Annotated in this window: 45 protein-coding genes, 1 tRNA gene and 5 pseudogenes (1 of these 51 running past the window's edge); 27 read left to right on the top strand and 24 right to left on the bottom strand. The window is 72.3% G+C overall.

Annotated features, from left to right (window positions below):
- Nucleotides 1-491, top strand: the 3' portion of a protein-coding gene (locus ACFV6X_RS17915; protein ID WP_385384282.1) for an RraA family protein. 157 nt of this gene lie to the left of the window's left edge; the window shows 491 of its 648 coding nt (coding positions 158-648); its start codon lies beyond the left edge, outside the window; it ends in the stop codon at nucleotides 489-491.
- Between the two features lie 34 nt (nucleotides 492-525).
- Here the strand turns inward: ACFV6X_RS17915 and ACFV6X_RS17910 are convergent, their stop codons facing one another.
- Both ACFV6X_RS17910 and ACFV6X_RS17905 read right to left on the bottom strand, forming a co-directional pair.
- Complete coding sequence (locus ACFV6X_RS17910; RefSeq protein ID WP_385384280.1) at nucleotides 526-999, bottom strand: VOC family protein; 474 nt, start codon at nucleotides 997-999, stop codon at nucleotides 526-528.
- A gap of 91 nt (nucleotides 1,000-1,090) precedes the next feature.
- Nucleotides 1,091-2,008 (bottom strand): NADP-dependent oxidoreductase, encoded by a 918-nt coding sequence (locus tag ACFV6X_RS17905; protein ID WP_385384277.1) that lies wholly within the window; start codon nucleotides 2,006-2,008, stop codon nucleotides 1,091-1,093.
- 221 nt (nucleotides 2,009-2,229) lie between these two features.
- Between ACFV6X_RS17905 and ACFV6X_RS17900 the strand changes: the two genes are divergently transcribed.
- Nucleotides 2,230-3,135, top strand: a complete 906-nt coding sequence (locus ACFV6X_RS17900) for an NAD(P)H-binding protein (RefSeq protein WP_385384274.1) — start codon at nucleotides 2,230-2,232, stop codon at nucleotides 3,133-3,135.
- 89 nt (nucleotides 3,136-3,224) lie between these two features.
- On the opposite strand, the gene msrA is transcribed toward ACFV6X_RS17900, so the two are convergent.
- Nucleotides 3,225-3,737: a peptide-methionine (S)-S-oxide reductase MsrA gene (gene msrA / locus ACFV6X_RS17895; protein WP_385384272.1), complete on the bottom strand. Its 513-nt coding sequence runs from the start codon at nucleotides 3,735-3,737 to the stop codon at nucleotides 3,225-3,227.
- A gap of 239 nt (nucleotides 3,738-3,976) precedes the next feature.
- On the opposite strand from msrA, the gene trxB reads away from it, so the two are divergent.
- Nucleotides 3,977-4,972: a thioredoxin-disulfide reductase gene (gene trxB, locus ACFV6X_RS17890; RefSeq protein ID WP_385384269.1), complete on the top strand. Its 996-nt coding sequence runs from the start codon at nucleotides 3,977-3,979 to the stop codon at nucleotides 4,970-4,972.
- A gap of 267 nt (nucleotides 4,973-5,239) precedes the next feature.
- Nucleotides 5,240-6,556 carry a cation:proton antiporter gene (locus ACFV6X_RS17885; protein WP_385384266.1) on the top strand — a complete coding sequence of 439 codons (1,317 nt, stop codon included), beginning with the start codon at nucleotides 5,240-5,242 and terminating at the stop codon, nucleotides 6,554-6,556.
- 31 nt (nucleotides 6,557-6,587) lie between these two features.
- Here the strand turns inward: ACFV6X_RS17885 and ACFV6X_RS17880 are convergent, their stop codons facing one another.
- Both ACFV6X_RS17880 and ACFV6X_RS17875 read right to left on the bottom strand, forming a co-directional pair.
- The gene (locus ACFV6X_RS17880) at nucleotides 6,588-7,250 is read right to left on the bottom strand and encodes a response regulator (RefSeq protein ID WP_385384263.1); all 663 of its coding nucleotides are present in this window, start codon (nucleotides 7,248-7,250) and stop codon (nucleotides 6,588-6,590) included.
- A 2-nt stretch (nucleotides 7,251-7,252) separates the two neighbouring features.
- Entirely contained in the window at nucleotides 7,253-8,194 is a 942-nt protein-coding gene (locus ACFV6X_RS17875) for a HAMP domain-containing sensor histidine kinase (RefSeq protein WP_385384260.1), read from the bottom strand.
- A 236-nt stretch (nucleotides 8,195-8,430) separates the two neighbouring features.
- Here ACFV6X_RS17875 and ACFV6X_RS17870 point away from each other — a divergent pair, with 236 nt between their 5' ends.
- Nucleotides 8,431-8,718, top strand: coding sequence for a DUF3040 domain-containing protein (locus ACFV6X_RS17870; RefSeq protein ID WP_385384257.1), 288 nt, complete (start codon nucleotides 8,431-8,433; stop codon nucleotides 8,716-8,718).
- A gap of 162 nt (nucleotides 8,719-8,880) precedes the next feature.
- Here the strand turns inward: ACFV6X_RS17870 and ACFV6X_RS17865 are convergent, their stop codons facing one another.
- The gene (locus tag ACFV6X_RS17865) at nucleotides 8,881-10,083 is read right to left on the bottom strand and encodes an epoxide hydrolase family protein (protein ID WP_385384255.1); all 1,203 of its coding nucleotides are present in this window, start codon (nucleotides 10,081-10,083) and stop codon (nucleotides 8,881-8,883) included.
- A 322-nt stretch (nucleotides 10,084-10,405) separates the two neighbouring features.
- On the opposite strand from ACFV6X_RS17865, the gene ACFV6X_RS17860 reads away from it, so the two are divergent.
- Entirely contained in the window at nucleotides 10,406-13,225 is a 2,820-nt protein-coding gene (locus ACFV6X_RS17860; RefSeq protein WP_385384252.1) for an AAA family ATPase, read from the top strand.
- 18 nt (nucleotides 13,226-13,243) lie between these two features.
- Here ACFV6X_RS17860 and ACFV6X_RS17855 read toward each other — a convergent pair whose 3' ends face one another.
- On the bottom strand, nucleotides 13,244-14,101 hold the full coding sequence (locus ACFV6X_RS17855; RefSeq protein ID WP_385384249.1) for an alpha/beta fold hydrolase: 858 nt from the start codon (nucleotides 14,099-14,101) through the stop codon (nucleotides 13,244-13,246).
- 473 nt (nucleotides 14,102-14,574) lie between these two features.
- Between ACFV6X_RS17855 and ACFV6X_RS17850 the strand changes: the two genes are divergently transcribed.
- From ACFV6X_RS17850 to ACFV6X_RS17835, 4 genes and pseudogenes are all read left to right on the top strand, one after another.
- The gene (locus tag ACFV6X_RS17850) at nucleotides 14,575-15,312 is read left to right on the top strand and encodes a flavodoxin family protein (protein ID WP_385384246.1); all 738 of its coding nucleotides are present in this window, start codon (nucleotides 14,575-14,577) and stop codon (nucleotides 15,310-15,312) included.
- Nucleotides 15,313-15,427: 115 nt separating this feature from the next.
- Entirely contained in the window at nucleotides 15,428-15,997 is a 570-nt protein-coding gene (locus tag ACFV6X_RS17845) for a DM13 domain-containing protein (RefSeq protein WP_385384243.1), read from the top strand.
- Between the two features lie 173 nt (nucleotides 15,998-16,170).
- Nucleotides 16,171-17,520 carry an L-seryl-tRNA(Sec) selenium transferase gene (selA, locus tag ACFV6X_RS17840; protein ID WP_385384491.1) on the top strand — a complete coding sequence of 450 codons (1,350 nt, stop codon included), beginning with the start codon at nucleotides 16,171-16,173 and terminating at the stop codon, nucleotides 17,518-17,520.
- Nucleotides 17,521-17,525: 5 nt separating this feature from the next.
- Nucleotides 17,526-18,053: pseudogene (locus ACFV6X_RS17835) on the top strand (GTP-binding protein); the annotation flags it as partial.
- Between the two features lie 186 nt (nucleotides 18,054-18,239).
- Here the strand turns inward: ACFV6X_RS17835 and ACFV6X_RS17830 are convergent.
- The gene (locus ACFV6X_RS17830) at nucleotides 18,240-18,836 is read right to left on the bottom strand and encodes a hypothetical protein (RefSeq protein ID WP_385384241.1); all 597 of its coding nucleotides are present in this window, start codon (nucleotides 18,834-18,836) and stop codon (nucleotides 18,240-18,242) included.
- Here ACFV6X_RS17830 and ACFV6X_RS17825 point away from each other — a divergent pair.
- Nucleotides 18,732-19,322, top strand: a pseudogene (locus tag ACFV6X_RS17825) (SelB C-terminal domain-containing protein); the annotation flags it as partial. The gene ACFV6X_RS17830 and the pseudogene ACFV6X_RS17825 overlap by 105 nt on opposite strands.
- Before the next feature lie 35 nt (nucleotides 19,323-19,357).
- Here ACFV6X_RS17825 and ACFV6X_RS17820 read toward each other — a convergent pair.
- A tRNA-Sec gene (locus ACFV6X_RS17820) sits at nucleotides 19,358-19,450 on the bottom strand.
- A gap of 52 nt (nucleotides 19,451-19,502) precedes the next feature.
- Here ACFV6X_RS17820 and selD point away from each other — a divergent pair.
- Nucleotides 19,503-20,525, top strand: a complete 1,023-nt coding sequence (gene selD, locus ACFV6X_RS17815; RefSeq protein ID WP_385384238.1) for a selenide, water dikinase SelD — start codon at nucleotides 19,503-19,505, stop codon at nucleotides 20,523-20,525.
- A 58-nt stretch (nucleotides 20,526-20,583) separates the two neighbouring features.
- Here selD and fdh read toward each other — a convergent pair whose 3' ends face one another.
- From fdh to ACFV6X_RS17785, 6 genes are all read right to left on the bottom strand, one after another.
- Nucleotides 20,584-23,844, bottom strand: coding sequence for a formate dehydrogenase (fdh, locus tag ACFV6X_RS17810; protein ID WP_385384235.1), 3,261 nt, complete (start codon nucleotides 23,842-23,844; stop codon nucleotides 20,584-20,586).
- Between the two features lie 152 nt (nucleotides 23,845-23,996).
- A complete protein-coding gene (nrfD, locus tag ACFV6X_RS17805) occupies nucleotides 23,997-25,037 on the bottom strand; it encodes an NrfD/PsrC family molybdoenzyme membrane anchor subunit (protein WP_385384488.1) in 1,041 nt (346 codons plus the stop codon).
- A 20-nt stretch (nucleotides 25,038-25,057) separates the two neighbouring features.
- Nucleotides 25,058-25,978 carry a 4Fe-4S dicluster domain-containing protein gene (locus tag ACFV6X_RS17800; protein WP_385384485.1) on the bottom strand — a complete coding sequence of 307 codons (921 nt, stop codon included), beginning with the start codon at nucleotides 25,976-25,978 and terminating at the stop codon, nucleotides 25,058-25,060.
- Nucleotides 25,979-26,327: 349 nt separating this feature from the next.
- Entirely contained in the window at nucleotides 26,328-27,299 is a 972-nt protein-coding gene (locus ACFV6X_RS17795) for an SDR family NAD(P)-dependent oxidoreductase (protein WP_385384232.1), read from the bottom strand.
- A 303-nt stretch (nucleotides 27,300-27,602) separates the two neighbouring features.
- Nucleotides 27,603-27,758, bottom strand: coding sequence for a hypothetical protein (locus tag ACFV6X_RS17790; RefSeq protein ID WP_385384229.1), 156 nt, complete (start codon nucleotides 27,756-27,758; stop codon nucleotides 27,603-27,605).
- A gap of 170 nt (nucleotides 27,759-27,928) precedes the next feature.
- Nucleotides 27,929-28,390, bottom strand: a complete 462-nt coding sequence (locus tag ACFV6X_RS17785; protein WP_385384226.1) for an MSMEG_6728 family protein — start codon at nucleotides 28,388-28,390, stop codon at nucleotides 27,929-27,931.
- A gap of 199 nt (nucleotides 28,391-28,589) precedes the next feature.
- Here ACFV6X_RS17785 and ACFV6X_RS17780 point away from each other — a divergent pair.
- From ACFV6X_RS17780 to ACFV6X_RS17730, 11 genes and pseudogenes are all read left to right on the top strand, one after another.
- Nucleotides 28,590-28,819, top strand: a pseudogene (locus ACFV6X_RS17780) (NAD(P)H dehydrogenase); the annotation flags it as partial.
- A gap of 145 nt (nucleotides 28,820-28,964) precedes the next feature.
- Nucleotides 28,965-30,449 (top strand): SpoIIE family protein phosphatase, encoded by a 1,485-nt coding sequence (locus ACFV6X_RS17775; protein ID WP_385384223.1) that lies wholly within the window; start codon nucleotides 28,965-28,967, stop codon nucleotides 30,447-30,449.
- Between the two features lie 319 nt (nucleotides 30,450-30,768).
- On the top strand, nucleotides 30,769-31,293 hold the full coding sequence (locus tag ACFV6X_RS17770; RefSeq protein ID WP_385384220.1) for a hypothetical protein: 525 nt from the start codon (nucleotides 30,769-30,771) through the stop codon (nucleotides 31,291-31,293).
- A gap of 396 nt (nucleotides 31,294-31,689) precedes the next feature.
- Nucleotides 31,690-33,822, top strand: coding sequence for a hypothetical protein (locus ACFV6X_RS17765; RefSeq protein ID WP_385384217.1), 2,133 nt, complete (start codon nucleotides 31,690-31,692; stop codon nucleotides 33,820-33,822).
- Between the two features lie 83 nt (nucleotides 33,823-33,905).
- A complete protein-coding gene (gene pelF / locus ACFV6X_RS17760) occupies nucleotides 33,906-35,417 on the top strand; it encodes a GT4 family glycosyltransferase PelF (protein WP_385384214.1) in 1,512 nt (503 codons plus the stop codon).
- Nucleotides 35,414-36,859, top strand: a complete 1,446-nt coding sequence (locus tag ACFV6X_RS17755) for a hypothetical protein (RefSeq protein WP_385384211.1) — start codon at nucleotides 35,414-35,416, stop codon at nucleotides 36,857-36,859. Before pelF ends, ACFV6X_RS17755 begins: the two co-directional genes overlap by 4 nt.
- Before the next feature lie 72 nt (nucleotides 36,860-36,931).
- A complete protein-coding gene (locus ACFV6X_RS17750; RefSeq protein WP_385384208.1) occupies nucleotides 36,932-37,933 on the top strand; it encodes a GDP-mannose 4,6-dehydratase in 1,002 nt (333 codons plus the stop codon).
- Nucleotides 37,934-37,964: 31 nt separating this feature from the next.
- On the top strand, nucleotides 37,965-38,678 hold the full coding sequence (locus tag ACFV6X_RS17745; protein WP_385384205.1) for an NDP-sugar synthase: 714 nt from the start codon (nucleotides 37,965-37,967) through the stop codon (nucleotides 38,676-38,678).
- Between the two features lie 6 nt (nucleotides 38,679-38,684).
- Entirely contained in the window at nucleotides 38,685-39,611 is a 927-nt protein-coding gene (locus tag ACFV6X_RS17740; RefSeq protein ID WP_385384202.1) for an NAD-dependent epimerase/dehydratase family protein, read from the top strand.
- Nucleotides 39,608-40,270, top strand: a complete 663-nt coding sequence (locus tag ACFV6X_RS17735) for a spherulation-specific family 4 protein (RefSeq protein WP_385384199.1) — start codon at nucleotides 39,608-39,610, stop codon at nucleotides 40,268-40,270. Before ACFV6X_RS17740 ends, ACFV6X_RS17735 begins: the two co-directional genes overlap by 4 nt.
- The gene (locus ACFV6X_RS17730; RefSeq protein ID WP_385384196.1) at nucleotides 40,267-41,055 is read left to right on the top strand and encodes an endo alpha-1,4 polygalactosaminidase; all 789 of its coding nucleotides are present in this window, start codon (nucleotides 40,267-40,269) and stop codon (nucleotides 41,053-41,055) included. The genes ACFV6X_RS17735 and ACFV6X_RS17730 overlap by 4 nt, the downstream gene beginning before the upstream one ends.
- 30 nt (nucleotides 41,056-41,085) lie before the next feature.
- Here the strand turns inward: ACFV6X_RS17730 and ACFV6X_RS17725 are convergent, their stop codons facing one another.
- Nucleotides 41,086-42,333, bottom strand: coding sequence for an MFS transporter (locus ACFV6X_RS17725; RefSeq protein ID WP_385384193.1), 1,248 nt, complete (start codon nucleotides 42,331-42,333; stop codon nucleotides 41,086-41,088).
- Nucleotides 42,334-42,469: 136 nt separating this feature from the next.
- On the opposite strand from ACFV6X_RS17725, the gene ACFV6X_RS17720 reads away from it, so the two are divergent.
- Nucleotides 42,470-43,429 (top strand): LysR family transcriptional regulator, encoded by a 960-nt coding sequence (locus ACFV6X_RS17720; RefSeq protein WP_385384190.1) that lies wholly within the window; start codon nucleotides 42,470-42,472, stop codon nucleotides 43,427-43,429.
- Between the two features lie 61 nt (nucleotides 43,430-43,490).
- Here ACFV6X_RS17720 and ACFV6X_RS17715 read toward each other — a convergent pair whose 3' ends face one another.
- Nucleotides 43,491-43,982 carry a flavin reductase family protein gene (locus ACFV6X_RS17715; protein ID WP_385384187.1) on the bottom strand — a complete coding sequence of 164 codons (492 nt, stop codon included), beginning with the start codon at nucleotides 43,980-43,982 and terminating at the stop codon, nucleotides 43,491-43,493.
- A 232-nt stretch (nucleotides 43,983-44,214) separates the two neighbouring features.
- Here ACFV6X_RS17715 and ACFV6X_RS17710 point away from each other — a divergent pair, with 232 nt between their 5' ends.
- Both ACFV6X_RS17710 and ACFV6X_RS17705 read left to right on the top strand, forming a co-directional pair.
- Nucleotides 44,215-47,931: a S8 family serine peptidase gene (locus tag ACFV6X_RS17710; protein ID WP_385384184.1), complete on the top strand. Its 3,717-nt coding sequence runs from the start codon at nucleotides 44,215-44,217 to the stop codon at nucleotides 47,929-47,931.
- A 315-nt stretch (nucleotides 47,932-48,246) separates the two neighbouring features.
- A complete protein-coding gene (locus ACFV6X_RS17705; RefSeq protein ID WP_385384182.1) occupies nucleotides 48,247-49,461 on the top strand; it encodes a wax ester/triacylglycerol synthase domain-containing protein in 1,215 nt (404 codons plus the stop codon).
- Between the two features lie 390 nt (nucleotides 49,462-49,851).
- Here the strand turns inward: ACFV6X_RS17705 and ACFV6X_RS17700 are convergent, their stop codons facing one another.
- From ACFV6X_RS17700 to ACFV6X_RS17680, 5 genes and pseudogenes are all read right to left on the bottom strand, one after another.
- Nucleotides 49,852-50,784 carry a hypothetical protein gene (locus ACFV6X_RS17700; RefSeq protein WP_385384179.1) on the bottom strand — a complete coding sequence of 311 codons (933 nt, stop codon included), beginning with the start codon at nucleotides 50,782-50,784 and terminating at the stop codon, nucleotides 49,852-49,854.
- Entirely contained in the window at nucleotides 50,781-51,269 is a 489-nt protein-coding gene (locus ACFV6X_RS17695; RefSeq protein WP_385384176.1) for a hypothetical protein, read from the bottom strand. Before ACFV6X_RS17695 ends, ACFV6X_RS17700 begins: the two co-directional genes overlap by 4 nt.
- A gap of 3 nt (nucleotides 51,270-51,272) precedes the next feature.
- Nucleotides 51,273-52,496 carry a macrolide family glycosyltransferase gene (locus tag ACFV6X_RS17690; RefSeq protein ID WP_385384173.1) on the bottom strand — a complete coding sequence of 408 codons (1,224 nt, stop codon included), beginning with the start codon at nucleotides 52,494-52,496 and terminating at the stop codon, nucleotides 51,273-51,275.
- A complete protein-coding gene (locus ACFV6X_RS17685; RefSeq protein ID WP_385384482.1) occupies nucleotides 52,493-53,359 on the bottom strand; it encodes a patatin-like phospholipase family protein in 867 nt (288 codons plus the stop codon). Before ACFV6X_RS17685 ends, ACFV6X_RS17690 begins: the two co-directional genes overlap by 4 nt.
- 457 nt (nucleotides 53,360-53,816) lie before the next feature.
- A pseudogene (locus ACFV6X_RS17680) lies at nucleotides 53,817-54,479 on the bottom strand (nitroreductase); the annotation flags it as partial.
- A gap of 156 nt (nucleotides 54,480-54,635) precedes the next feature.
- Between ACFV6X_RS17680 and ACFV6X_RS17675 the strand changes: the two are divergent.
- On the top strand, nucleotides 54,636-55,286 hold the full coding sequence (locus ACFV6X_RS17675) for an FMN-dependent NADH-azoreductase (RefSeq protein ID WP_385384170.1): 651 nt from the start codon (nucleotides 54,636-54,638) through the stop codon (nucleotides 55,284-55,286).
- Nucleotides 55,287-55,422: 136 nt separating this feature from the next.
- Here ACFV6X_RS17675 and ACFV6X_RS17670 read toward each other — a convergent pair whose 3' ends face one another.
- Nucleotides 55,423-55,932, bottom strand: coding sequence for a MarR family winged helix-turn-helix transcriptional regulator (locus ACFV6X_RS17670; protein WP_385384167.1), 510 nt, complete (start codon nucleotides 55,930-55,932; stop codon nucleotides 55,423-55,425).
- A 177-nt stretch (nucleotides 55,933-56,109) separates the two neighbouring features.
- A pseudogene (locus ACFV6X_RS17665) lies at nucleotides 56,110-56,204 on the bottom strand (carboxymuconolactone decarboxylase family protein); the annotation flags it as partial.

Below are 56,204 nucleotides of genomic sequence, written 5' to 3'. Positions count from 1 at the left end.
TCTCGTACTTCCCTTCGTGCGAGGAAGCCCTGCCCGCTGAGCACTACACCTTCACCCGGCTGTTCGCCGACGCCGTCAAGGACGGTGCCGAGGGGCGGGTGCTGGTCCTGGCGGGCAACGGGCATCCCGACGTGTCGCTCGGAGGCGGATCGAAGCTCTCCATGGTGGCGGCACGCGGTCTCGCCGGCGTCCTGGCCGACGGCCGTCTGCGGGACTTCGTCGAACTCGCGACCCATGACTTCGCCGTCTACTGCCTGGGCCAGTCGGCCAAGTGGGGCGGTGATGTGGTGACGCCGTACGAGGTCAACCGGCCGGTGGTCGTGTCCGGCGTGGCGGTCCGCCCCGGCGACTACGTGTTCGCGGACGTCTCCGGCGCCGTCGTCGTCCCCGCGCCACATGTCTTCGAGGTGTTCGAGGAAGCCGGCCGCGTCGCCCGGACCGAGGAGGCCTTCGTCGGAGGTGTCGATCAGGACGATCCCGCTCGGCCCTGACGCGCGGGCCCCGCGCATCCCGGACGTCCGTGTCTCAGCGACCGGGGGCCCGCTTCGTGACCTCCTGGATCACCCAGCCGTTGCCGTCCGGGTCGCTGAAGGTGGCGTAGGAGCCGTAGGAGGCGCGGTCCGGGTGCGGGCCGTCCTCGCGTCCCTGGCCCTGGCCGTCGTGGACGACGCGGCCGTTGTCGTGGCCGTGGAAGAAGATGCCCCCGGCGTCGTGGAACACCTCACTCACCTCGACGCCGCGGCCGGCGAACTCCGCACGGACCGCTTCGACGTCGGGGGCAACGAGGTACAGGCCCTGGACCGAGCCCGGCGGGGCGGAGGTCAGCCCCTTGCCGAAGATGATCGAACACTCCGAGCCGGGCGGCGTGAGGTGCACGGCGCGCCATTCCGGACCGGCCGTGGCGTCGAGGTCGAGACGGAATCCGGCGGCCTCGTAGAAGGCCTTGGCCCTGTCGACATCGGAGACGGGCAGGACGATGAGCTCCAGCTTCACATCCATGGGGAGGTCCTTCTCTCGCCGGCGCCGGCGGTCGGAGTCAGGCGGCCCCGGGCGGCACGCCGGTAGGGACGTCGATCCGGCTGCCCGGGGCTCACGCAACCCGGATGACTGTCTTGCCCACGGTTCCCTTCTTCGCGCGGAACGCCTCCGGCGCACGGTCCAACGGGTGGACGGCACCGACCAGCGGATGCAACCGCCCTTCCCGGTACCTGCGAATGACCTCCAGGAGGTGGCCACGGTCGGGTTCGACGATGAAGTACAGGGCGCGGCCGTCCTCAGGCCGGACAGTCGGGGGTTGGGCGATGCTCACCAGCGTGCCGCCGGGCGTGACCACGGCGGCCGAGCGGCCGAGCACCTCCCCGCCCAGACCGTCGAAGACGAGGTCGACGTGGCCTACCGCCTCCTCCCACCCCGGCTGTTCGAGGTCGACGAACTCCTCCGCGCCGAGCTCCAGGACCCGGTCCCGGCTGCCTGCGCGCCCCGACCCGATCACGCGGGCCCCGGCGTCGCGGGCCAGCTGCGTCGCGGCCATTCCGACGCCGCCGCCCGCACCGTGCACGAGGACGCTCTGCCCCGCCTCCAGGCGCCCGTGGACGAAGAGGCCCTGCCAGGCGGTGAGCCCCGGCATCGGCAGCGCCGCCGCCTCCACGTGGTCGATTCCGGCAGGCAGCGGGGCCAGATTCCGGGCCTCCACCGCCACGTACTCCGCGAGCGAGCCGTCCCGGTTCCAGTCGGTCAGCCCGACGACCCGCTGCCCGGCCGAAAGGCCGGTGGTACCGACCGCGACCTCGGCGACCTCGCCCGACACCTCGTGCCCCGGCACGACGGGCGCTCGTCCCCTGCCGCTCCGGTCGACCCAGGAGGCCGGCCAGGCCAGCTCGTCCGGGGTGAAGGAGGCCGCCCGCACTCGCACGACGACGTCGCCCTCGCCCGCGTACGGGTACGGAGCCTCCTCCACGACCAGACCGTCCACCGCCGCATCACGATCGTGGGTCCGTACGGCCTTCATGGCCGCTCCTTCCGGCCGGGGAGGCCCCCTCCACTCCAGGATGACGGCGGGACCCGCGCGCGGCGATTCGGGTCGCGGCGCCGGAGGATGTCCGCATCCGCGGTTGCCGCTGCGCGCCCTCGCCCACCCCCGGCGCGAACACATACGCCCCCTTCGGACATCAGATGCCGCTCGCGCGTGTGCTCACGCGCCGACGCGACACATCAGGGGAAGATCGAGCCATGGTGACCAGCAATCTCGTACTCATCGCACACATCGGTGGCGTGGGCCGTACGGTCCTGGAGAATCTGCGTGCCCAGGGCGTGCCGGTGCGCGCCATGGTCCGCCGGGACGACGAGCGCGCGGACGAGTTGCGTGCGCTCGGCGCGGAGATCGTCGTCGGGGATCTGACCCGGCCCGAGAAGGTCGCGGCCGCGTTGGAGGGCGTCGCACGGATGTACTTCGCGATGCCCGTGTCGCCGGATCATCTGCTGGCGACGACCGTGGTGGCCAGTGTGGCGCGCGAATACGGGCAGTTGGACGGGCTGGTCGGCATGTCGCAGATGACGGTGTCGCAGATGACCGCCACCAGCACCACCGAGTCGCACCAGCAGCGGCTGCACTGGCTGGCCGAGCAGGTGCTCGACTGGTCGGGCCTGCCGGTGGTGCACATCCGGCCCACGGCCTTCCTGGACAACCCGCTGTTCACCGCGCTGCCGGCGCTCTCGATCCGCGAGACCGGCACCATCGCGCTGCCCTTCGGCACCGGACGCACCTCACCGGTCGCGGTGGCCGACGTCGCCCGGGTGGTCTCGACCGTGCTCGGCGATCCCGCCCCGCACACCGGCCACGTCTACGAACTGACCGGGCCCCGCACCATGGACATGACCGGGATGGCGGAGGAGTTCTCAAGGGCCCTCGGCCGTCCGGTGTCCTACGTGGACATGCCGCCGGACCAGTGGCGGGCCGAGGTGCTCGCCAAGGTGGGACTGCCCCCGCACACCGAGGAGCACATCCTCACCATGGCCCGGTTGCATCGCGAGAACCGCTACGACCGCGCCACTCGCGACGTCGAACGCGTGACGGGCATTCCCGCTCAGTCGGTCGAGGTGTTCGTCGCCGCACGCAGGGACTTCTACGTGGGGTAGCACGTGACGGACCGCGCCGGGATCAGGTGCCCGCGCGGTCGCCTCGTCCCGGGGCCAACGGCACGACGCGACCACTCGGGCACCGGCCGTCAGTCCTTCGCGCGCGCGGGCAGCCGCCAGCCCGGGCGGACGAAGTGGCAGGTGTATCCCTCGGGATAGCGCTCCAGGTAGTCCTGGTGCTCGGGCTCGGCCTCCCAGAAGGGACCGACAGGTTCCACGTCCGTCACGACCTTGCCCGGCCACAGACCGGAAGCATCGACATCGGCGATGGTGTCCTCGGCGGTCTCCTTCTGCTCGGGATCCACGTAGTAGATCGCCGAGCGGTAGCTGAGGCCGATGTCGTTGCCCTGCCGGTTCTTCGTCGTCGGGTCGTGGATCTGGAAGAAGAACTCGAGGAGGGTACGGAAGTCGGTCTGATCGGGGTCGTAGGTGATCTCGATCGCCTCGGCGTGCGTGCCGTGGTTACGGTACGTGGCGTTGGGCACGTCACCGCCCGTGTAGCCGACACGGGTCGACAGCACTCCGGGAAGCCGCCGGATCAGGTCCTGCATGCCCCAGAAGCACCCCCCTGCGAGAACGGCCCTCTGTGCCTGTCCAGTCATCTCGATCCTCCGCATGATGTCGTCGCTGCTCGGCTACGCCTCAGCCCCAGCGTACGGCGACGGGGCGACGCCGTTTCAGGCCGGCCGGACGCGCCGCCACGGGGCTCCGGCCGACGGGATGCGCACCCCTCCACACGAGCGCATGGTGGATTCGTCCGCTGCCGAGACCATGCCTGACGTCGGGAGGCGACTGCCGGCTGGTCTCGTTCCTCTTCTCCAGGCTCTGGTAGGTGATCAAGGTGGATGAGACTGTCCGGCAAGTGATCATCGTCGGCTCCGGTCCGGCCGGCTACACCGCCGCGCTCTACAGCGCCCGCGCACTGCTGCGCCCGCTGGTGTTCGAGGGCTCCGTCGCCGCGGGCGGCGCGCTGATCAACACCACCGACGTGGAGAACTATCCGGGGTTCCCCGAGGCGGTACTGGGCCCGGACCTGATGGAGAAGATGAGAACCCAGGCGGAGCAGTTCGGCGCCGAGATGATCCCGGACGACATCGTGGAAGCCCGACTCGACCGGGAGATCAAGGAGGTCGTCGACAGCGCGGGAGTCACCCACCGGGCCAGGGCGATCATCCTCGCCACCGGGTCCAGCTATCGCGAGCTGGGGCTCGCCAACGAGAAGCGGCTGTCCGGGCGCGGCGTGAGCTGGTGCGCGACCTGTGACGGCTTCTTCTACCGCGACCAGGACGTCGTGGTCGTGGGCGGCGGCGACTCCGCACTGGAGGAGGCCAACTTCCTCACGAAGTTCGCCCGCACCGTCACCGTGGTGCACCGCCGTGACCGGCTCCGCGCCTCGAAGATCATGCAGGAGCGGACCCACCGCAACGAGAAGATCCGTTTTCTGTGGGACCACGAGGTGATCGACGTGCTGGGCGAGGACAAGGTGACCGGGGTACGCGCCCGTGACGTGAACACCGGCCAGGAAACCGACGTACCCGTCACCGGGGTGTTCATCGCCATCGGACACGATCCGCGCGTCGAACTGGTCAAGGACCAGCTCTCCCTGGACCACGCCGGTTACGTGGCCGTGGAAGGGCAGTCCACGCGTACCAACCTCAACGGCGTGTTCGCCTGCGGTGACGTGGTCGACCACGACTACAGGCAGGCCATCACCGCCGCCGGGACCGGCTGCGCGGCGGCTCTGGACGCCGAGCGGTACCTCACCGCGCTGGACGACTGCCTGACCGGGGACGAAGCCCGTCTGGAGGCCATGGCCGTGGCCGAGCTCGCGCACTGACCCCCGGCGTCGCCGATCACTGAGGGGCATACGAGAACCGCGTCCGACCGGGGTGCTGGTGCTGGGTGCCGCTCACCTGCGCAATTGGGGGCCGTCACCGATGGTGCCCCCGTCCGGGCGCATGTGAGTGTGGAGCCACGCCGCGGCCTGGCGGCGCCGTACGGCTCGGTCCTGAGGCCGGTGGCCTGGCGTATGACGAAGGAGGACGTATCCACACCCGTCTGTCGAAGAGCGACCGACCCTGCGCGTGGCGGAAGGTGGTGACCCGTGGGACATGCTGACACCTTGCTCGCCATGGGCGGCGCCTTCCTGGCCGCCGCCTTCCTCGCCCGCCTCGGCGGCAGGATCGGACTGCCGACCATTCCGCTGTTCATGCTGGCCGGCATACTGCTCGGCCCCCACACACCCGGCCTCGTCCTCGTCGAGGACGCGCACGACTTCGAGATGCTCTCGGCGCTCGGACTGGTCCTGCTGCTGTTCTACCTGGGCCTGGAGTTCCACCTCGACGATCTCAGGAACGGTGGCAAGCGGCTGCTGGCCGCGGGCGGTGTCTATCTCCTGCTGAACGTCGGCGCCGGACTGGGGTTCGGGTTCGCCCTGGGGTGGGGTGTGCGGGAGGCGCTGGTGCTCGCCGGCGTCCTCGGGATCTCCTCGTCGGCGATCGTCACGAAGATCCTCATCGACCTGGGCCGGCTCGGCCGCCCGGAGACCCGCCTGATCCTGGGCGTGATCGTGGTGGAGGACATCTTCCTCGCCCTCTATCTCGCCGCTCTCCAGCCGGTCGTCAGCGGTGCCGAGGGCGTCACGGAGATGGCCCTCCAGGGTGCCAAGGCGTTCGGGTTCCTGCTGGTGCTGGCCGCCGCCGCCCGCTACGGCACCCGGCTGGCCGGCCGGCTGATCGTGACCCGTGACAACGAACTGCTGGTCATCACCTTCCTGGGCGCCGCCGTCCTCGTCGCGGGCGTCTCCGAGGTGCTCGGTGTCGCCGATGCCATCGGCGCGTTCATGGTGGGCCTGATCCTGGCCGGCACGCCCTCCGGGCCCCGGATCCGTGAACTGGTGCATCCCTTGCGGGACGCCTTCGCGGCGATCTTCTTCTTCGCCTTCGGTCTCGCCATCGACCCCGGCGACATCGCGTCCGTCGCGGTGCCGGTCGCCGCCGCGGCAGCACTGACCGTCCTGATGAACATCGCGGCGGGGCTCCTGGTCGCCCGTCCGTACCGCTACGGCACCGACACCGCTGCCGAGATCGCCACGACTCTCGTGGCCCGGGGCGAGTTCGCGCTGATCCTGGCCGCGATGGCCGCGGGCGCGGGGCTCGACGCCCGTCTCCCACCGTTCATCGCCGGATACGTCCTCGTCCTCGCCGTCCTCGGCCCCCTCGTCGCCGGGCGCGCGCACCTGCTCGCCCGTGCCATGCGCTCCGCGAGCGCGTTCGCCGCCGCCCGGAGGGGCACCGCACCGCGGCGTGCGGCGACACCGGAGGACGAGCACGCCCGTCCCGCGGACGACAGCGCACCCGCGGCGTCCCCTCCGTCCGTTCCGTCCGCTTCGTCGGCACTGCCTGCCGAGGCCGAGCGCTGAAGGAAGCCCCAGGGGCGACGAACCCCGGCGATCAGGGTTCGATCAGCCCGACGCGGATCGCGTACCGGGTGAGTTCCAGACGGTCCTTCAGGCCTAGCTTCTGCAGCAGGTTGGCGCGGTGGCGTTCCACGGTCCTGGGACTGATGACGAGCAGGTCGGCGATCTCCTGCGAGGTATGGCCCTCGGCGACGAGCTTGAGGATCTCCTCCTCGCGGTGGGTGATCGCCTTGGCGGGCAGGGCACGGCCTTCCCGGAGGCGGTCGAGGTAGTTGCGAATCAGGGCGTTGACGGCGCCGGGATAGAGGAACGATTCACCACGCATCGTCGCGCGGCACGCCTCGACGAGGTCCCGGTCGGCGACCGACTTGAGGACGTAGCCGGACGCGCCGACGGAGAGGGCCTCGAAGAAGAACTGCTCGTTGTCGTACATGGTCAGGATGAGGATGCGCATGTGCGGCTGGATGCGGGAGAGTTCGCGGGCGGCCTGCAGGCCCGTCAGGCGCGGCATGGCGATGTCGAGGATGGCCAGGTCCGGGCGGTGGGCCCGGGCCTGTTCCACGGCCTCGGCGCCGTTGTCGGCCTCTGCCACGACGGTCAGGTCGGGTTCGCCGTCGAGGATGAGGCGGACCCCGCGCCTGACCAGGGCGTGGTCGTCGGCGAGCAGGATGCGGGTGGGGGCGGCTGCTTCAGGCATGGTCAACGGTTCCGGTCGGGGACGGTGATGCGTACGTCGGTGCCGCCGCCGGGGCGCGGCCCCAGGGCGAGGCCGGCGCCGATGAGCAGGGCGCGTTCGCGCATGCCACGGATGCCGGCGCCTTCGGGCGCGGCGCCGATGCCCCGCCCGTCGTCGTGGATGCGCAGTTCCACACCCGCGTCGGTGCGCCGCAGAGTCAGCTCTGCGTGGCGGGCCCGCGCGTGGCGGGCGGTGTTGGTCAGTCCTTCCTGGGCGACGCGGTAGAGCACGAGTTCCGTGTCGCGGCCGAGCGGGGGCAGATCCGTGTCGAGGTGGTGCCTGACGGACAGCCCGGGGTGGGTGAACTCGGTCGTGAGGGCCTTCAGCGCGGCCGTCAGTCCGAGTTCGTCCAGGACCCCGGGGCGCAGCCGGCGCGCGATACGGCGGATCTCCTCCAGACTGCCCCGGGTGGTCTCCTGCACCTGACGCAGCTCCTCGCGCACGGCGGGCGGGGCCTCTCCGGCGACGCGGGTGAGTTCGAGCAGCACGGCGGTGAGTGTCTGGCCCACCTCGTCGTGGAGTTCCTGGGAGACGCGGTGGCGTTCGGCCTCCTGCGCGGACAGGGCGCGGGCGCTGCTGGTGGCGCGCTCCTCCTCCAGGCGGTCGAGCATGGTGTTGAACGTCGTGATCAGCTCCGCGATCTCCCCATGGCCGCTCACGGCCGGACGCCGGCCCGGGCGTAGCAGGTCGGTGGTGGTCATGGCGCGGGTGAGGCGTTCCAGGGGGGCCAGGCCGACGCGCAGCAGGAGGGCGTTGGCGACGAGCATGGCGGCCAGGCCACCGGTGAGGATCGCCGCCTCGGTGAGCAGGACAGGGGTGGAGACGGTCACCGGGCCCAGCAGCAGCGCCGTGGCCGCGAGGAGCACGACAGCGTTCAGCAGGAAGATCCGCCAGTACAGGGGCACCGCGTATCGCCTCCTAGACCTGGTTCCGGCGGCCCGCCATGCTTCATCGTGAGCGCTGCCCCGACCGTCCGCCATCCGTGACAACACCCACCTGCTGATGCGTGAGGGGTTTCGGCAGCGGTGTTCGTAGGGGCCCGCCGCTCCCAGGGATGAGGGGCGGGGCCGATGGCGGGCAGGCGTGGCGGGGCGGAAGTCTGGAGTCCAGGCGAAGACCGCGAGCCCGGGAGGGAGGCGCCATGCCTCAGTCCGACGACGAACGTCTGGTCGCTCTCGCAGCACGGTTCGAGCGCGACGATCCGCGTTTCACCCAGGCACTGAGAACCGGCCGCCCCGTCCGGCCCCGCGAATACCGGCATGCACGGGCCTGGTGGACGGTGGGCGTCGCCCTGGCAGTCCTGGCAACCGGCGTGGTCGTTGCCGACGGACTGCTCATCGCCACCGGCCTGATCCTGGCCGGCATCGGCGCCCAGCTGTTCGACCCCCACCGGACCCGTCCGGGAGGACGCACTCGACCGCCCCGGTGAGAAGGAAGCGACGGATCGCTCACCCGGTCCCCTCGAAGACCAGCCGAGGGAAGAGACTGTCCGGCGGCCCGCAGCGGCCGATTCGGGCGGGCCGGTGGCTCGGTACCGCGCCACCGGCCCGCCGTCCCGGGGGCTACGGCATTCGCCTCCCGGCCCGGTCGGTCACTTGCGCAGCGACCGAAGGCCCACGCGCAGCTCGTTCACGAAGAGCTCAGGCTGCTCCCAGGCCGCGAAGTGCCCGCCCCGTGGGAGTGTGTTGTAGTGGATCAGGTTGGGGTAGGCCTGCTCGGTCCAGGACCTCGGCGCCTGGTACATCTCGTCGGGGAAGACACTGACGGCAGTCGGGAGCGTCACGCCCTTGGCGCTGAAGAAGCCCAGCTTGTTCTCGCCGTACAGGCGAGCCGCGGAGACCCCCGTGTTCGTCAGCCAGAAGAGCGTGACGTTGTCGAGGACGTCGTCCCGCGTCAGCCCCGTCGGTTCCCCGGCGAAGGCACGGGTGATCAGGTCCAGACTCGCCGCGTCATGGTCGAGCATGAAGGCGGCCAGGCCGACGGGGGAATCGGCGAAGCCGGCCAGTGACTGCGGGCGGTCTCCCATGATGTAGGCGTAGTAGGCGTGCGAGTACATGACGCGCAACTGGTCGACGGCGCGCTGCTCTTCCGCCGTGAGCTCCGGGGTGCCGGCCGGAAGCGGCTGACCGGCCGCGATCGCCTGCTCGATCTCCGGCGGCACGATGCCGGCCATGTTGGTGTGTATGCCGATCAGACCCTCGGGCGCCTGCAGGGCCAGGGCGTCGGTGACGATCGCCCCCCAGTCGCCGCCCTGTGCCGCATAGCGCGTGTATCCGAGGCGCCTCATCAGCTCCGCCCACGCGCGTGCGATGCGTTCGGGGTCCCAGCCGCGCTCGGTCGGCTTGCCCGAGAACCCGTAGCCGGGCATCGAAGGAATCACCACGTGAAAGGCGTCCGAAGCGTCCCCACCGTGAGCCGTGGGGTTGATCAGGGGATCGACGATCTTCATCTGCTCCACGACCGAGCCGGGCCACCCGTGGGTGACGATGAGCGGCAGGGCATCTTCGTGAGGTGAGCGCGCATGGACGAAGTGGATGTCCAGGCCGTCGATCTCGGTGATGAAGTTCGGGTGGGACTGGAGCGAGGCCTGGATCCGGCCGAAGTCGTACTCCGTCGCCCAGTGGCGAGCGAGTGCCTGCAGGGTCGCGAGCGGTGTGCCCTGCGACTGGTCGGAGACCGTTTCCTTCTCCGGGAAGCGTGTGGCCTCGATGCGCCTGCGCAGCTCGGCGACGTCCGCCTCGGGGAACTCGGGGGTGAAGGGACGAAGGGTGGTCTTGTCGCTAATGTCGGACATAGGGGCCTTCCTGCTGTGTGGTGGGGTTTCGACCTCTTGAGATTCGCGCAGTACGGTGCTCGTCGCCCCGGGGAGAACCCCTGGCGTGCCCCCTGGTTCCTGGGACCTCGACCCCCGGGGCCGCCCGGGGTACCGGGGGCGGACCCGGATGGGAGAACCGGCAAGCGGTGACGAAGGGTGAGCGGACGAGAACTTTTGGAGCAACTCTGAAATATCTCCTTATTGCGGGCAAAATGGAATTTTCGGTACTTCGGCGGCAGTCCGTCGGCCGGATTCACCGGAGCGAGGCCGCAGGGCGCAGCCGACGGCGAAAGGCCGGCTCATGAGCGATGTGGGCTACGGACCGCAGGCGAGGCTGCTGGGCCGGAGTGAGCAAGTGGCCGCCATCGATCGGGCGTTGACGAGGGCGCAGGCCGGCAGCGCCGAGGTTCTGGTCCTTCGCGGTGAGTCGGGGATGGGCAAGACGGCCCTGCTGGACTACACGGCCGACCGGGCCGCAGGGCTTGGGTTCCGTACCTGGGTCATCGCAGGCATCGAGTCGGAGATGCAGCTGCCGTTCGCCAGCCTCCAGCAGTTCTGCGCTCCCATGCTTGACCGGCTCGGGGAGATTCCCGGACCGCAGCGGGACGCGTTGTCCGTGGCCTTCGGCCTCGAGGCGGGCCCTTCGCCCAATCGCTTTCTGGTGGGGATGGCCGTTCTCGGTCTGCTGGCCGGCGCCACCGAGAATCCGGACCGCCCCATCGCGTGTCTCGTCGATGACGCGCAGTGGCTCGACGACGGCTCCATGCAGGTACTGGGCTTCGTCGCCAGGCGCCTGATGGCCGAGCCGGTGGCACTGGTCATCGCCCTGCGAGACTTCGGAGACCACCGTGAGACGACCGGCCTGCGGGAAGTCGTCGTCGAGGGTCTCCGCGAACACGACGCCCGCGCGTTGCTGGCGTCGGCCGTGCCCGTGCCCCTCGACCCGCTGGTAAGGGACCGCATCATCGCGGAGGCACGGGGCAACCCGATGGCCTTGCTGAACCTGCCGCGCACTCTGGCGCCCCACGAGTTGGCCGGCGGCTTCTGGTTGCCCGGCAACCAGAAGCCGGCAAGTTACATCGAGAACGCCTTCCACCAGCGTTTCCTGTCACTCCCGGAGGGCAGTCGACGGCTCCTGCTGACCGCCGCGGCCGAGCCCACAGGGGACGTGGCCCTGCTGTGGCGGGCAGCCAGTCTCCAGGACATCCCGCCGGACGCCTCGGCCGCGGCCGAGGCCTCAGGGCTTGTCGAGTTCGGGACCGGCGTGCGTTTCCAGCACCCTTTGGCGCGGTCGGCCATCTACCGCAGGACATCCGCCCCCGACCGCCGGGCGGCGCACCGAGCGCTGGCGGAGGCGACCGACCCGGTGCTCGATCCCGATCGCAGAGCGTGGCACCGCGCCCACGCGGCCGGCGGGCCCGACGAAAGCGTCGCCGCCGATCTGGAGCGCTCGGCGGAGCGGGCTCGAGACAGGGGAGGGGTTGCCGCCACGGTCGCGTTCCTGCGACGGTCGGCGGAGCTGACCCCCGATCCCACACGCCGTGTCACTCGCGCGCTGGCTGCCGCCCAGGTCGGGATCGACGCCGGCGGTGCGGACCCGGTCCACCACATGCTGGCGGTCGCCGAGGCCGGCCCGCTCGACGCTCTCCAGCGGGCCTGGCTCGAGCGGCTCCGCGCCCGGCTGGTCTTCGCACGGGCACGCGGCAGCAAGGCCCCCGGTCTCCTGCTCGAGGCCGCCCGGAGGCTGACACCTCTCGATCCGGACCTGGCCCGCGACACCCTGCTGGAGGCAGCCAGCGCGGCGATCTTCGCCGGCCGCCTGAGCGAGGGGCCGGTGGAGCACGAGGTGGCCGAGGCAGCCCGCGCCGTACCCACGCCCACAGCTCCGCGGATGGTCGATGTCCTGCTGGAAGGCATCTCCAGCCTGGTCCTCGACGGCTACGCCGGGGGTGTCCCGGCGCTCAGGAGCGCACTGCACGCCGTCCGCCGGGGGCAGAGGACGGGGGTGCGGGTCGACGGCCACGGGCTGCGACTGGCCGGCGCGGTGACCCCCGAGCCGCTCGCGTCCGAGTTGTGGGACGACGAGGCTTGGCACGATCTGGCTGCCAACGACGTCAGGATCGCCCGCGAGGAGGGTGCGCTCGCCGCTCTGCCTCTCGCGCTCAACTACCAGGCGTGCTTCCACGTGCACGCCGGTGAATTCAATACCGCGGCGTCCCTGCTGGACGAGGCGACCGCGCTCTCGGTGGCCGCGGGCAGCCCACCCATACGGCACACGTCACTCGTCCTCGCCGCCTGGAGGGCGCAGGAGTCCGAGGCGATGGAGCTGATTCGGACCAGCATGGAAGAAGCGGGTACACGAGGTGAGGGACGTGCGCTGGGCCTGGCCGAGTACGCCACCGCACTGCTCAACAACGGCCTCGGCCGCTACGACGCCGCGATGGCCGCCGCTACGAGCGCATGCCGGTACGAGGACCTCGGATTCTTCGGCTGGGCATTGATCGAGCTGATCGAGGCGGCGGCCCGCAGTGGGCGGACGGAGGCCGGCGAAGTGGCGCTGGACAGGCTCGTCGAACGCACACAGGCGAGCGGAACCGAGTGGGCCCGGGGCGCCGAGTCACTCTCGCGCGCACTCATGAGCGACGGCGGCACCGCCGACGCGCTCTACCAGGAGGCACGCCGCCATCTCGAACGCTGCCGCATCTCCGTCCAACTGGCCCGCGCCCGCCTCCTCCACGGCGAGTGGCTGCGTCGTCAGGCACGCCGCCAGGAGAGCCGTGTCGAGCTACGTTCCGCCTACACGACGTTCAGCGCGATGGGAGCAGCAGGCTTCGCCGAGCGCGCGCGCAGGGAACTGCTGGCGACAGGGGAGACCGCACGCAGGCGGACAGGGGGTACCGGCGTCGAACTCACGAGTCAGGAGGCCCAGATCGCCAGGCTGGCCCAGATCGGATACACCAACCGCGAGATCGCCGACCACCTGTTCATCAGCCCACGCACGGTCGAATGGCACCTCGGCAACCTGTTCGCCAAACTCGGCGTCACCTCCCGTCGGCAACTGCGGTCGGTGCTGTCCCCCCTGCAGCCAGGGGTGCCGGCGAACCAGCGGAGGACGGGTTAGGCCCCGCCGTGCTCCCGCCTACCGGGGGGTGAGCGCGGCGAGTTCCCCCAGCACCCGGGCCGCCGGTGCCGGGTCGATCAGCCACTTCAGGTGGCTTCCTTCGAGGGTGCGGACGTCGTACGGGTTGTCCGGGGTCAGCGCGTCGCCCTCGCGGATCAGCCGGTCCTGGAGGGAGAGCGGCAGACTCGCGTCGTCGGCCAGACGCACGTACGTCCTCGGGACACGGCCCCAGGTCGCCGCCAACGCCCGGTCGTCGCGGGTGCCGACGTCGAGGTTCTCGTCGGGCTGGAAGGTGTTCAGGAAGGTCAGCAACTCCTCGTCGGTGCCGTCGGCGAGGAAGGCAGCCTTGAACGCCGCGAGGGCGTCCGGGTCGCTCGTGCGGAAGTTGACGCGCAGCAGGCCCAGTTCCGCCGGGTTCCCGGCCATCGCCAGACCCAGGGAAGCGGCGTCGACCGTGGCCATCTCCGGTTCGGCGTAGTAGTCGCCGACGGTCAGGTCGACCGGGCACCAGGCCGCGACGTAGACGATGCGGTCGATCAGGTCCGGCCGGGCGTTGGCCGCGGCAGTGGCGGTGACACCGCCCCGGCTGTGCGAGACCAGGATCACCGGCCCGTTCTCCTTGGCCCGTTCCAGGATCCCGATCAGGTGCGCGGCGTTGTCGGCGAGCGTGACGCCCTTGATCGGGCCGGGCGCCGTGGCGAGGCCTTCGAGATCCTGCGGCGCCTGATAGGCGCGCGGGTAGCCGGCCCCGAATCCGTGGCCGGGGAGGTCGACGGCGACGGAACGGTGCCCGAGCAGGCCGAGTTCGGCCTGGAGCGGCGCGAAGGAGAAGGAGTTCGCGAAGGCTCCGTGTACCAGGACGAAAGTCGGCTGCATCTGTGAACTCACTCTCTGATCCCCCGATGGTCCCCGGGCACCCTAAGCAGTGAAAGATCACCGGTGCAACCGGTACAGCGGTTCCGCTTGCGCCTCGACGGCCGCGCCGGAACCGGGCCACCGTACGCGAGGTCCCGGCGTCCGCCGCCCCGAGGTGGTGCCGCCCGCGGCCGCTTCCTGAAACGGGCGGCACCACCGGATCCCGGGGCCCGGGATCCGCGCGGCCGGTCCGCGCGACTCCGTGACGCGACCACGTCAGGGCGATCCCCTCGTACCGCGGGCCGAACCCACCATGTCACGACGCCGTAAGACGCCAGGTGCTCGCAGGGTGTGAGCGCCCGACGGGGCCGTCAGGTCCTCCCGGAAACCACCATGTGCCGGTGCGTCGCAGTGGGACAGTGCGCGACTTCCGCGAGACGCTGCCGTGGGCACCCCGCCCCTCACCCCTTCCGCTCTCCTCCCCGGAGTTCGCCATGGCAGCACCGTCCGCCCCGTCCACTGGGGACGGTCACCGCTTCGACGACCTGCGTGCGCTCTTCATCAACTGCACGCTGAAGCCGTCCCCCCAGCTCAGCCACACCCAGGGCCTGATCGACAAGAGCCGGGCCGTGATGGACTCGGTGGGGGTGACCACGGGACTCGTCCGCGCGGTCGACCACGACATCGCGCCGGGCGTCTACCCGGACATGACCGAACACGGCTTCGCCACCGACGCCTGGCCGGCGTTGTACGAGCAGGTGCTGGCCGCCGACATCCTCGTGCTGGCCGGGCCCATCTGGCTGGGCGACAACAGCTCGGTCACCAAGAAGGTCGTCGAGCGGCTGTACAGCTGCTCCAGCCTGCTGAACTCCCAGGGCCAGTACGCCTACTACGGACGCGTCGGCGGATGTCTGATCACCGGCAACGAGGACGGCGTCAAGCACTGCGCCATGAACGTCCTCTACAGCCTCCAGCACCTCGGGTACACCATCCCGCCGCAGGCCGACGCGGGCTGGATCGGCGCGGCGGGGCCCGGGCCCTCGTACCTGGACCCCGGCTCCGGCGGCCCGGAGAACGACTTCACCAACCGCAACACCGTCTTCATGACCTGGAACCTGATGCACCTGGCGGTGATGCTCAAACGGGCCGGGGGCATCCCGGCCCACGGCAACCAGCGCTCGGAGTGGGACGCCGGCTGCCGACCCGGGGCGGACAACCCCGAGCACCGCTGAGCGGCCGCGGCACGGGTGCGGCGTAAGCATTTCGTCATCGGCTCCGTGGTACGGACGGCCGCCCGCTTCCGTTGAATGGGAGGGCAACAGGCGAACCCCAGGAGATGAGGCGGAGATGGTGCGCGTGCGCAAGGTACTGACCCGGCCGTTGGTCGTCGCGGTGTTGGTGGTGGCGGTCGGCGGAGTCGGCTTCGGGCTGTACTGGTTCCAGCCGTGGAAGCTCTGGCAGGACACGACCGTCGACGAGGCCCTGCCGGGGGTCGTGACCTCCGTGCCTTCTGCCGCAGCACCCCCGGAAGGGTCTCGCGGACGGCCCTCACCGGCCGCCGGTCCGCGGACGCTGGCGAGCGGGGAGCTGATCAGCCACGAGCACCAGACGTCCGGCACGGCGAAGCTCGTACGGCTGGCGGACGGATCGCACGTCCTGCGGCTGGAGAACCTCGCGACCAGCAGCGGGCCGGACCTGCGCGTCTGGCTGACCGACGCGCCGGTGAAGCAGGGACTGGCCGGGTGGCGCGTCTTCGACGACGGGAGGTACGTCAGCCTCGGCGCGCTCAAGGGCAACAAGGGAAGCCAGAACTACGCTCTTCCCCGGGACGTTGATCCGGCGGGCTACAGCAGCGTGAGCATCTGGTGCGACCGCTTCGACGTCTCGTTCGGCGCCGCCGAGCTGGCTCGCGCGTGACAATGTCCAGTAGACCGTGTCGGCAGCCACGGCCGGGCGTGTCGTGACGCCGGCACGGGGCAGTGGGAGACGATGGGCGCTCCCCCGGCAGCCCTGAGATCGAGCGGAGAGGGAGGGGCCGCGTGGACCAGCGTGCGGCGGCTACCCCAGTCGGCAGCGCGAACGACACCGGCGTGTCCGGGCCCGGCACGGCCGGCTCACGCCCGGGTCGTGACACGGCGGACGTGCGGCGGCGGATTCCCCGTACGGACGCGCTGATGCGGGACGCGCGCCTGTCGGAGGCGGCCGGCCGGCTGGGGGCCGGCGCGGTCAAGGCGGCCGTCCGGCGGGCCCAGGCGCAGGCGCGGGACGGCTTTGTCGCGCCGGAGGACGTGGCGGACACGGCGGTCGCCCTGCTGCCGTCCACGGCCGGCGGGCTGCGGCCGGTCGTCAACGCGACCGGCGTGGTGCTGCACACCAACCTCGGCCGGGCGTCGCTGTCCGCGGCGGCCCGCCGGGCGGTGCAGGAGGCCGCCGGACCGACGGACGTCGAACTGGACCTGCACACCGGTGTGCGCGCCCGCCGCGGCCGGACGGCCCTTGCCGCGCTGCGCGAGCGGGTGCCGTCGGCCGCCGCCGTGCACGTCGTGAACAACGGGGCCGCCGCCCTCGTCCTGGTGGCGACCGCGCTCGCCGCCGGCAGGGAGATCGTCATCAGCCGGGGGGAGATGGTGGAGATCGGGGACGGTTTCCGCCTGCCGGACCTGCTGGTGTCCACCGGAGCCCGGCTGCGCGAGGTGGGCACCACCAACCGCACCACCGTCGCCGACTACGCCGCAGCGATCGGCCCGGAGACGGCCTTCGTGCTGAAGGTGCACCCCTCCAACTTCCGCATCACCGGGTTCACCCGAGCCGCCGACGCCGGGCAACTGACGGATCTCGGCGTCCCGGTGATCGCCGACATCGGCTCCGGACTGCTCGGCCCGCACCCCCTGCTGCCGGACGAGCCCGACGCAGAGTCCCAGCTGCGGGCCGGGGCGTCGCTCGTCACCGCGAGCGGCGACAAACTGCTCGGCGGACCGCAGTGCGGACTGCTCCTCGGGGACGAGGAGCTGGTACGGAGCGTGTCCCGGCATCCGCTCGCCCGTGCGTTGCGCGTCGACAAGCTGACCCTGGCCGCCTTGGAGGCCACGCTGACCGGGCCGGAAACGCCGACAGCCGCCGCGCTGGGCGCCACTCCGGCGGCCCTCGTCGACCGGGCCGAGCGGCTCGCCTCGGCCCTCGGCGCCGACGGCATCGCCGTCCGGGCCGTCGCGAGCACCGCGACGGTGGGCGGTGGGGGTGCGCCCGGGGTGACGCTGCCCAGCGCCGCACTGTCGCTGCCCGAACGGTACGCGGCCGCACTGCGGACCGGTCCGGTCCCCGTGGTCGGGCGGCTGGAGGCCGGCCGCTGTCTGCTCGACCTGCGGGCGGTGCCGCCGGAGGACGACGAGAGGCTGGCCGCGGCTGTGCGGTCGGTCACGGAACCGGCCGCGGAAGGGTAGCCGGCATGCGGGTACTGGCCACCGCCGGGCACGTCGACCACGGCAAGTCCGCCCTGGTGCGGGCGCTGACCGGGATGGAACCCGACCGCTTCGAGGAGGAGCGGCGCCGGGGGCTCACGCTCGACCTCGGGTTCGTGTGGACCCGGCTCACCCCGGACGACACGGGCGCCACCGCCGACACGGGCGCCACCGCCGGCTCGGGCGGCTCCACCGGGGAACCCATCGCCTTCGTGGACGTACCCGGACACGAACGGTTCGTCGCCACCATGCTGGCCGGCGTCGGGCCCGTGCCCGCCGTGCTGTTCGTGGTCGCCGCCGACCAGGGCTGGCAGCCGCAGTCGCAGGAGCACCTGGAGATCCTGGACGCCCTCGGAGTACGGCACGCCGTGCTCGCGGTGAGCCGCAGCGACCTGGCCGACCCCGAGCCCGTCCGCGCGGACGCCGTCGAACGCATGGCCGCCACCTCCCTCGGCCTGGTGGCGTCCGTCGCCGTGAGCGCGGTGACCGGCGCCGGATTGGACCGACTGCGGCAGGAGCTGGTCCGGTTGGGCCGCGCGCTGCCCGTCCCGTCCGCCGACGCGGACGTACGGCTGTGGCTGGACCGGGCCTTCACCGTGCGCGGTCACGGCACGGTCGTCACCGGCACCCTGGGCGCGGGCACCCTCCGCGTCGGCGACCGGCTGGTGGCGGGGGACGGCACGACCGCGCTCCGGGTGCGCTCACTGCAGTGCCTGCACGAGGACGTCTCCGCCGTCAGCGGGGTGGCGCGCGTGGCGGTCAACGTGCACGGCGCAGCCGAGGGCGTGCTGAACCGCGGCCAGGTGCTGCTGACCCCGGACCGCTGGCTGCTCACCGACCTGATCGACGTGCGGGTCTGCGGAGCGCCGGTCGACGACCTGCCCCGGACGCTCACCCTCCACATCGGCGCCGCCGCGGTGCCGGTGACCGTCCGCCCGTTCGGCCCGGACACGGCCAGGCTGACCCTGACCCGCGCGCTTCCCCTGCGGGTGGGCGACCGCGCCGTGCTGCGCGAACCGGGCGGTCGGCGCCCGCCGTGCGGGACGACCGTCCTGGACGTACGACCGCCCCGGCTCACCCGGCGCGGGGCCGCCCGGGCCAGGGCGGCCGTACTGGCGGACATGACCGGCCGGCCGGACGGCGCGGCGGAGCTGCGGCGGCGAAGGCTCGTCCGTGGCTCCGAGCTCGCGGCGATGGGGGTGCCCGCCCCCGCCGCGCCGGTCGTCGGTGACTGGCTGGCCGACGCGGGACACTGGGCGGCACTGCGGGACCGCCTGGAGGCCGAGGTCGAACGCCATGCCGCCGAGCACCCGCTGGAGCCCGGCCTGCCCACCGAGGCGGCCCGCCGGCTGCTCGGCCTGCCGGACCGGTCCCTCGTCGACGCGCTCGCCGGGACATCGGGGAACCTGCGCGGCGGCCGGGGGCGGTTGTACGCACCCGGAGACCCCGGGCCCACGCTGCCGCCGCAGGTCCAGGCGGCCTTCGAGGCCCTACGGGGAGAGCTGGGGCGAACCCCGTTCCGCGCCCCGGAGGCGGGCCGGCTGGCCGAACTGGGGCTCACGCGCAAGACCCTCGCGGCAGCGGTCGCGGCGGGCGCGCTGCTGCGGGTCGGTGACGGGATCGTGCTGCTGCCGGACGCCGACGCCCGCGCGGCCGCCGTACTGCGCCGGCTGCCGCAGCCGTTCACCCTCAGCGAGGCCCGGCGAGCACTCGACACCACACGCCGGGTGGCCGTACCGCTGCTGGAGTTCCTGGACGCCCGGGGGTACACGGAACGCGTGGACGATCAGCGCCGGCGTTGCCGTGCGGACGCGGAGAGCGGAGGCGGACGGGAATCGAACCCGCCTGCCCGAGATCCTCGGACACCTCGGTTTTGAAGACCGGGAGGGCCACCAGGCACCCACACGCCTCCATCGCCCGCCCAGGCTACCGGAGGGCCAGACCAACGACCCGGAGGACCCGGCATGACCACCACACATGAAACTCCCGTGCGGCTCACACAGTTCGCCCACGGCGGCGGCTGTGCCTGCAAGATCCCGCCCGGCGAGCTGGAGGACGTACTCAGCGGGCTGACCCGGCCGGCGACCGCGAGCGACGGCACGCTCCTGGTCGGGCTGGCCACCGGGGACGACGCGGCCGTCGTCACCCTGCCCGCCGAAGGCGGTGCCTCGACCCGGGCGGTGGTGTCCACGGCGGACTTCTTCACGCCCGTCGTGGACGACCCGTACGACTGGGGACGCATCGCCGCGGCCAACGCGCTCTCCGACGTGTACGCGATGGGCGGCCGTCCGCTCGTCGCCGTCAATCTCCTGGCGTGGCCGCGCGACGTGCTGCCGTTCGACCTGGCCCGCGAGGTGCTGCGCGGCGGGCTCGACATCGCCACCGAGGCCGGCTGCCATGTGGGGGGCGGGCACAGCGTGGACGACCCCGAGCCCAAGTACGGCATGGCCGTCACCGGCCTGGCCGATCCGGCGCGCCTGCTGCGCAACGACGCGGGCCGGCCGGGCATGCCGCTGTCGCTGACCAAGCCCCTCGGGCTGGGCGTGCTGAACAACCGTCACAAGGCCACCGGCGAGTGGTTCGAGCAGGCGGTGGCCACGATGGTGGCGCTCAACCGCGACGCGTCTGTCGCCGCCCTGGAGGGCGGCGCGACCTGCGCCACCGACGTCACCGGCTTCGGCTTCCTCGGTCACCTGCACAAGCTGGCCCGCGCGTCGGGCGTGACCGCCGTGGTCGACACCGCGGCCGTGCCGTACCTCGACGGGGCGTGGGAGGCGGCCCGGGACGGCTACGTCAGCGGCGGCACCCGGCGGAACCTGGAGTGGGTCGCGCCGTTCACGGACTTCGGGCACGCGGACGACGACACCCGGCTGCTCCTGGCCGACGCGCAGACCTCGGGCGGGCTGCTGGTCGCGGGGGAGGTGCCCGGAGCCCCGGTGGTGGGAGAACTCGTCCCGCTCCGGGAACACTCGGTCGTCCTTACCTGAGGACGAGCTGAGCGCCTGAACAGAGCACCTGAACAGGCCGGACGAGGTCCGGAGCCGGTCAGAGCTCCGTGCCCGTCCGGTCGTCGATCCCGGCCCGGGCCCGGTACTCGCGCACCAGCCGCACGGCGGCCGGGCCCCTGGGCCGGCGCCCCGGCCGGATGTCGACGGCGAACGCCTTGGTCTCCTGGATGTGGGTGTTCGGATCGAGGGCCATGTGCAGCAACTCGTTGGCGGCGTCCCCGGTGCTGTAGCCGCTCGTACCCCAGTGGTAGGGCAGGCCGACCTGGTGCAGGGGACGCCCGTGCACGGTCAGGGGCGGCACCCGGTCCGTGACCAGCACGCGTGCCTCGATCACGCCCCGGGCGCTGACGATCGTCGCCCAGCCGGTGTGCTCCAGGCCGCGCTCGGCGGCCAGTTCGGGGGAGACCTCGCAGAAGAACTCCGGCTGCAGCTCGGCCAGATACGGCTGCCAGCGGGACATGCCGCCCGCGGTGTGGTGTTCGGTGAGCCGATAGGTCGTGGCCACGAACGGGTACACGTCCGAGCCGGGCTCACCGCCGCTGGGCTGGTAGCGGTTGTCCGGGTGCGGCGGCAGCAGATGCCGTACCGGGTTGCGCTGCCGGCCGTACAGCAGGTTCGGGAACGGCGAGTCCTGCGGCTCGTAGTGCGCGGGCAACGGGCCGTCGGTGAGGCCGGACGGTACGTACAGCCAGGCCTTGCCGTCGCCCTGCATGATGAACGGGTCGGTGCCCGAGAGGGCCTCGGGCCCGGTCGCGTCGTCCGGCGGCCGGTGGTCGGGGGACTTGTCCTTCTTGAAGTCGGCGACGTCGTGGCCGGTCCACTCGCCCCGTTCCGCGTCCCACCACACCAGTGCCTTGCGCTCGCTCCACGGCCTGCCGTCCGGATCGGCCGAGGCGCGGTTGTACAGGATGCGCCGGTTGGCGGGCCAGGCCCAGCCCCACTCGTTCGCCACCCAGTTCTGCTGTTCACCCGGCTTGCGGCGGGCGGCCTGGTTGACGCCGTCGGCGTAGACACCGCAGTAGATCCAGCAGCCGCAGGCCGTGGAGCCGTCGTCGCTCAGCTCCTCGTACGAGGCCAACGGGTTGCCCTCGGCGTCATGGCCGTTGATCTCGGCGAGGACCGCCTCGGCTTCCGGCTCGGCGATCTCGCCCTTCGTCGGGTAGTCCCAGGTGAGGTCCAGCACGGGCCGGTCCATGGCGTCGGTGGAGGCGGCGAGCTTCCGCCGGATGATCCGCCCGAGGTGGTAGGTGAACCACAGGTCGCTGCGCGCCTCGCCGGGCGGTTCGACGGCCTGGTGGTGCCACTGCAGCAGGCGCTGGGTGTTGGTGAAGGTGCCGTCCTTCTCGGTGTGCGCGGCGGCCGGCAGGAAGAACACCTCGGTGCGGATGTCCTCGGTGCGCAGCTCACCCGTCTCGATCTCCGGGCCGTCCTGCCACCAGGTGGCCGACTCGATGAGGGAGAAGTCCCGTACGACGAGCCAGTCCAGGTTGGCCATGCCCAGGCGCTGCATCTTCCCGTCGGCGGATCCCACCGAGGGGTTCTCGCCCATCAGGAAGTAGCCCTTGCAGGTGCCGTCCAGCTGCGCCATGACCGTCTCGTAGGTGGAGTGGGAGCCGGTCAGGCGCGGCAGGTAGTCGAAGCAGAAGTCGTTGTCGGCGGTCGCGGCCTCACCCCAGTACGCCTTGAGCAGGCTGACCAGATACGACCGCATGTTGCCCCAGTAGCCCTTACGGGCCGCGTCGGCCCGCACGAAGGTGTCCAGGTCCTGCTGGTGGTGGGCGTGCGGCATCGGGATGTAGCCGGGCAGCAGGTTGAACAGCGTCGGGATGTCCGTCGACCCCTGGATGGAGGCGTGCCCGCGCAGGGCGAGGATGCCACCGCCGGGCCGGCCGATGTTGCCCAGCAGGCTCTGCAGCACGGCGGCCCCGCGGATGTACTGGACGCCCACGGTGTGCTGCGTCCAGCCGACCGCGTAGGCGAAGGCGGTGGTGCGGTCCCGTCCGGAGTTCTCGGTGACCAGCTCGCACACCTGGCGGAACAGGTGCTGTGGGACGCCGCAGATCGCCTCGACCATCTCGGGGGTGTAGCGGGCGTAGTGACGCTTGAGGACCTGGAAGACGCAGCGCGGATGGGTGAGCGTCTCGTCGCGTTCGGGTGCGCCCTCGCCCACGTCGGCGCCGCCCGAGCCGTGGGCCTCGCCGCGCGCCGCCTCCGTCACCGCGCTGCTGTCGCCGGTGCGCTCGGCGAACTCCTGGTCCCGCTCGCCCGAGGCCGCCTGGAACTCCGCACCGGCGTACTGCCAGCTGCTGTTGTCGTAGCTGCGGGTCTCGGGGTCGAGGCCGGAGAAGACACCGTCGAGGTCCTCGGTGTCGCGGAAGTCCTCGCGCAGGACGACGGGGCCGTTGGTGTAGGCCACCACGTAGTCATGGAAGTACTTGTCGTTGTCCAGGACGTATTTGATGATCCCGCCGAGGAAGGCGATGTCCGAGCCCGCGCGCAGCGGCACGTGGACGTCGGCCAGCGCGCTGGTCCGGGTGAAGCGCGGGTCGACGTGGATCACCTTCGCGCCCCGGGCCTTCGCCTCCATCACCCACTGGAACCCGACCGGATGGCACTCGGCCATGTTCGAGCCCTGGATGACGATGCAGTCGGAGTTCTGCAGGTCCTGCTGGAAGGTGGTCGCGCCGCCGCGGCCGAACGAGGTTCCCAGACTGGGAACGGTGGAGGAGTGTCAAATGCGCGCCTGGTTCTCGATCTGGACAGCTCCCAGGGCGGTGAACAACTTCTTGATGAGGTAGTTCTCCTCGTTGTCCAGCGTGGCCCCGCCCAGGCTGGCGATGCCGAGCGTGCGCCGGGTGCGGGTCTCGTCGACCTCCCACTGCCAGCCTGCCCGGCGGGCCTCGATGACCCGGTCCGCGATCATGTCCATGGCCGTGTCGAGGTCGAGGCGTTCCCACGCGGTGCCGTGCGGACGCCGGTAGAGGACGTGGTGCTCGCGGGCGCTTCCGGTGGTCAGCTGGAGGCTGGCCGAGCCCTTGGGACACAGGCGCCCGCGGGAGATGGGGGAGTCGGGGTCGCCCTCGATCTGCGTGACCCGCCCGTCCTGGACGTACACGTTCTGCCCGCAGCCCACGGCGCAGTACGGGCAGATCGACTTCACCACGCGGTCCGCCGACGCCACCCGGGGTGTGAGCCGGGCGCTGGTGCCGCTCTTGGCGGCGGCCCCGCGGCCCAGGGGGTCCGTCCCCTTGAGCTGGCGGTAGACCGGCCAGGAGTCGATCCATGTGCGCACGCCCATGTCGTCCGCCCTCCTCTCTCGCACGCCCTCTGCCGCTTCGTCCTTCGCGCCCTCTGCTGCCGATTTTCCCGCAGGCGGGCGGGCACGGCATCCGCGGCAGGGGGCGGAGTACCCGGGAGCCCCACGCCGAAACGGGGGCCCTCGAGCCGCGGTCAGTGGCCGTCGGACCGTGCCCGCGCCTCCAGCCGCTCCCGCTGCGGTACGACGGTGTACTTCGGGTCCTCCGCAGAGGCCACGCCGGCGTGGAACACACCGGACCGCAGAGCTGCCGAACCGGCCAGCAGAGCCGCCCCCGCCACCATGGCCGGCAGCCGGGCCCGCCCGCTCGCCCGGCCCCGGCTGTCCGCGTACGCCGCCAGCGCCGCACCGCCCGCCGTGAGCACCTCCGCCGCACGCAACTGCCAGTGCTGCTTTCCCTGTTCGTACGGCTCGGCGGCCAGTCCCATGCGCCGCTTCATCAGCCGGAAGGCACCCAGTTCCAGCCCCGCGCCGAGCACCGCCAGCCGGCGCGCGGGCCCGGTCTCCCGGAACGGCGCGCAGACCAGGGCGAGCCCGGCGGCGGCGGTGGCGGCCGAACCCGCGAAGACGAACGGCATCTCGCGGTGACCCTCGTGCCACGACGGCACCGCCGTGTCGGACAACAGCACAGCGGTGTACGTGGCGACGGCCGGGCCGAGCGCCGCCGCGCCGCCCGTGGCGGCGGCCCCGACGATCCGGTAGCGGCCGGCGACATCGGTGGCTGCGGCGGCGAACGTGAGCGGTGCGTAGCCCGCCAGCAGCCACGAACCCAGGTTCATGGGCGAGGTGGGCTTGAAGACGCGGAGCATGTGGAGGAACCGGGCGGGACGCCCCAGGTCGTGCACGAGCGCCGCCAGGGACAGCGAGATCGCTCCGGACGCGCCCAGTTTCGCCGCACGGGCCAGCCCCGGGCGGCCCGTGGCCTGGCCACCGGCGGCCAGCAGCGAGGACGCCCCGGCGAGTCCGCCGAGGTAGAGGTAGCCCGCGATGTCCAGCGGCTTCCACGTCGGCTTGTTCAGGATCGGTTTGCCGTAGTACGAGGAGAACTTCGCGTCGGGCACCATCGCCTGCTCGCCACGCCTACGGCGCCGCCGCCCGGCCTGGGCCCCGGTGAGGGCGTCGCGTCCCGGGCGTGCGCCTTCCATCCCGTTCCGGGTGACGTCGGACCCGCTCATCGGCCTCCTGAGGAAACGGCTCATCGCGGCCTCCTGGCGAAACTGGCGACGGCCAGCGCGGCGAGCGACGCCGCGGCCGCCCCGGCGTGCCGCCACATGGCGGGCAGATCCCGGGTGGTGACGACGGGGTCGGGCGGCAGCCCGTAGACCTCCGGTTCGTCCAACAGCAGGAAGAACGCGCCGTCGCCTCCGACGCCGTCCCGCGGGTCCTCGCCGTACAGGCGCGCGTCCGTGACGCCGGCCGCGTGCAGCTGCGTGACCCGGGCCGCCGCCCGCTCCCGCAGTTCCTCCAGGGGGCCGAACTGGATGGAGTCGGTGGGGCACGCCTTCGCGCAGGCCGGTTCCATGCCGACACCGAGGCGGTCGTAGCACATGGTGCACTTCCAGGCGCGGCCGTCGTCGGGGCGCTGGTCGATGACGCCGTACGGGCAGGCCGGAATGCAGTAGCCGCAGCCGTTGCAGATGTCCTCCTGGACGACCACCGTGCCGAACTCGGTGCGGAACAGCGACCCGGTCGGGCACACGTCGAGGCAGGCCGCGTGCGTGCAGTGCTTGCAGACGTCGGAGGACATCAGCCAGCGCAGTTCGGTACGCCCGTCGGGTCCGACAGAAGAGACGGGGGAGGGGGAGACGCCCAGGTTCCCGGCGGCTGTGAAGACGTCGACGTCCTCGTGGCCGATGCCCGGTTCCTGCCCGCCCAGCGGCTTGCGCTGCTCGATGAAGGCCACGTGCCGCCAGGTGCTGGCGCCGAGCCCCTGGGTGTTGTCGTAGGACATGCCGGTCAGTTCCAGGCCGTCCTCCGGGATGGCGTTCCACTCCTTGCACGCCACCTCGCAGGCCTTGCAGCCGATGCACACGGAACTGTCGGTGAAGAAGCCCACGCGCGGTGGATGATCGGTGTACCCGGCCGCCCCCACCACATCGGCCTGCGGACCGGACATCCGGCCGCCGTGAGTCGCACCCTCGCCTGTCCCCGCCGTGCGGGCGGTGCTGTCGTCCGTCATGCCCGGGACCTCCTCGTTCACGACTCGTCGGCCTCCTGTGGCTGAACGCGTTCCCGAGGTGGTGCTCACGGAAGCGGCGTCACACCTGCGTCTCGTGTGCCCCCGACGGTGACTCGTCACGCACGCGGTGGCCGCGCGTCCTCGACACCGCCGACCGGGCAGTCCTACCTCCAGAAGACCTCGATGCCGCGCTGCCCGCAGCCCGGGCACGCCCGTTCGGCGGCATCGCGGTCCGCGACGGCAGGGCGGCCGCCGTCGCCGCGCCGCACCTGCGACGGCGGCCGCCTCAGGCCGCGAACGCGTCCACGCCGGTCAGCTCGGCGGACAGCGCCCACAGGCGGGCGGCCTGCTCAGGGTCCGCGGCCCACTCCTTGACCCCCACCCGGGAGCCGTCCGCCGGGGCGGGCTCGGCGATGTCGCAGTCCTCCAGGTAGACGCCGCCCATGCCGTTCAGCTGGGGGGAGGTCGCCGCCCACACCTGCGTGGCCGCGCCCTGCTGCGGAGTCTTGAACGCCTCGGGGTGCAGCGGCTTGCCGTCGTCGTCGATCCAGCCCCGCTCGACCATCTCCTGCTTCGGCAGATGCCGCTGGAGCGGGGTGAGGATGCCACCGGGGTGCAGCGAGAAGGCCCGCACGCCCCGATCCCGGCCGAGCCGGTCGAGATGCACGGCGAACAGCGCGTTCGCCGTCTTCGCCTGGCCGTACGCCTCCCACTTGTCGTAGTCGTGCCGCCAGTGGACGTCGTCCCAGCGGACGGGCGAGCGGTGGTGACCGGCCGAGGAGACCGCGACGACGCGGGCGCCGCCCGGCTCGATCGCCGGCCAGAGGCGGTTGACGAGGGCGAAGTGGCCCAGGTGGTTGGTGGCGAACTGGGCCTCCCAGCCCGGCCCCACCCGGGTCTCGGGGCAGGCCATGACCGCCGCGCTGTCGATGACGACGTCCAGGGTCCGGCCCGAGGCGAGGAACCGCTCGGCGAAGGCGCGCACGCTGTCCAGGTCGGCGAGGTCCAGTTCGTCCACCTCGACACCGTCGATCCCGGCCAGGTTCTCCCGCGCCGCGCCGACCCGGCGGGCCGGGACGACGACCCGGGCGCCGGCCTTCGCCAGCGCGCGCGTGGTCTCGACGCCGATGCCCGAGTAGCCGCCGGTCACCAGGGCGAGCCGGCCCGTGAGGTCGATGTCCGCGAGGACGTCGTCGGCGGTGCTCCTGGCGCCGAAACCCGAGCCGAGCTCGTGCTGGGGTGTTGTGCTGTCGCTCATGACCGCACGCTACGAATTCGAGTGCCCTCGAAGTCAAGCGCGGCCCGCGGTCGTGGTTCGGACAGGCCTCGAACGAGGCGGCAGGGGCGACCGGACGGGCCCTGGGAACATCCGTCGACGCCAGGTGGTTGAAGGGATTGTGGTGGTGAAGGGAACAGTGGCCCCGTGCCTCACCCATCGCCCGCGAGGAAGATCGTTCGGCTGAAGCCTCGCGGAGCATTCGCCGCGGAGGCGACCGCCCTTCACGACCACGTCTGTGTACAGCCCCGGCCGGTGGCCTCGCCGACCGGGGCTGCTTCGCGTTCAGGGGCGGCGGACCTTCCTCGTGGGTGGCGCGCTGATCGTCGTCACCACCTGGCCCGTCCTCGCGCTGGTCCTCGGGCACGCCATGGTCTGCGCACCGCTGCCCGCGCTGTACTGCGAGTGCCGGTGGATGGTGATCGGCTTCGTGATCCTCACGACGCTGATCGCGATGGGCGCGATCGCACTTCGCCTCCGACCTCCGCGCCATGGAACTCGACGAGATCGGTGTCGCCGCCGCCCGGAAACCCACCGACCGGGCAGCGGCCGTCTCGACCGCACGCTGAGCGCTCGCCGGCCCACGGTCCGCCGGCCGCCGCGTCACCGCCCTACCGGTCGGACTGTGGCCACACGTAGGGCAGATCGTCCGGTACGCCGGGGAACGCGTCCGCGTACGACGCCGGGTCCTTGCGCACGAGCGCGGAGCGGTGACTGAGGTGAAAGGCGGCGTCGCCCAGCCAGGGCGGGAGTTCCCCGGCGGCCGCGAGAGCGGACTGGTCGCGCACCTGGGCGCCCGGACGCTCCGCGCCGAATCCGGCGACCAGCGAGGCGGCACAGCTGTCCTGGTGCCCCTGCTCGCGCCACACCCGGCAGACCTCCAGCCCGTACCGGACCAGCGCCTCCTCGTACCCGTTCCACATGCGCACGGCCGGGTGCCTGCGCCAGCCGTACCCCGGAACGGTCAGGCCCCGCAGCACCTGGAGCGCCTCGACCCGCTGCTTACCCAGGCGGCGACGGTCGAGCAGCAGCGCGGAGCGCCGGAAGTCCGGATCGGGCAGGAACGTCTGCATGAGCGTCGTCCTGAGGCGGGGAGGGGGCGGGGTGCGCCGCCGCCTGAGGCGGCCGCGCTCATTTCGGGCGGCGGGCACTACCCATTTTCACGCAGCGGTGCCTGCACTGCCCGGGTCATCGGGGTGTGGCTCCGGTTCCGTGACGACAGCGCCCGCACGGCCTCCGCGGCGCGGATCCGGTTACCTCGGCCGGCTCCGCGGCTTCACGTCCTCCGCCACGCCGCACGCCGGTCAGAAGACGACACTTCAGGCGCTCGGCACGCCCGTCCACCACTTCGGAGGCGTCGTGGTCCCCCCGGCTTCACCGACCCGATCAAGTTCGTGGACGGCAACCCCTACGGCACCTCGCACGTGGACGGTGGTCGCCCGTCAGGCCTCCTGCGGCGCAGACGGCACCTGCACCTTCCGGCGCGGCGCCCCCTGCCGTGAGGCACGGCCATCGCCTCGCCCCCGGAGCGCACGGCTGGCGTGCGCTCCCTGGTGGCGGCGAGGGACGATGGAGTGGCCGTAGTGGGGGGAGTCGGCCCGTGGTCCGGTCCGGCAGGCCGATCGGAGGCCGAAAGGAGCCTGGGGTATGGGTGCAACCGAACCCCTCCGGGGTCGTCCCGGCACGTCGGGTGTGGTTGCGGCCGGGACGGGTGGCCTGCTGGACGTGCTGAACGTGGCCGCCGTCCTTCTGGATTCCCACGGCAGGATCGATCTCTGGAGCCCCCAGGCCGAGACCCTCTTCGGCTACAGCGCCGAGGAGGCCTTGGGGCGGTACGCCGGCCAGCTGCTGATCGACGAGGAGGACCTGGAGACAGTGCTGGGGCTGTTCGCCCAGGTCATGGACGACGGCGAGAGCTGGGCCGGGGTCTTCCCCATCCGGCACAAGGACGGCAGCAGGCGCCTCGTGGAGTTCCGCAACATGCGGCTGCTGGACGAGCGGCGTGACTACTACGCGCTGGGGCTGGCCGCGGACCAGGCGACGCTGGAACAGGTGGAGCGCAACCTCTCCTTGTCCGACCAGCTGGTGTCCCAGTCGCCCATCGGACTGGCCATGCTGGACACCGACCTCCGGTACATTTCCGTCAATCCCGCGGAGGAACGGATGAACGGCGTGCCGGCCACGCAGCATGTCGGTCGGCACGTCAGCGAGGTGCTGCCCTTCCTGGACCAGTCCTTCGAGGGGTCCATGCGCGCGGTGCTGGCCACCGGGATTCCGATCCTGGACCAGTACACCGTGGGCCGTACGGCGGCCGACCCGGACAACGATCACGCCTGGTCGGTCTCGTTCTACCGGCTGGAAGCCCCCAACGGGACGGTACTGGGGGTGGCCACCTCCAGCGTGGACGTCACCGACCGGCACCGCGCCGTCGAGGAGCAACGCCGCACCGCCCTCACCCTCCAGCGCAGCCTCCTGCCGCACCCCCCTCCGCAGCGCCCCGGTCTCGACGTCGCCTACCGCTACCGTCCCGCGCAGGCCACCGTCGAGATCGGCGGCGACTGGTTCGACGTCATTCCCCTGGCCGGGGACAAGACCGCACTGGTCGTCGGCGACGTCATGGGCAGCGGCGTCACGGCCGCGGCGGCCATGGGACAGCTACGCACCGCCACGAGGACCCTGGCCGACCTCGATCTGCCGCCCGACCAGGTCCTGCATCACCTCGACCACATCACCGACGATCTCGAAACCCTCGCGACCTGCGTCTATGCCGTCTTCGACCCCGGCACGGCGCAATGCCACGTCTCCCTCGCCGGGCATCTGCCACCCGCACTCCTGCACGCGGACGGCGCCTGCGAGCTCCTCGACCTGCCCACCGGCGCGCCCCTGGGCGGCTGCGGCATTCGCTTCGACTCCACATCCTTCGACTTCGGGCCGGGTGACCAGCTCGTCCTCTACACCGACGGCCTCGTCGAGCGGCGTGACCAGCCGATCGACGCCTGCCTGGCCGTGCTCCTCGCCGTCCTGGACGACCCCACCCGCCCGCTGGACACCACCTGCGACCAGCTCCTGCGCATTCTGCGAGCCGGAGGGGACCACGACGACGTGGCCCTGCTCATCGCCCGGGCTGGTTGAGCGGCACCAGCGGCAAGGCCGGAAACCGCACAACTGACCGAGATCAACCGGCGTGCACCAGCCGCGTCCCGCCCTCCGGACCCGCCGACGCGATCGGTACGCGCCAATAGCGCCACCGCCACGCCGGCGCACCTCCGCCCGCCCTCCCGGTTCCCGGCCCTCCCCGCACCTACCGCGGAGTGCGCGTATACGACCCGCGTCCCCTCGTCACACTTCCCCCGCACCACATTCACGTGAAGCACACTTTCGGTCGTCCCTCGATCACGGTCGCCGTGCGGGGGCAGACGCCGGGTCGCCTCCGTGCCTAGCCTCCCTGGCCATGCGATCACCTTTGACGAGACGCCTGGGTCTCACCACCGTCCTCGCCCTTGTCCTCGCCGTGTTCGGCCTGGCCCCCGCCGCGAGCGCCGACCCGGCCCCCGCCGAGCTGTCGTTCACCACCGATGCCGCCACCACCACGCCGGGCGGCACCGTGAACGTGTCGATGACGCTCACGAACAACAAGACGTACGACATCTGGTTCGTCCACCAGACGATCGACCCCACCTGGCTGACCACCCAGCGTCCGGACCTGAAGTACTCCTTCACCGGCTGCACCCTCACCGCGCCGAGCGGCACCAGTTCCTGTTCCGGCACCGGCCCCGCCAACCTGGGCGCCAACTACGGCGCCACCATCCCGCCCGGCCAGAGCCGTACCGTGACGCTGACGCTGCAGGTCGCCCCGGACTCCGGCTGCAACGGGAACATCGGCTTCTACTCGTACTTCTACGCCGAGTTCAGCGACACCACGAGCCTCAGCGGCGGCCCGGTCCACACGCCCGAGACGCGCGTCCTCTGCGCCTGACGCCCATGCCGGGCAGGGCGCGGTGACCAGAAACCGGTCCATGGTCGTCCGGCGGACACTTCCCTGCCGATGACAGCCCCACCGGCGGCCCCCCAGGGGCCGCCGGTGGCTTGCATTCGCCCTCCCACCTGGGAAGTCGGCCCCCAAGGCGCGGTCCGCCGACGCGTGTGACGGGGCGGCGGATCCCCGAGCCGAGCCGAGCCGGTGTCTGTCGTCCACCTGCTTTTTTCCGTCAGGTTTCGCAGCGGAACCACAAAAGCTTCACAGGTGCCCCACCATTTGACGCGACGGAAGCGTGAACGACCGGTCTCTGAGGGGGAAGCCGGCGGCACGCAAGGGGGTGCGTCCGCTTCGCGGAGCAGTACTCACCCCTGCCCTGGGAGGGGACAGCACCGCATGAAGCGGACTTTTCGCACCACGCTGCTGACGACGGGCGCGCTGATAGCCGCCCTCTGTGTGCCGGCCATGGCCGCACCGGCCGACGCCGCGGACGCCCGCGTCGATCTGCGGGTGCTCGTCGTGAGCGACGGCGGCCCGGCCACCGACGCCATCGCGGCCGAACTGGACGCGTCCGGAACGCCGTACACGGAGATCGATCTCACGCGCACCGACCGGCCCGTGATCGACGCGGCCTACCTCGCCGACGCCGTGGACGGCCGGGACCGCGCCAAGTACCAGGCAGTGGTGCTGCCCAACGACAACCCGTTCCCGGCGAACTCCCCGGAGATGGCCGCGCTCGCGGCCTACGAGCGGACCTACGACATCCCGCAGGTCGACGCGTACACGTACGCGCGCCCCGAAGCGGGCCTCCAGTACCCGGTGTTCGGCGGCTACTCCGGCAGCGTCGACGGGGTGCGCGCGCAGGTCACCGACGCCGGCCGGTCGGGGCCGTTCGGCTACCTCGACGGGGGCGTGCCGTTCGAGGACAACTCGCCGACCGTGGGTGAGAGTTACGCCTACCTGTCCACGCCGGCGGCCGGCGCCGACTTCACCCCGTACGTCGAGGCGACCATCCCGGGAAGCAGCAAGCGCGGCTCGCTGGTGGGCGAGTACCGGCACGACGGGCGGCGCGAACTCGTCGTGACCTTCGTCTACAACCAGTACCAGCAGCAGTTCCGGCTGCTCGCCCGCGGCATCGTCGCGTGGATGACCGACGGGGTCCACCTGGGCGCCTCCCGGAACTACTTCGCCGTGCACGTCGACGACGTCTTCGCGGCGGACGACCGCTGGAACTCCACGCTCAACTGCACGCCCGGCGACGTGGACTGCACGGACCCGAACGCCACGCCCGACCCGATCCGCATGGTCCCCGCGGACGTCGACCACGCCGTCGCCTGGCAGCGCGAGCGCGGCTTCACCCTCGACTTCGCGTACAACGGCGCCGGCAGCGTCGACCACCGCGAGGACAACGACGGCGCCGACCCGCTGGCCGACAGGCTCCTCACCGAACGCGGCGAGTTCCGCTGGATCAACCACACCTACACACACGCCTTCCTCGGCTGCCGGCAGGACACCGGCGTGGTCCCGTGGCGGTGCGCCACCAACACCGACGGATCCATCAAGTGGGTCAGTCGCAACGACGTCTCCGACGAGATCGCCGGCAACCGCGCGTGGGGGCGGCTCGCCGGACTGCCCTTGGACGACGACGAGTTGGTCACCGGTGAGCACTCCGGACTGCGGGTCCTGCCGCAGCAGGCGGCGGACAACCCCAACCTCGCGCCCGCCCTGGCCGACAACGGCATCGACTGGCTGGCCTCGGACAACTCCCGCGAGCCAGAGCAGCGGCGGGTCGGGGCCGCCACCACCGTTCCCCGCTACCCGATGAACGTCTTCTACAACGCGGGCCGGGCGGCCGAGCAGGTCGACGAGTACAACTGGATCTACACCAGCCGCGCACAGGGCGGCAGCGGCATCTGCGAGGACAACCCGGCCACCACCACTTGCCTGCCCGCCCCGCTCGACCTCGCCACCGGCTACGCCGAGCACATCGTGCCGCTGGAACGGCAGATCGCCCTCGGCCACGTCCTCGCCAACGACCCCAAGCCGCACTTCATCCACCAGTCGAACCTCGCCGAGGACCGCATCGCCTACCCGGTCCTCGACGGCGTGCTCGACACCTACGACACGCTCTTCACGCAGAACACCCCGCTGGTGAACCTGCGGATGGCGGACATCGGAACCGAACTCCAGCGCCGCGCCGCCTGGCGCACCGCCGTACGGGACGGACAGGTCACCGCCTACCGGATCGGCACCACCGTCACCGTCGAGGGCCCGGAGGGCGTGGCCGTCCCCGCCACGATGCCCGAGGGCACCACGCGGGCCGGCTCCGCCTTCGGTGAGGCCTACGCGGGCGACCGATCCGGATGGACCGCCTCCGCGGACGCGCCGCTCACCCTCACCCTGCCCGCGTCCGCCACCACTTCCACGGCCCCCGACCCGGGCGGCTCCGCACCGGCCGGCGAATCGGCACCGGACACCCGCGTGCCCGAGGGCGTCGCCGAACCTCTTACCCCCGGCGCGGGGAGCTGACCGGACCACCGGCAGTGAGGCCCGGCCGCCCGTCGGCGGCCGGGACGGCACGACCACCCACACCTCGGCCGTGGAGCACATCGATGCACGTTCACCCCAGCGGGCGGCACTCCGGCGCGACCCGCGTCACCCTCCTCACCGAAGGCACCTACCCGCACAGTCACGGCGGTGTGAGCGTCTGGTGCGACCAACTCGTCACCGGCATGCCGGACATCGACTTCGACGTCATCGCCGTCACCGGCACCGGCCGTGAGCAGGTCGTCTGGGATCTGCCGGACCATGTCGCCGGCGTCCTGTCCGTACCCATGTGGGGCGACGCCCCGGCGGGCGGCCCGCCCCGCGGCCGCGCCCGCAGGCGGCTCTCGGACGCCTACGAGCGCTTCCTCACCGCGCTGCTCGACCCGGGCGCCGAGCACGGGTTCGCACCCGCCCTGTACACCTTGGCGCACGCGGCGGCGGACGGGGTGCTCAGCCCTTTCCTGCGCGGCGACACCGCCGTCGCGGTCCTGACCGCCGTATGGCGGCGGCCGGGGCTGGCCGTGCGCGAGGCGGGGCCGACGCTGCACGACGCGCTCACGGCGACCGGCCTTCTCGAACACGCCCTGCGCCCGCTGGCCGCGCCACCGCCGAAGGACGGTGTCGCGCACGCCGTCAGCGGCGGGGTCGCCGTACTGCCGGGGCTCGCGGCCCTCGAACGGCACGGTGTTCCCCTGCTGCTGACCGAGCACGGCGTGTACCTGCGCGAGCGCTACCTCGGCTATCGCACCGCCCCCTACCGCTGGCCGGTCAAGGCCGTGATCCTGGGCTTCTTCCGGCTGCTGGCGGAGGAGAGCTACCGCCGGGCGGCACTGATCACCCCCGGCAACCGCTACAACCGGCTGTGGGAGGAGCAGGGCGGCGCCGACCCGGCCTCGATCCGCACGGTCTACAACGGCGTCGACCCCGCCGTGTTCCCCCCGGCCGGCCCCGAGCCGCAGACGCCCACCCTCAGCTGGGCCGGGCGGGTCGACCCGATCAAGGATCTGGAGACCCTGGTCCGTGCCTTCGCCCTCGTCCGCGGCCGGCTGCCCGAGGCGCGGTTGCGGATGTTCGGCGGGACGCCCCGGGGCGGGGAGGCCTACCGGGAGCGCTGCGAGGCGCTGGCCGCCGAGCTGGGCCACGCCGACGCCGTGACGTTCGAGGGGCGTGTCGACGACATCAAGGACGCCTACGCGGCCGGCAACGTCGTGATGCTGTCCAGCATCAGCGAGGGCTTCCCGTTCACGCTGATCGAGGCCATGTCGTGCGGGCGGGCGACCGTCTCCACCGACGTGGGCGGTGTGCGGGAGGCCGTCGGCGACACCGGCCTCGTGGTGCCGCCGCGCGACCCGGAGGCGATGGCCGCCGCCGCGCTGGAACTGCTCGGTGACTTCGCCCGGCGCCGGGCCATGGGCGAGGCGGCGCGGCTGCGCGTGATCGAGCAGTTCACGCTCCGGAAGACCATCGACACGTTCCGCGCCATCTACCACGAACTCGCCACCGGTCCGCAGGAGTCGACCGCCCGGATCGTCCTGCCCGCCCCGGCGGTCACCGGTACGGGGAGCTTCGCCGTATGAGTGGGCCGATGTCCCTCGAACCCGGCGGCGCCGAACAGGACACACTGGCGCTGCGGCTGGCCCGGCCCCGGCGCCGCCGTCCCCGCTGGGCCCTGGACGACACGACGGACGAGAGGGCGGACGGCAGAGCGGACGACAGGACGCTCGCGATCCGCGTGCCGCAGCAGGGTCCCGACGAGGAGGCGGTCAGCGCGCTCGCCGCCGAACTCGCCGACCGTATCGGCCCGGCCGTCCACCCCTACGAGGTGGCCGCGCTGCTGGAGGCGGACGGCCTCTCCGCGTCCGTCATCAACGAGCGCTACGGCCATCCGAACCTGTTCTCCCTGGCGGCCGCGCTGTACGCGCGGGTGCCCCGGACGTTCCCCGAGCCGCCCGCGGCGCCCGACCCGTGGCGGCCCGACACGGTCCGCTGCCTGCTGCGGGGCCTGCTGTTCGCCCTGCCCGCACTGGCCTACCTGCTCACCGCCCCGCTGTGGCCGGTCGCGCGGTACGCCCCTGTCCTGATCGTGGCGGGCATCGCCTCCTGGGCGTGGGGGCAGGCCCTGGGCCACCGCGCGCACCTGCGGCTGGTGACGGGCCGTCGGGAAGCGTCCGCCACCCTGCTGACCGGGTCCCTGCTGGGCGCGGCGGTGGCCACCGGACTCGCCGTACTGCCCGCCCGAGGCGGCGGTACGGTCCTCGTGGTGGCGGCCGGACAGTCGCTGTACCTGGCGGCGGCCGGTGTGCTGCTGGTGCTGGCCCGGGAACGGCTGCTGCTGGCCGCGCTCAGCCCGCTGATCGCGGGCTCCGCGCTGCTGCCGTGGTGGGAACCGGGCCCGGTCCTGCGGTGGGGGCTGCCCCTGCTGGCGCTGCTGGCCACACTCGCCGCCACCGCCCGCGTCCTGTGGGCGGGCCTCGCGACTCCCGCCGCCGGCGGTCCGCGCCCCCGCCTGCTCTCGTCCCTCCCGTACGGCCTGTTCGGGCTGGCCGCGGCGGTGCTGGTCATGCTGGAAGGCCGACGGCACCCGTACGCGGTGATCGCCCTGACGCTGAGCATGGGCCCGGCCGAGTGGCTGCTGTACCGCTACCGGGGCTGGTCCGTCGCCGCCCTGCGGGTCAGCCGGACGCCCCGGGCGTTCGTGCTCCGCTCGGCCGGCGTCCTCGGTCTCTGCCTGACCGGCTACCTGCTGCTGTTGCTGCCTCCGGCGCTGCTCACCGGAGCCGGCCCCGCCGCTCTGCTGCTGCTCGCGGCGGTCCTGTGGACCGCGCTGCTCCTGCAGGCGTTCGGGGTGGCCTGGCCACCGGCCGTGCTCTGCCTGGCGGCCGCCGGTGCCGCCGGAGCGGTCACCTGGCTCCGACCGCCACCTGGCCCGGCCGTGTTGCCGACAGCCTGCGGTGTCGCCGCGGTCTGTCTGGCGGCCTGCGCGATCCGCCTGCTCGGCAGGCCGTCCCCGCACGCCTGACCTCGCCCGTCCTCATCCGCCGCACCCACCGGAGCGGCACGTTGCCCTTCCCACCGACGAAAGGAACCAGAGTTGACCTCCGCACCGCTCGCCGCCGTCACCGGAGCCGAAGGATTCATCGGCTCGCACCTCACCGAGGCGCTCGTGGCCTCCGGCCACCGCGTCAGGGCCATGGCCCAGTACAACTCGTTCTCCTCCTACGGCTGGCTGGAGACCCTCCCCGCCGACGTCCTCGACCATGTGGAGATCGTCCTCGGCGACGTACGAGATCCCGGCTCGGTACGCGGACTGCTCGACGGCGCCGACTGCGCGTACCACCTGGCCGCGCTCATCGCGATCCCGTACTCCTACCAGGCCCCGCACAGCTACGTGGACACCAATGTCACCGGCACGCTCAACGTGCTGGAGGCGGTGCGCGCGCTGGGCACACCGCGTCTGGTGCACACCTCGACCAGCGAGACGTACGGCACCGCGCAGACCGTCCCGATCACCGAGGACCACCCCATCAACACCCAGTCCCCGTACGCAGCTTCGAAGGCGGGGGGCGACCGGCTGGCCGACAGCTACCACGCCAGTTTCGGCACCCCCGTGGTGACGCTGCGGCCGTTCAACACCTTCGGCCCGCGTCAGTCGATGCGGGCGGTGATCCCCACCGTCGTCGGCCAGGTGGCGGCCGGGCAGCGCACCATCACCCTCGGCGACCTGCGTCCCACCCGGGACTTCACCTTCGTCGAGGACACCGCGCAGGCCTTCCTCGCGGTGGGCACCGCCCCGGCCGAGCAGGTCGTCGGCCGCACCTTCAACGCCGGGACCGGCGGCGAGATCTCCGTCGGCGACCTGGTCGCGCTGATCGGCAAGGTCATGGACGCCCCCCTCGACGTCCGCGAGGACGCCGAACGCCTGCGCCCCGCCGCCTCCGAGGTGATGCGGCTCGTCGCCGACGCGACCCGGCTGACGGCGGCGACCGGCTGGCGGCCGGGCCACACGTTGGAGGAAGGGCTCGCGCGGACCGCGCAGTGGTTCGCCGATCCGGCCAACCTCGCCCGCTACAAGACCGGCATCTACAACATCTGACCCGACCGGACGTAACCGCAGGAGGTATGCCATGCACGCAGTCATCCTGGCCGGAGGAAAGGGCGTCCGGCTGCGGCCGTACACCACCGCGCTGCCCAAGCCTCTCGTCCCCATCGGCGACCAGCACGCCATCCTGGAGATCGTGCTGCGCCAGCTGTCCACGGTCGGCTTCACCCACTGCACCATCGCCATAGGCCATTTGGGCGAGATCATCCGCGCCTACGTCGGCGACGGCTCGCAGTGGGGCATGCACGTCGACTACGCCACCGAGGAGAGCCCGCTCGGCACCATGGGCCCGCTGCTCAACCTGCGTGAGCGGCTGCCGGAGCACTTCCTGGTCATGAACGGGGACGTGCTCACCGACCTCGACTACGCCGACGTACTGCGCCGGCACGAGGAGTCGGGGGCGCCGCTGACCATCGCCACGTACGCCCGCAAGGTGCACATCGACTTCGGCGTGCTGACGACGGACGCGAGCCGCGTGGTCGCCTTCACCGAGAAGCCCAGCATCGACTACCGGGTGTCCATGGGCGTCTACGGCGTCTCGCGGGGCACCCTCGACGGCTACACACCCGGGCTGCCGCTGGGCTTCGACGAACTGGTGCTGGACCTGCTCGCCGCACAACGGCCGCCGCACGCCTACGATTTCGACGGCTACTGGCTGGACATCGGGCGCCCCGACGACTACGACCGGGCCAACGCGGAGTTCACCAGCCGCAAGTCGCTGCTGCTCAAAGGAGCCTGAGCACTGATGCGCATCCTCGTCCTCGGCGCCACCGGCTACCTGGGCGGCCACGTCGTCGACCGGCTGCGTGCCCTCCCGAGCACGCGGCTGCTCGTCGGCGGCCGCTCACCCGACGCCGACGTCACCGTCGACCTCGCCCGCGGCGGCCCGCGCGACCTGGCCGAGGCGCTGGCGGCGGCCGCGCCCGCCGTCGTCGTCAACTGCGCGGGAGCGACCGGGGGAGACGCGGTGACCCTCGCGGAGGTCAACGCGCGTGGCCCCGCCGCACTGTGCGCCGCACTGCGCGCGGCGGCTCCCGCGGCCCGACTGGTCCATCTCGGCTCGGCCGCCGAGTACGGCCCCGGCACCCCAGGCCTGCGGGTGACGGAGTCGGACCCGACCAGCCCGGCCGCGCCCTACGGTGCGAGCAAGCTGGCGGGCACGGTGGCGGTGACCGCGTCGGGCCTGGACGCGGTGGTGCTGAGGGTGGGGAACCCGGTGGGCCCCGGGGCCCCGTCCACCGGGCTCCCCGGCCGGGTCGCCGCGCTGCTCGGCGACGCCGGGCGCGATCCGGACGCGACGCTGCGGCTCGGCGATCTGTCGGCACACCGCGACTTCGTGGACGTACGCGACGTGGCAAGGGCGGCGGAGCTCGCGGCCACCGCCGTGGGACCGCTTCCGCCCATCCTCAACGTCGGAGGTGGTGAGGCGATCCCGGTGCGCGAACTGGTGCGGCGGCTGGCGACCGCGGCCGGCTTCCGGGGCCGGATCGCCGAAGCGGGCGGGGGCGGGTCCGCGCGGTCCGCGCAGGTGTCGTGGCAGTGCTCCGACATCACCGCCGCCCGCGACGCCCTCGGCTGGCGGCCGTCCCACTCCCTCGACGCGTCACTGACGGCGCTGTGGGCGGCGGCGGGCGCCCGGTCCGCGCGCCCCGAAGGGGTACCGGCGCCGTGAGCCTGCTGATTCCGCTCTATGTCCATCCGGCCGAGGACCCGGGCGCGTGGCACCGCCTCATCAGCTGCGCCGCCCGCACCTACGCGGTCGTGCTCAACCCCGCGAACGGGCCCGGCGAGGTCTTGGACCCGGCGTTCCTCGCCGCCGCGGAGGCGCTGCGCGCGGCGGGGGCCCGGCTGCTCGGCTACGTCGACACGGACTACGGGTCGCGCGACCCGGCGCAGGTCGTCGCCGACGCGCGCCGGCACCAGGAGTGGTACGCCGCGGACGGCTGCTTCCTCGACCGGACGACGGCGGGCCCGGACGGGTTGCCGGCCTGCCGCCGGCTGGTGCGCTCCCTTCGCAAGCTGGGCATCTCGACCGTGGTCCTCAACCCGGGCGTCCACCCCGCCCCCGGTTACGTGGCGCTCGCCGACCTGACCGTCACCTTCGAGGGCCACTGGTCCACGTACGTCTCGGCGTTCAGCCGCCCGTCATGGACCGAGCGGCAGCCGCCCGAACGGCTCTGCCACCTGGTGTACGGGGTGCCCGCGCCGCTCGTCCCGCTCGCCGTGCGCACCGCGACCCAACGGGGCGCGGCGGTGTGCGGGCCGGTGACGGGGGAGCCGCCCAACCCCTGGTCCCGGCTGACCCCCGCACTGACCGAGGCGGACCGATGAGGCGGCCGGCAGCGGTGTTCACGGCCGTGCTGCTGCTCCTGGCCACCCTCGCCGCCTGCTCCGACGAGCCCGACCGCGCGCCCCGCGCGCTGTGGCAACCGCGCCCCGGACTCACCTGGCAGTGGCAGCTCGACGGCAAGGTCGACCCGTCCGTCGACGTGCCCGTCTACGACATCGACGGTTTTGAGAACGGCGCCGCCGACGTGGCCAGGCTGCACCGGGACGGCCGCAAGGTGATCTGCTACATCAACGTCGGCGCCTGGGAGGACTACCGCCCCGACCGGAAGGCCTTCCCCCGCTCCGTGCTGGGCGGGCCGAACGGCTGGCACGGCGAACGCTGGCTCGACATCCGCCAGGTCGCGGTCCTGCGGCCCCTCATGGAACGCCGGTTCGACATGTGCCGCGACAAGGGCTTCGACGCGGTGGAACCGGACCTGGTGGAGGGCTACGCCAACGACACCGGATTCCCCCTGACGGCGAACGACCAGCTGCGCTACAACCGCATGATCGCCGAAATCGCCCACGAGCGCGGCCTGGCCGTGGGCCTCAAGAACGACCTGGCCCAGATCCCCCAACTCCTCGACCACTTCGACTTCGCGGTCAACGAGGAGTGCGCCCAGTACGACGAGTGCGCACTCCTCGAACCCTTCGTCGCATCGGGCAAGGCGGTCTTCCACGTGGAGTACGCGGAGCCCACGGGCCGCTTCTGCCCGCAGGCACGTCAGCTGCGGTTGTCGTCGATGCTCAAGAAGCCGGAACTGGGCACCTGGCGCAAACCGTGCTGACCGCGGTCACGAGCTGCCGCGCCGCGACCCTCACCGGCCGCGGCCCGGTGCGGACTCCGGCTCGCAGGACGGCGCTCCCGCGCGACGGGGGAGCAGCAGCGGGGTCGCCAGCAGGAGCACGCCGGCCAGGCCGATCGCCGTACGCGGGCCGAGCAGGCCGCCCAGCACGCCCCAGACGGCCGTCAGGAGCGCGGTCGAGGCCTTGGTCGTCACCGCCCAGGCGGACAGCGTGCGGGTGACCCGGTCGGTCGCGGTGCGCCGGAGGCGGTAGGTGGCGTGGACGGGGTTGAAGACCCCGCAACAGAAGATGAGCCCGAACTCGACGCCCATCACCAGGAGCAGTCCGCCGGTGCCCGGCCCCAGGAAGGCCAGGCCGACGGGCCAGATCGCGCGCAGCGCCCCGGACGCGACCAGGACCTGGTGCTGCCCGAACCGGGTCACGAGCGGCCTGGCCAGCCGGGCACCGAGCAGCCCGCCGAGCGAAGGCGCGGCGAACGCGAGTCCGTACTGCCACGGCGCGAACCCGAGGCGGCCGAGCATCAGAACGGCCAGCAGCGGCGAGGTGGCCATCACCAGGCCGTTGAACAAGGCGGTGTTGAGGAAGAGCGGACGCAGCGTGGCGTCGGCGAGGACGTACCGCCAGCCGTCGAGCAGGTCACCGGCTCTCAGGCGCGCGCTCTCCCGGCGCTCGGGGGGCGGCTCGTGTCCGCCGATCGCGCGGATGCCGAGGGCCGAGACCAGGTAGCTGACGGCGTCGGCCACCACCGTGGCCACCGGACCGAGGAACCCGATCGCCGCGCCGCCCAGCGGCGGCCCGATGATCGTGGTCGTCCAGGCCGTGGACTCGAACCGGGCGTTGGCGACGAGCAGGTCCTCGGCCGGCAGCGACGTCTTCAGGTACGCGCCCCAGGCGGCGCGGAACGTGATGTCGGCTGCCGCGACGACCACCGAGACCAGCAGCAGTTGGAGGAAGGTGAGCACGCCGAGCACGAACGCGGTGGGGACCGTCAGCAGCGCGGCGCACCGCACCAGGTCCATCGCGATCAGCACGTGCCGCTTGCGGCGGAACTCCACCCACGGGCCGAGCGGCACCGCCACGGCCGCGCCCACGGCGGCCCCCACGGAGGAGAGCGCGGAGACCTCGGCCGGTCCGGCGTGCAGCACCTGGATGGCGATCAGCGGGAACGCGCCGAAGGCGAGCCACGTGCCGAGCGCGCCGGCCGTGTACGCCCCCCAAAGCCACCCGAACCGCCGCCCCAGCCGGTGCCCGCTCCCCATCACCGACGCTCCTCACCAATGCACTGCGCACAACCGATCCGCGACCGGAAGCATCCAAGCGAGCGCCATGACCAAGGGTCAAACAACCCGCTGGCCGCACAGCCACAACCAATGGTTGTGACCATAGGGTGTCGGTATGGACCTCGACACCGTCCGGACGTTCGTCGCCGCCGCCGACGCGGGGCAGTTCCAGGAGGCCGCGACCGACCTCGCGGTCACCCAGCAGGCTGTCTCCAAGCGCATCGCCACGCTGGAGCGCAACCTCGGAGTGCGCCTGTTCACCCGAACCCCGCGCGGCGCCGAACTCACCATCGACGGGCAGGCGTTCCTGCCCCACGCGCGCGAACTCCTGCGCGTCGCCGAGCGCGCGGTCGCCTCCGTGCGCACCGGCCGCCGTCCGCTGCGCGTCGACATCATCGCCTCGCGCGGGGCGGCGTCGGGCCTGATGCGCGGCTTCCACCGGGCGTACCCCGAGATCGAGCTCGACGTGGTGATGCTGTTGGACATCGAGACGGCCGTCGCCGCCGTCCGGTCCGGTGCGATCGACGCGTCCTTCCGTGCCGTCGCCGCGCCCGGCCGGCCCCTGCCCGAGGACATCGACTCCGTCCGGGTGCTGGACGAGCCGCTCCAACTCCTCACCGGCCCCGCGCACGCGTTGGCAAGCGCCCGGTCGGTGACCCTCACGGAGCTCGCCGGGCACCGGATCTGGATGCCCGGCATCGTCCCCGGAACCGAGTGGGCCGCCTACTACGACGACCTCGTCGCCGAGTTCGGACTGACCATCGAGGCGACCGGCCCCAACTTCGGCTCCGACGCGCTCCTCGACACCATCGCCGACACCCCGGCCCTGGCCACCTTCATGGGCGGCCACACCCGCCTCGTCTGGCCCGCCGGCCACGGCCTGCGCCGGATCCCGGTGACCCACCCGACGCCCGTCTACCCGCACTCGCTCCTCTGGCACCGGGACAACCCGCATCCCGCGCTCGCCACCCTCCGCGCCCACCTCGCCGCCACGGCGGACGGCCGCGACGCCGCCGGGACCTGGACACCCGACTGGACACCGGCCCGGACACCGGACGGGGTGCCGGCGCGTTGAACGACGCCGCGTCCACGCTCGCCGTGCCCCGATCGACGGGAAGTGGCTCGGAGGAGTGGAATCAGTCCACGGGATGCCCGGGGTCGATGCCGTGGGCGTCGCTGAGCCGGAGCAGCGGTCCGCCGGAGTCCTCCCGTACGCCCCACTCGACCGGGTCGAGGACGAACCCGATGTGATCGCCTCCGCCGACCCGCCCCACGACCTGACCGACGAACCACGCCTCGGCGTCCTCCAGGACGACGGTGCCGCCGTGCCCCTGTCGCCGGCGGACGTCCCGGAACTTGTCGTCCCCGTCGTCGCCGGTCCGCCCGCCGAAGATCTCGGCCAGCCCCAACTGCTCCCGGGCCAGCAGATGGACGGCCAGAAACTCCGCGGACCGCGCCACCCGGAAGGTGTGGTTGGCCTCGGACAGCCACACCACGAACCGCATCGGGCGCAGAGAGCACTGCGAGGCGAACCCGACGAGGCATCCGGCGCGTTCCCCGCCCGCCACGGCGGTCACCACACACATGTCGGGATCGAGCCGGTCGGTGAAAGCGTCCATGTCCGGCATGTCCAGGCCCCTCCTGTCTCTTCGGCCCGCTCCGCTCGACGGCCATCGGTCGATCACTCGAGAAGTACGCCCTCTGTGTGCCCCCAACTCGCCGGATGTCACTGGATATACCCCGCGTCGCAACTGCGCCATGGCACAACCGCGACGCCACCCGACTCTTGAGCACGGCCGGGGGCGACCGGACGATCAGGGTCTTCCACTCTTCACAAGAGTCCGAGGAGTCCCCTTGCGCATGGTTCCCATCCCCAGACCCGGGCTGATCGCGCTCGGCGCGGTCACAGCCCTGGTACTCGGGGCCGTACCGGCCGCCACCGCCGTACCCGGTCACCCGGCCGGTGCCGTGCCGCCCGCCGGTACCGCACAACGGTCACCCGGCAACGGCAGCACACACACCGTCACGCTGATCACAGGTGACAAGGTCACCATCGGCACCGCCGCCGACGGCACCGTCATCCGGTCCTTCGAAGGCGCCGACGGAACCACCAGCAGCTACCACCGGGCCGTCCTCGACGGCGCGACGTACGTCTACCCCGACTCCGTCCTGCCCTACGTCAGCGCCGGAAAGCTCGACAAGCGGCTGTTCAACGTGACGCAGCTGATAGCCGACGGCTACGACGACGCGCACGCCGAACGGCTGCCGCTCATCGTTCGCTACACCGACGCCGCGGCCAGGTCCCGGACCCGGCCGACGGTGGCGGGCGCGACGGTCGTCCGCCGGCTGAACAGCATGCAGGGCGCCTCCCTCGCCCAGAACCGCGAGAAGGCCACGGCGTTCTGGTCCGCGCTCACCGGCGACAAGGGCTCCGCGACGGCCCGTGGCGCGAAGCCCGCCTTCACGAACGGCATCGCCAAGGTGTGGCTCGACGGCAGGGTGCAGGCCGACCTGTCGGAGTCGACCGCGCAGATCGGCGCGCCGCAGGTCTGGGAGAAGGGCAACACCGGCAAGGACGTGAAGGTCGCGGTCCTCGACACCGGCGTGGACCCCGAACACCCCGACCTCGCCGAACGGATCGACGCCGGCGCCAACTTCGTCCCCTACGAGGCGGACGTCACCGACTACCACGGTCACGGCACGCACGTCGCCTCGACGATCGCCGGCACCGGCAGCGCCTCCGAAGGCAAGGAGCGGGGCGTCGCCCCCGGCGCCCGCCTGGGCATCGGCAAGGTTCTCGACAACGAGGGCCGGGGCCAGGAGTCCTGGATCATCGCGGGCATGGAATGGGCCGCCCGGGACCAGCAGGCCAAGATCGTCAACATGAGCCTGGGCGGCGGCGGAGACCACACCGACCCGATGAGCGAGGCCGTCGACCGGCTCAGCCGCGAGACGGGCGCGCTGTTCGTCGTCGCCGCGGGCAACGGCGGCCCGAAGTCCGTCACCAGTCCCGGCGCCGCGGACTCCGCGCTGACCGTGGGCGCCGTCGACTCCGCGGACCGGCTCGCCGAGTTCTCCAGCCAGGGCCCGCGTGACGGCGACGCCGGCCTCAAGCCCGAGATCACCGCGCCCGGCGTCGACATCCTGGCGGCGCGCACCCACTACCGGCGGGGCGGCACGGGCTTCTACACCACGATGAGCGGCACGTCGATGGCGACACCGCACGTCGCCGGTGCCGCCGCGCTGCTGGCCGCCGCGCACCCGGACTGGACCGGCGCGCGCCTGAAGGAGGCACTGGTCAGCAGCGCCGAAGCCACCCCGGCGTACACGCCGTACCAGGCGGGTGCCGGCCGGCTCGACGCCGCGGCGGCGGTGCGTGCCTCGGTCTTCGCGACCGTCAGCGCCTACTCCGGCTTCCACACCTGGCCCGCGAAGCCGGGAGAGACCGACGTCCAGAAGGTGACGTACACCAACGTCGGCGACACCCCGGTGAGCCTGGACCTCGCGATCGACGCCGCCACCGCCCCGGCGGGGCTGTTCGCCCTCTCCGAGGGCCGGATCACGGTGCCCGCCCACGGCACCACCTCGGTCTCCCTCACCGCGGACCTGGCACGGCTGCCGGCCGACCAGCCCCTCAGCGGCATGATCACCGCCACGGACGGTGCCGGTGAGGTCCGGGCCCGCACCCTGATCGGTGGTGCCAGGGAGGGACGGCGACAGAATCTGACCCTGGTCGCCAAGGACCGTTCGGGCAAGCCGCTGACCGGCCGGGTCTACCTCCTCTCCGAGGGCCGCTTCGAGGTCCTGGATCTCGACGCGTCCGGCACCGGCACCGCCCGGCTGCCCGAGGGCAGCTACAACGGATGGCTGATCGCCGACGTACAGGGAGCGGAGGGAACCCACTCGCTGGGGATGGCGCTGCTCGCCTTCAACGACGTGCTGCTCGACCAGGACCGCACGGTCACCCTGGACGGCCGCAAGGCCCGCCAGATCCTCGCGCGCGCACCGCAGCAGACCACTGCCGTCGCACCCCGGCTGGACGTCCAACGGTCCTTCAGCGACAGCCTGTTCGCGACCTCCATGCTGCCCAACCCGTCCTACGACAGCATCTGGGCGCTGCCGACCGGCAGGAAGGTCACCGACGGCGCCTTCGACTTCGGTGCCCGCTTCCGCCTGGAGCAGCCGGCGCTGACCGTGGGCACCGGGACGCGGACCTACGACGACCCGCTGGTCAAGCGCGCGGCCCAGCCGCTCCCGGCCGGCACCAGGACACTGAAGGCGGTCTTCGCCGACGAGGGGACGGCCGGGGCACTGGCCCGGCACGACGTGCGCGGCAAGGCCGTCGTGGTGCGGCGCGGCGACACCGTTGAGATCCGGGAGCAGGCGGAGGCCGCCGCCGCGGCGGGCGCGCGGCTCCTCCTGGTCGTCAACGACGGCATCGGCCGGCTGCAGCCCTGGGACGAGCACCCCCACGGCCCGGCGAGCCCGGCCCCGCTGACGGTGGCGACACTCGACGCCGACCAGGGCACCGACCTGATCGACCGGCTGCGGCGCGGCCCGGTCGCGCTGAAGGTGACCTCGCATCCCACCACCGACTACCTCTACGACGTGGTGCACCACTGGACCGGCGCGGTCCCGGCGGACCCGACCTGGCGTGTGCAGCCGCACGAACTGGCCCGGGTGGACGTCTCCTTCCGCAACCCCCGGCCCGCCAAGGCCAACGAGTTCCGCTACGACCTCTGGGAGGGCTGGACGGCCGGAAACCAGCTCATGACGCCCGCCCAGGGTGAGCGGACCGACTGGGTCACCGCCGGCGCCGACTGGGTGGAGGCGGCCATCGTCGTCGGGGAGACCGGCCAGGAGTCGATCGACATCCTGCGCTACGCGCCCCGGAAGAGCGATGAGGTCAACTGGTTCGGGCCCATCCAGCGGCCCCGGATGAGCGCGCGCGGCTCCCAGCCGGTGCGCTACCTCGACACCATGTACATCCCCGCGCCGGGCTGGGGCGACTCCGGCGCCGGCCACGTCGGAGACGCCTACGGCAACTACGACGCGGTCAACCGGGTGTCGCTGCACCAGGGTGACCGCGAGCTCGACTGGGGCAACGCCGAGCGCCTCACGACTCCCGAACTCGCCCCGGAGCGCCTGCCCTACCGGCTGGTGGTCGACAACGACCGCGGCGCCTGGGAACACCCGTACTCGACACACACGTCGACCGAGTGGAAGTTCACCTCCGCGGTCAGCGGCACCGAGTCGGCCGAAGCCCTGCCGCTGATCCAGCTCGACTACGACGTGGACACCGACAAGGCCGGACGGGCGGACCGGCGCGCCGAGCTGACGGTGACGGCCTCGCATCTGCCGGGCACGACGGCCACCGTCGGGAAGCTCTCGGTCGAGGTCTCCTACGACGACGGGACGACCTGGCACCGGTCCGACCTGGACCGTCACGGTGACGGATGGCGCACGAGCCTCGAGGCCCCCAGGACCGCGGCCTTCGCCAGCCTCCGGGTCACCGCCCGGGACAGCGCCGACAGCACCGTCTCACAGACGATCAACCGGGCCTTCGGCCTGCGCTGACGTCACCGAACAGCACCCACACGGGCGGGACCGCAGCCGGCGGCCCCGCCCGTCGGCGTCGCGGCGGGCACCGCGCCTCGCGGCCGCCCGCGGTCGGCCGGCGGACGAACCGGAGCGCAACCAAGTCGGCGGCGCTGAAAACGCGGAGAGCGCCCTGCTGCACGACCCCGCGCTCGTGCTCCTCCCGTCCAGCCGGTGAATTTCCCGCCCGGCGGACACTCCTGCCACGCTGTCCGCGAGATGATCCGCCAGCCACGCTCCGAGAGGTCCGCCATGCACCAGCCCACCTCGACCTCACCCCGTCCACCCAAGAGGTTGGGGGCAGTTGACCGGGCCTTCCGCGCGGCCGCCGCCGGTCCGCTGCCCATGGGCATCATGCTGGACTTCGACGGTCCCGCCCCCACGCTGTCCAGCGTGCGAGCCCGGGTCGCGGGGCGCGTCGCGGACATCGCCTCCCTTCACTACCGGGTCGACAGCGACGAGAAGGGGCTGAGGGCGGTCGGCGAGCTCGCGGTGGACGAGCACGTGCACCAGCTCGACCTTCCGCGAGAGGAGCACGACAGCCCGAACGGCGGGGCCCGGGCGGCCGACCGCATGATGATCAGCACTCCGCTGACGTCGAGCCGACCGCCGTGGGACCTGTGGCTGATCCCCAGGGCGCAGGGCCACTCGCTGTGCTTCCGCTCCGACCACGCGCTCAGGGACGGCGCCGCCGCCGTCTGCATCACCCGTGCTCTGCTGGACGATCGTCCTGGCTGGCAGCCACGGATGCATCCCGCGGTGATCCCTGGTTGGCGCGGCTTCACCTCGGTGACAGGACAAGCCCTCCGTGCCCTGCGCTCCCCGGAGGTACCCCCGGCCTTCGCGGCCGATCCCGCCGAGACACAGAGCATGTTGCACGCCGACATCGCCCTCGACCACCTTCACGCAGCGCGCCGCGTGCACGGCGGTACCGTCAACGACGTCTATCTGGCCGCCCTTTCGCAGGCCGTCCGGCGCTGGCACGAGGAACGCACCGGCCGGACACACCCCCCGATGCCGATCTCGATGCCCCTGTCGGTGCGAGCGCCGGGCCAGGAACTGGCCGTCGGCAACGCACTGGTGACCGCGCGGGTGACCTTGCCCTGCGCACACGGCGATTCTCGCCAGGCACTCGAGCACGTCATCTCCCAGACGGAACATCTCCGGCGCAGCCACCATCGCCACGCCGCCCGGCTCATGCTGGGCACCCTGCCTTCGGCAGTCGGGATGCGGGCGGCCCTGCGCCTGGCCGACGCCGAGGCGGTTCCTGCCCTGGCGTCCACCATGGAAGTCGGGCCCCGGTTCACCCACCAGGGTCAACGGGCGACGCACGCCGCCATGTTCATCGCCCTGGCCGGCGGGCTGCGCTGCTACACCGCCCTCACGACGTATCAGGACAACGCACGGCTCACGGTCGTACACGATGACGGCCTCACGGGCATCGGCCGCCTCGGCGACCACTGGCTCACCGCGGTGGGCGAACTCGCCGCGGCGCCCCGCAGGAACTGATCGGCGAGCAGAGTCCCGCCCCCGCGACGTGGGCTGCTCCGGGTCCGCCGACCGGGCTCCCACGGCCCACGACACTCTGCGCACCCGCGCCCCCTGCGCTGACGGGTCGCCGTTGCCGCTGCGGCCTGGGGGGGGTGGTGCTGGGCCGCGGTGCGGACATCACGGAGGTCCTCTCCGTGGTGGTTGGTTGTCAGCGGTGTGCGGGAGCGTCAGCTACAGCGAGCGCCGTGGTCACCGGCCGGGCCGGGTGCGCGGCGTCCGCCTCCGCTGCACGTGCCTTCATCGCGGGTCGGCCGGGGTCGGGAGCTGGGGGAGCGGCGGGTGACGGAGGCCAGGACGGCCGTCGTGCGCAGGGCGACCCTGCGATTCGCCCTGCGCACGAGGCCCCGGCTAGGGGCGGTCCGTCGCCACCGTCGTCCTGCGGTGGGCACGGATGAGCGCGATCACCGTCTCCGCCGTGCGGGCAAGGTGGCTGCGGCCGTCGGGCGACTGCGCCGACGGGCTGATGTAGCTGAGCGGCCCGACGTGAGTGGCCGGGTCGAGCCGGTACTCGGTGATCTTTCCGGCGCGCGCGGCCCGGTTCCAGCCGCTGGCCCGGAACAGCGGCCAGCGCTGGGGGAAGATCCAGGTGCCGAGCCGCTCGATGCGGTCGCCGGCACTGGTCAGCCGATAGAGGTGCTCGGCATGGGTGAGGTCGTTGGCGCCGTTGTGGAACCCACCGAGCATGATCAGCAGGAGCGGGGAGCGCAGCTGCGCGTGCAATTGGGCGACAGCGCCGGTGGCGACCTGCGCGCCGCCGCTGTAGCTGAGCAGCACCACGGGGATCCCGCTGTCGGATTCGTAGCCGGCGAGCCGGAGCTGGGTGGCGATCTGGGAGCCGACGGCCCGGTTGTACAACGGGCGGTACCGGCGGTCGGCGGCGACGAAGATCTGCATGACGTTGTGCAGGAACAGCAGCAGTCCGACGCGACGCTGCAACCAGGCCCACACCGGCCGGTCGGCGAGCGGGTCGGCCAACGGCGAGTACGGCTGCACCTGGCCCAGCACCCGCAGTTCCGGGGCCCCGGTGAGCAGGGCCTTGACCAGCTGGCCGCCGTCCCGGCTGTCGCGGACGCGCCGCTTGCCGATGCCGTCGAGGTAGACCAGGTAGGCATCCGGGGGAGTGTCCGGCTCCGCGCCCCGGGCGTAGGGCACGCCCTGGGGCAGCGCGGTGACGGGGGCACGCCAGCCGGCGCCGTAGGCCATCACCTCGTAGCGGGCCAGCAGGGCTTCGGCGAGGAGGGCAGGCCCGATCGTGAAGACCCAGAGCAGGAAACTGTTCATGCGAGCGACTCCCGCGATCCGGCGGTGCTGAGATTCACTACCAGACGTCGAACGGCCTCCACGGCGAGACCGAGCCCCACCCCGGCGACGGCCACGCAACCCACGGCGGTCCACCACCCCAGCCCGGTCGCCGTGGCGAGAGGCTCGGCCAGACCGGCCCCGACCCCGATGAAGAGCAACAGGTGGAGCACGGGCCCGAGCCAGGGGAACGCGAGCACGGCGGAGAGCATCAGCGGGGCGGCCACGCCCGGTGTCCACACCAGCCCGTCACCAGGCGGTGGGGAGGACACCACCAGTTCGGCCAGATTCCACGCGGTCAGCGGCCACAGCGCGAACACCGCACTCTCGACGAGGCCACCGGCGAGCAGCAACGAGGCCACCAGAGTCCGCGGCATGCCGGGCCGGCGCACCACCAGGGGCAGGATGCGCCCGGCGGCCTCCGACACCCCGGCGAACAGCAGCAGGAGGACGACGGCAAGTGACATGGCTCAGCCTCGCCGCGACTGTTCGCCGGACGCCGGCCGACCGGACGACCCGGCCGCGCGCACGTACTGTTCGAGCTCGTCGGCGGCGCGCCGGTAGCCGCCCGCCGCGTGCAGGGCGTCCTGCAGGGTGGAGGCGGCCTCGCGGAACCGGCTGTCGCGGAGCAGCCGCCGGGCGAGGGCCCGTACGGAGCCCTTGGTGACGTCCTGGGGGCGGATCGACAGGCCGGCGCCGACCTCCACGACGCGCCGGGCCACGATCGGCTGGTCGGCGCCCAGCGGCACGACCAGCATCGGAACCCCGGCGTAGATGGCCTCGTTGACGCTGTTCATCCCGCCATGGGTGACGAACATCGAGGCACGGGAGAGCACCTCCGGTTGCGGGACGAAGCGGCGGGCGAGCACATTGGCCGGCAAGGGGCCCAGCGCGTCGGGATCGGTCTGCCCGGTCGACACGACGACGGTGCCGCCCAGGGGCGCGAGCGCCGTGGCGAAGCTGCGCAGCAGGCGCGGGTCGGAGTCGAACACGGTGCCCAGGGAGGCGTACAGGACGGGGTCGTGCAGCCGGTCGACCGAGAACGACGAAACCGTCGTGCGGGCGCCGATGCTCGGACCGACGAACCGGTAGCTCTCGTCGAACCTGTCGGCGGAGGGCTGGAAGTCCCGTGCCGTGTACACGAGGTTGAGCGGCTGGCGGATGTTTCCCATGTCGAACCAGGGCAGCCCCGTCGTGTCGAAGTCATGGCGCAGTCGCAGGCGTGAGCGCAGATGGTTCCTGAGGCTGCCGGGGCGGGCCGCCGCCGCGACCAGCAGGTCCCACGAGCCGCGGGTGGGGCTGGGCACCTGCCTGTTGTACGCGAACGTCGTGAACGACGACACCGCCGGGACCCCGAGTGCGCGAGCGGCGACGGCGCCCCACGGACAGGTGCTGTCGTGCACGATCAGGTCGGGCCGTATCCGTCGCAGGTCGTCGATCACCGTGGGCACCATGCGGACGGCCGCGCCCGTCAGCGCCTCGATCAGGGTGAGCGGGGTCGGCGGATCGGGGAGCGGCTGCTGAGCACCGGGGTAGAGACACACCGTCGCGCCGGCGGCAGCGACCTCCTCACGGAACGAGGGGGAGGTGTGGTACGTGACGGAGTGGCCACGTCGTACGAGCTCGGCCACGAGCGGCAGCGTCGGGTTGACGTGCCCGTGCATGGCGATGTTGAGGAAGGCGATGGTACTCAAAGAGCGCTCCGCGAGAGGGAATGGGTCGATGCCTCGCCCGGATCGGCAGACGCCGCCGGAGGTTCCTCGGTCCGGTACAGGCCGGGCCCGTTGATGCGCAGCCCGTCGAGGAACTGTCCCGCCGTGCGGTGCGCGGTGCTGATCAGCCGCTGCGACTGGCCGAAGTCCCACGGGGAGGGCCAGGCCTCGATGCCGGTCGGCAGTACGACGGTCGGGATGTGCCGGGACACGGCGTCGAGGTCACGCTCGATCTGATGCTGTATCAGCAGGAGCCCGGCCCTCGCGGCGATCGCGCGGGCCCGCCGGTTCGGGACGGGCAGGTGCAGCGCCGAGCTCCCCGGCCCGGTCGTCAGCACCACCACGCTGGCCGCCCCGGCCCGCAGGGCCGCAAGGACCGGAACGTAGGCGATCACGCCGCCGTCGACGAGGGTGCGGCCCTCTCGGTCCACCGGGGGCAGCATCCCGGGGATCGCCGTGCTGGCCAGCAGTGCGGACTCGAGGTCCCCGTGGTCGAGCGACACCGGAGCGCCGGTGGCGAGGTCCATGGCCACCGCGGTGAACGGGACCGCCAGGTCCTCGATCCGGGAGGGCAGCCCGGACCTGGCGATGAGCCGGCGCAGACCGCGGTCGGTGAAGAGGCTGGTGCGGGAGGGCAGGTAGCCGAGCGGATACACCTCACGGCGTCGCAGCTGGGTCCACACGCCGTCGAGCCACGGTGCGGCGCCGGTGGGGTGGGCCGCCGCGATGGCTCCGGTGAGGGCTCCCACGGACGTTCCAATGATCATGTCCGGGGTGAATCCGCGTTCCTCCAAGGCGTACCCGACACCGGCATGCGCCGCTCCGAGCACGCCGCCCGCGCCCACCACCACGGCTACGGGCCGGGGAAGGGTGGACAGGCCGGCCGGCAGGGGGCCTTCGGGCCCCGGGCTCGACGGCAGGGGACGCGTCCCCTGGCCGCCGTTCGGGGTGCGGCGCTTATCGTGGCCACGTCCCCTGGTCGCGTCCCCGCTGCTGAAACCCGGACGCGCCCATGTGGCCGGTACCCGGCCACAGGCATTTCTCATGATCAACCTCTCTCACCACGGCACGGATCGGGACCGGTTCTCAGCCGGGCGGCACCCCGATCTGGGAGGCGAGGCGCCCGACGCGCCTGGTGAGGCCGTCGCCGAGGCGCGCGACGACGCCGCGCACTCCGCGCGGGCGAGGCGCAGGCCGCTTGGCGGGAGCCGTGGTGCTGCTTCGTGGCCGGGGAGGCCTTGAGGTGGCGCAGGTCGCTGTCGGCCCCTGCGGCAGGCGCGGTGCGGGTGCGGCGTCCGCTGTGTCGACGAACGTGACCGTCTCGTCGAGCGGCGCCCGGCCCGTACGGGGCTCGGTCGCCCTGAGGTCCGCGAAGCCGATCGACATGCCGCAGAAGAGGAGGAGCTCGTCCGGCGGTCCCAGGACCTCCGCGACGGTCTCGTGGTACTTCGCCCACGCCATCTGCGTGCAGCTGTGCAGTCCCTCGGCGCGCAGCAGCAGCATGACGGTCTGCAAATACATGCCGACGTCGGACCACTGGGCCGGGCCCATGTCGCGATCGACGTAGCAGAACAGGGCGGCGGGTGCGCCGAAACAGTTCCAGTTCGCGGCCGCGGCCCTCTGGCGGGCCTCCAGGTCCTCGCGCGCGATGCCGAGTGCGCCGTAGCGCTGCTCGCCGAAGGCGGCCCGGCGCTCGCGGTACGGGGACTTCAGCGCCGGCGGGTACTGCTGGTACTCCGGCTCGTCCCAGGGGTCGCACGCCGTCAGCCGCCTGCCGGTGCGCTTCTTGAGCTCGGTCAGCGCCCCGCCGGTGAGTACGTAGGTGTGCCACGGCTGGAGGTTCGAAGCGGAGGGTGCCCATGCCGCACCGGAGAGAACGCGCTCCAGTACCTCCGTGGGGACATGCCGGTCGGTGAATGCCCGCACCGCCCGTCGGCTGGTGACCGCCTCATAGACATCGAACATCGTCCACCTCCCATGTGCTCGCCCCCCACGTTGGTTGCATTCGCGTTGGTTGCATTCACGATAGTATCACTCGAGACAATCTCGTCCGTAACTATGATCCAGCACAATCCCCAGCCCTTGGTCCCCGCCTCGGGCGTCGCTTTTCGGAGGAAGCCCATGGTCACGCTGCTGCACATCGACTCGTCCCTGTTTCCCGGCGGGCTGTCCGCGTCCCGCGCGGTCACGGACGTTTTCCGCAAGGCCTGGGAGGAGCAGCACCCCGACGGCTTGGTGATCTACCGCGACCTCGCCGTCGACCCGGTCCCGCACATCGGCATCGACGCCCACACCGCCGCCTTCGCCGCCCCGGCGGAGCGCACCCCGGAGCAGTCCGCGGCGTTCGCCCCGCGCGAGACACTCATCGAGGAGCTGGAGCGGGCGGACGCCATCCTGATCGGCGCCCCCATGTACAACTTCACGATCCCGTCGACCCTCAAGGCGTGGCTGGACAACGTGATCCTGCCCGGCCGCACCGTCGGCGAGGCGCCTTCCGCCGAGGGCACCCCGGTCACCGTCGTCGCCAGCCGCGGCGGCTCCTACGCGCCGGGCACCCCTCGCGAGGACTTCGAATACGTGCGGAACTACCTGGAGGCCGTGCTCAAGGGCAGCCTCGGCCTGGAGCCCGACTTCATCGTCCCGGAACTCACCATGGCCCCGCGCAACCCGGCCATGGCCGAACTGGTCCCCCTCTACGAGGCCTCCCGCCGGCGTGCATTCGAGGACGCGGCGGCCAAGGCCAAGGCGCTCGCGGAACGGCTCGCGGGCTGACCCCATGGGACAAGGCGCCGTGTGACGACTCTCGGTTCAGGTCGTCACACGGCGCCGTCATGGGCCCGCCTCGCAGGCCTGTCGCGGCGAAGGGGCCGGGGTGAACTCGGCGCGGGCGAGGCCGGCGTCCTCACCGTCAACCGCCGGGGCGCGCCTGCGCTCCAGACGCTTCGTCCGAGGGATAGGCGAAGCGGGTCAGCAGATCCGCCAGTTGCTCGGGCTCTCCGGGGCTCAGTTCGGCGACCAGGCGCTCGGCCAGGGGTCCCGCCGCCACGTGGGCCGCGTCGAAGAGTTCGACCCCCTGAGGCGTGATCTCCACCGCCCGCGCCCGGCGGTCCCCCGGAACGGCCTTGCGCTCGGCGAGCCCCCTGCGCTCCAGGTCGTCCACGACCCGCATGACGCCCGCCTTGTCCGAACCCGTGGCGACGGCCAGGTCCCGCTGCATCGTCGGCCCCTGCTCCACCAGCACGATCAGCACGGCGAAATGCCGCAGCTCGATGCCGAGCGGCCGAAGTGCCTCCGTCATCACCGCGGCCGCGCGCCAATGCGCCCGGCGCAGCAGCAGGCCGAGCGCGAAGGGCGAAGCGTCCCCCGGGCGGTCGGTCGCACGCGAGGTGGTGGATTTTTCAGGGGCGTCGGCGGCCATGAGTGCACATTACCAGCCACGTTTCATTCGATACGGTATCGCCTGAGCCCGAGCCTGGCCGTGGGTGCGGTCGCCCTCGGGGCGAAGCCGGGCTCCGGCCCGAGGGCGGAAGTGCGGGCACTTCGGGGTCCGTCTCCCCGGCAGGAGGTCGGGGTGACGGGGAGACGGACGGTGTGCTCAGCCGAACTGGCCGGGCTGGTAGCTGCCGGCGGGCTGCTGGTTGATGACGTTGATGCGGTTGTAGGCGTTGATGACGGCGATGAGGGAGATGA

The sequence above is a fragment of the Streptomyces sp. NPDC059861 genome (assembly GCF_042731435.1).
Taxonomy (GTDB): Bacteria; Actinomycetota; Actinomycetes; order Streptomycetales; family Streptomycetaceae; genus Streptomyces.
Note: the sequence above shows the minus strand (reverse complement) of the source record. Positions and strands in the feature narration are given on the sequence as shown.

What these genes read in the sequence shown, in the direction of transcription:
- ACFV6X_RS17775 (WP_385384223.1), top strand. Translation starts at nt 28,965, where the DNA reads ATGGGTGCAACCGAACCCCTCCGGGGTCGTCCCGGCACGTCGGGTGTG.
- ACFV6X_RS17715 (WP_385384187.1), bottom strand. Translation starts at nt 43,982, where the DNA reads ATGCCGGACATGGACGCTTTCACCGACCGGCTCGATCCCGACATGTGT.
- ACFV6X_RS17710 (WP_385384184.1), top strand. Translation starts at nt 44,215, where the DNA reads ATGGTTCCCATCCCCAGACCCGGGCTGATCGCGCTCGGCGCGGTCACA.
- pelF (WP_385384214.1), top strand. Translation starts at nt 33,906, where the DNA reads ATGCACGTTCACCCCAGCGGGCGGCACTCCGGCGCGACCCGCGTCACC.
- selD (WP_385384238.1), top strand. Translation starts at nt 19,503, where the DNA reads ATGACCACCACACATGAAACTCCCGTGCGGCTCACACAGTTCGCCCAC.
- ACFV6X_RS17900 (WP_385384274.1), top strand. Translation starts at nt 2,230, where the DNA reads ATGGTGACCAGCAATCTCGTACTCATCGCACACATCGGTGGCGTGGGC.
- ACFV6X_RS17855 (WP_385384249.1), bottom strand. Translation starts at nt 14,101, where the DNA reads ATGCAGCCGACTTTCGTCCTGGTACACGGAGCCTTCGCGAACTCCTTC.
- ACFV6X_RS17800 (WP_385384485.1), bottom strand. Translation starts at nt 25,978, where the DNA reads ATGTCCGGTCCGCAGGCCGATGTGGTGGGGGCGGCCGGGTACACCGAT.
- ACFV6X_RS17910 (WP_385384280.1), bottom strand. Translation starts at nt 999, where the DNA reads ATGGATGTGAAGCTGGAGCTCATCGTCCTGCCCGTCTCCGATGTCGAC.
- ACFV6X_RS17905 (WP_385384277.1), bottom strand. Translation starts at nt 2,008, where the DNA reads ATGAAGGCCGTACGGACCCACGATCGTGATGCGGCGGTGGACGGTCTG.
- ACFV6X_RS17725 (WP_385384193.1), bottom strand. Translation starts at nt 42,333, where the DNA reads ATGGGGAGCGGGCACCGGCTGGGGCGGCGGTTCGGGTGGCTTTGGGGG.
- ACFV6X_RS17695 (WP_385384176.1), bottom strand. Translation starts at nt 51,269, where the DNA reads ATGTCACTTGCCGTCGTCCTCCTGCTGCTGTTCGCCGGGGTGTCGGAG.
- ACFV6X_RS17845 (WP_385384243.1), top strand. Translation starts at nt 15,428, where the DNA reads ATGGTGCGCGTGCGCAAGGTACTGACCCGGCCGTTGGTCGTCGCGGTG.
- msrA (WP_385384272.1), bottom strand. Translation starts at nt 3,737, where the DNA reads ATGACTGGACAGGCACAGAGGGCCGTTCTCGCAGGGGGGTGCTTCTGG.
- ACFV6X_RS17850 (WP_385384246.1), top strand. Translation starts at nt 14,575, where the DNA reads ATGGCAGCACCGTCCGCCCCGTCCACTGGGGACGGTCACCGCTTCGAC.
- ACFV6X_RS17670 (WP_385384167.1), bottom strand. Translation starts at nt 55,932, where the DNA reads ATGGCCGCCGACGCCCCTGAAAAATCCACCACCTCGCGTGCGACCGAC.
- ACFV6X_RS17880 (WP_385384263.1), bottom strand. Translation starts at nt 7,250, where the DNA reads ATGCCTGAAGCAGCCGCCCCCACCCGCATCCTGCTCGCCGACGACCAC.
- ACFV6X_RS17755 (WP_385384211.1), top strand. Translation starts at nt 35,414, where the DNA reads ATGAGTGGGCCGATGTCCCTCGAACCCGGCGGCGCCGAACAGGACACA.
- ACFV6X_RS17765 (WP_385384217.1), top strand. Translation starts at nt 31,690, where the DNA reads ATGAAGCGGACTTTTCGCACCACGCTGCTGACGACGGGCGCGCTGATA.
- ACFV6X_RS17675 (WP_385384170.1), top strand. Translation starts at nt 54,636, where the DNA reads ATGGTCACGCTGCTGCACATCGACTCGTCCCTGTTTCCCGGCGGGCTG.
- ACFV6X_RS17830 (WP_385384241.1), bottom strand. Translation starts at nt 18,836, where the DNA reads ATGGCGTTCGACCTCGGCCTCCAGGCGGTCCCGCAGTGCCGCCCAGTG.
- ACFV6X_RS17785 (WP_385384226.1), bottom strand. Translation starts at nt 28,390, where the DNA reads ATGCAGACGTTCCTGCCCGATCCGGACTTCCGGCGCTCCGCGCTGCTG.
- ACFV6X_RS17770 (WP_385384220.1), top strand. Translation starts at nt 30,769, where the DNA reads ATGCGATCACCTTTGACGAGACGCCTGGGTCTCACCACCGTCCTCGCC.
- ACFV6X_RS17700 (WP_385384179.1), bottom strand. Translation starts at nt 50,784, where the DNA reads ATGAACAGTTTCCTGCTCTGGGTCTTCACGATCGGGCCTGCCCTCCTC.
- ACFV6X_RS17795 (WP_385384232.1), bottom strand. Translation starts at nt 27,299, where the DNA reads ATGAGCGACAGCACAACACCCCAGCACGAGCTCGGCTCGGGTTTCGGC.
- ACFV6X_RS17740 (WP_385384202.1), top strand. Translation starts at nt 38,685, where the DNA reads ATGCGCATCCTCGTCCTCGGCGCCACCGGCTACCTGGGCGGCCACGTC.
- ACFV6X_RS17870 (WP_385384257.1), top strand. Translation starts at nt 8,431, where the DNA reads ATGCCTCAGTCCGACGACGAACGTCTGGTCGCTCTCGCAGCACGGTTC.
- ACFV6X_RS17860 (WP_385384252.1), top strand. Translation starts at nt 10,406, where the DNA reads ATGAGCGATGTGGGCTACGGACCGCAGGCGAGGCTGCTGGGCCGGAGT.
- ACFV6X_RS17865 (WP_385384255.1), bottom strand. Translation starts at nt 10,083, where the DNA reads ATGTCCGACATTAGCGACAAGACCACCCTTCGTCCCTTCACCCCCGAG.
- nrfD (WP_385384488.1), bottom strand. Translation starts at nt 25,037, where the DNA reads ATGAGCGGGTCCGACGTCACCCGGAACGGGATGGAAGGCGCACGCCCG.
- ACFV6X_RS17730 (WP_385384196.1), top strand. Translation starts at nt 40,267, where the DNA reads ATGAGGCGGCCGGCAGCGGTGTTCACGGCCGTGCTGCTGCTCCTGGCC.
- ACFV6X_RS17720 (WP_385384190.1), top strand. Translation starts at nt 42,470, where the DNA reads ATGGACCTCGACACCGTCCGGACGTTCGTCGCCGCCGCCGACGCGGGG.
- ACFV6X_RS17745 (WP_385384205.1), top strand. Translation starts at nt 37,965, where the DNA reads ATGCACGCAGTCATCCTGGCCGGAGGAAAGGGCGTCCGGCTGCGGCCG.